Source organism: Paenibacillus sp. P3E (assembly GCF_001909045.1).
Taxonomy (GTDB): domain Bacteria; phylum Bacillota; class Bacilli; order Paenibacillales; family Paenibacillaceae; genus Paenibacillus_AQ; species Paenibacillus_AQ helianthi.
This window is the reverse complement of the sequence record NZ_LVWH01000148.1, coordinates 1-57,343: the sequence shown is the minus strand read 5'-3', so window position 1 is coordinate 57,343 and position 57,343 is coordinate 1. Positions and strand designations below refer to the sequence as shown.

Annotated in this window: 55 protein-coding genes, 1 tRNA gene and 1 other annotated feature (1 of these 57 cut by a window edge); of the genes, 14 read left to right on the top strand and 42 right to left on the bottom strand. The window is 50.5% G+C overall.

Annotation, left to right across the window (positions count from 1 at the left end; genetic code table 11):
- The 14 genes from A3842_RS12855 to A3842_RS12790 all read right to left on the bottom strand — a co-directional run.
- Nucleotides 1-344, bottom strand: the 5' portion of a protein-coding gene (locus A3842_RS12855; protein ID WP_074101671.1) for a GNAT family N-acetyltransferase. The gene continues 226 nt to the left of window position 1, outside the view; only the first 344 of its 570 coding nucleotides appear in the window; the start codon lies at nt 342-344; the stop codon falls past the left edge of the window.
- An 89-nt stretch (nt 345-433) separates the two neighbouring features.
- Nucleotides 434-1,333: a LysR family transcriptional regulator gene (locus tag A3842_RS12850; RefSeq protein ID WP_074101670.1), complete on the bottom strand. Its 900-nt coding sequence runs from the start codon at nt 1,331-1,333 to the stop codon at nt 434-436.
- A gap of 182 nt (nt 1,334-1,515) precedes the next feature.
- Complete coding sequence (locus A3842_RS12845) at nt 1,516-2,031, bottom strand: hypothetical protein (protein ID WP_305953388.1); 516 nt, start codon at nt 2,029-2,031, stop codon at nt 1,516-1,518.
- A gap of 34 nt (nt 2,032-2,065) precedes the next feature.
- Nucleotides 2,066-3,031 carry a GGDEF domain-containing protein gene (locus tag A3842_RS12840; protein WP_074088584.1) on the bottom strand — a complete coding sequence of 322 codons (966 nt, stop codon included), beginning with the start codon at nt 3,029-3,031 and terminating at the stop codon, nt 2,066-2,068.
- On the bottom strand, nt 3,012-3,908 hold the full coding sequence (locus A3842_RS12835) for an EAL domain-containing protein (RefSeq protein WP_256701683.1): 897 nt from the start codon (nt 3,906-3,908) through the stop codon (nt 3,012-3,014). The genes A3842_RS12840 and A3842_RS12835 overlap by 20 nt, the downstream gene beginning before the upstream one ends.
- A 195-nt stretch (nt 3,909-4,103) precedes the next feature.
- The gene (eutC, locus tag A3842_RS12830; protein ID WP_074101668.1) at nt 4,104-4,814 is read right to left on the bottom strand and encodes an ethanolamine ammonia-lyase subunit EutC; all 711 of its coding nucleotides are present in this window, start codon (nt 4,812-4,814) and stop codon (nt 4,104-4,106) included.
- 53 nt (nt 4,815-4,867) lie between these two features.
- Complete coding sequence (eutB, locus tag A3842_RS12825; RefSeq protein WP_074101667.1) at nt 4,868-6,223, bottom strand: ethanolamine ammonia-lyase subunit EutB; 1,356 nt, start codon at nt 6,221-6,223, stop codon at nt 4,868-4,870.
- Nucleotides 6,224-6,253: 30 nt separating this feature from the next.
- Nucleotides 6,254-7,720, bottom strand: a complete 1,467-nt coding sequence (locus A3842_RS12820) for an ethanolamine ammonia-lyase reactivating factor EutA (RefSeq protein ID WP_074101666.1) — start codon at nt 7,718-7,720, stop codon at nt 6,254-6,256.
- 122 nt (nt 7,721-7,842) lie between these two features.
- Complete coding sequence (locus tag A3842_RS12815; protein WP_074088579.1) at nt 7,843-8,106, bottom strand: YlbG family protein; 264 nt, start codon at nt 8,104-8,106, stop codon at nt 7,843-7,845.
- Nucleotides 8,107-8,149: 43 nt separating this feature from the next.
- On the bottom strand, nt 8,150-8,590 hold the full coding sequence (locus A3842_RS12810) for a YlbF/YmcA family competence regulator (RefSeq protein WP_074088578.1): 441 nt from the start codon (nt 8,588-8,590) through the stop codon (nt 8,150-8,152).
- A gap of 73 nt (nt 8,591-8,663) precedes the next feature.
- Nucleotides 8,664-10,622, bottom strand: coding sequence for a helicase-associated domain-containing protein (locus tag A3842_RS12805; protein WP_074101665.1), 1,959 nt, complete (start codon nt 10,620-10,622; stop codon nt 8,664-8,666).
- Nucleotides 10,619-12,319: a DNA repair helicase XPB gene (locus A3842_RS12800; RefSeq protein WP_074101664.1), complete on the bottom strand. Its 1,701-nt coding sequence runs from the start codon at nt 12,317-12,319 to the stop codon at nt 10,619-10,621. The genes A3842_RS12805 and A3842_RS12800 overlap by 4 nt, the downstream gene beginning before the upstream one ends.
- 123 nt (nt 12,320-12,442) lie before the next feature.
- Entirely contained in the window at nt 12,443-12,874 is a 432-nt protein-coding gene (locus A3842_RS12795; RefSeq protein WP_083606649.1) for a CBS domain-containing protein, read from the bottom strand.
- Nucleotides 12,875-12,952: 78 nt separating this feature from the next.
- The gene (locus tag A3842_RS12790) at nt 12,953-14,122 is read right to left on the bottom strand and encodes a M20 family metallopeptidase (RefSeq protein WP_074101663.1); all 1,170 of its coding nucleotides are present in this window, start codon (nt 14,120-14,122) and stop codon (nt 12,953-12,955) included.
- A gap of 238 nt (nt 14,123-14,360) precedes the next feature.
- On the opposite strand from A3842_RS12790, the gene A3842_RS12785 reads away from it, so the two are divergent.
- Together A3842_RS12785 and ftsW are read left to right on the top strand one after the other, a co-directional pair.
- Nucleotides 14,361-14,708 (top strand): YugN family protein, encoded by a 348-nt coding sequence (locus A3842_RS12785; RefSeq protein WP_074101684.1) that lies wholly within the window; start codon nt 14,361-14,363, stop codon nt 14,706-14,708.
- Entirely contained in the window at nt 14,705-15,949 is a 1,245-nt protein-coding gene (gene ftsW, locus A3842_RS12780; RefSeq protein WP_074088573.1) for a putative lipid II flippase FtsW, read from the top strand. The genes A3842_RS12785 and ftsW overlap by 4 nt, the downstream gene beginning before the upstream one ends.
- Nucleotides 15,950-16,083: 134 nt before the next feature.
- Here ftsW and A3842_RS12775 read toward each other — a convergent pair whose 3' ends face one another.
- The gene (locus A3842_RS12775; RefSeq protein WP_019911482.1) at nt 16,084-16,449 is read right to left on the bottom strand and encodes an Asp23/Gls24 family envelope stress response protein; all 366 of its coding nucleotides are present in this window, start codon (nt 16,447-16,449) and stop codon (nt 16,084-16,086) included.
- A gap of 153 nt (nt 16,450-16,602) precedes the next feature.
- On the opposite strand from A3842_RS12775, the gene cax reads away from it, so the two are divergent.
- Nucleotides 16,603-17,673, top strand: a complete 1,071-nt coding sequence (gene cax / locus A3842_RS12770) for a calcium/proton exchanger (RefSeq protein ID WP_074088572.1) — start codon at nt 16,603-16,605, stop codon at nt 17,671-17,673.
- Between the two features lie 93 nt (nt 17,674-17,766).
- On the opposite strand, the gene A3842_RS12765 is transcribed toward cax, so the two are convergent.
- The 5 genes from A3842_RS12765 to A3842_RS12745 all read right to left on the bottom strand — a co-directional run bounded on the left by A3842_RS12765 (nt 17,767) and on the right by A3842_RS12745 (nt 22,819).
- Nucleotides 17,767-18,072, bottom strand: coding sequence for an Fpa/YlaN family protein (locus A3842_RS12765; RefSeq protein WP_074088571.1), 306 nt, complete (start codon nt 18,070-18,072; stop codon nt 17,767-17,769).
- Nucleotides 18,073-18,253: 181 nt separating this feature from the next.
- Entirely contained in the window at nt 18,254-18,499 is a 246-nt protein-coding gene (locus A3842_RS12760; RefSeq protein WP_074088570.1) for an HPr family phosphocarrier protein, read from the bottom strand.
- Nucleotides 18,500-18,635: 136 nt separating this feature from the next.
- Nucleotides 18,636-19,751, bottom strand: a complete 1,116-nt coding sequence (locus tag A3842_RS12755; protein ID WP_074101662.1) for an aminopeptidase — start codon at nt 19,749-19,751, stop codon at nt 18,636-18,638.
- A 95-nt stretch (nt 19,752-19,846) separates the two neighbouring features.
- On the bottom strand, nt 19,847-20,710 hold the full coding sequence (locus tag A3842_RS12750; RefSeq protein ID WP_074101661.1) for a hypothetical protein: 864 nt from the start codon (nt 20,708-20,710) through the stop codon (nt 19,847-19,849).
- A 102-nt stretch (nt 20,711-20,812) separates the two neighbouring features.
- Nucleotides 20,813-22,819: a sensor domain-containing diguanylate cyclase gene (locus tag A3842_RS12745; RefSeq protein WP_074101660.1), complete on the bottom strand. Its 2,007-nt coding sequence runs from the start codon at nt 22,817-22,819 to the stop codon at nt 20,813-20,815.
- Between the two features lie 462 nt (nt 22,820-23,281).
- Between A3842_RS12745 and rpsD the strand changes: the two genes are divergently transcribed.
- Nucleotides 23,282-23,881, top strand: a complete 600-nt coding sequence (rpsD, locus tag A3842_RS12740; RefSeq protein ID WP_025704015.1) for a 30S ribosomal protein S4 — start codon at nt 23,282-23,284, stop codon at nt 23,879-23,881.
- A 115-nt stretch (nt 23,882-23,996) separates the two neighbouring features.
- On the opposite strand, the gene tyrS is transcribed toward rpsD, so the two are convergent.
- Nucleotides 23,997-25,250: a tyrosine--tRNA ligase gene (gene tyrS, locus A3842_RS12735; protein ID WP_074101659.1), complete on the bottom strand. Its 1,254-nt coding sequence runs from the start codon at nt 25,248-25,250 to the stop codon at nt 23,997-23,999.
- 80 nt (nt 25,251-25,330) lie between these two features.
- Nucleotides 25,331-25,587: a binding site (T-box leader), on the bottom strand.
- Nucleotides 25,588-25,724: 137 nt separating this feature from the next.
- Between tyrS and A3842_RS12730 the strand changes: the two genes are divergently transcribed.
- A complete protein-coding gene (locus tag A3842_RS12730) occupies nt 25,725-28,694 on the top strand; it encodes a transglycosylase domain-containing protein (RefSeq protein WP_074101658.1) in 2,970 nt (989 codons plus the stop codon).
- 98 nt (nt 28,695-28,792) lie between these two features.
- Here the strand turns inward: A3842_RS12730 and acsA are convergent, their stop codons facing one another.
- On the bottom strand, nt 28,793-30,517 hold the full coding sequence (gene acsA, locus A3842_RS12725; protein ID WP_074101657.1) for an acetate--CoA ligase: 1,725 nt from the start codon (nt 30,515-30,517) through the stop codon (nt 28,793-28,795).
- A gap of 160 nt (nt 30,518-30,677) precedes the next feature.
- Here acsA and A3842_RS12720 point away from each other — a divergent pair, with 160 nt between their 5' ends.
- On the top strand, nt 30,678-31,310 hold the full coding sequence (locus A3842_RS12720; RefSeq protein ID WP_074101656.1) for a GNAT family N-acetyltransferase: 633 nt from the start codon (nt 30,678-30,680) through the stop codon (nt 31,308-31,310).
- Between the two features lie 30 nt (nt 31,311-31,340).
- Here the strand turns inward: A3842_RS12720 and A3842_RS12715 are convergent, their stop codons facing one another.
- The 3 genes from A3842_RS12715 to A3842_RS12705 all read right to left on the bottom strand — a co-directional run bounded on the left by A3842_RS12715 (nt 31,341) and on the right by A3842_RS12705 (nt 33,864).
- Complete coding sequence (locus tag A3842_RS12715) at nt 31,341-32,036, bottom strand: 5'-methylthioadenosine/adenosylhomocysteine nucleosidase (protein WP_074088562.1); 696 nt, start codon at nt 32,034-32,036, stop codon at nt 31,341-31,343.
- 93 nt (nt 32,037-32,129) lie between these two features.
- Nucleotides 32,130-33,140, bottom strand: coding sequence for a catabolite control protein A (gene ccpA, locus A3842_RS12710; protein ID WP_074088561.1), 1,011 nt, complete (start codon nt 33,138-33,140; stop codon nt 32,130-32,132).
- A 319-nt stretch (nt 33,141-33,459) separates the two neighbouring features.
- The gene (locus A3842_RS12705; RefSeq protein WP_178382344.1) at nt 33,460-33,864 is read right to left on the bottom strand and encodes a hypothetical protein; all 405 of its coding nucleotides are present in this window, start codon (nt 33,862-33,864) and stop codon (nt 33,460-33,462) included.
- A gap of 282 nt (nt 33,865-34,146) precedes the next feature.
- Between A3842_RS12705 and A3842_RS12700 the strand changes: the two genes are divergently transcribed.
- A complete protein-coding gene (locus A3842_RS12700; protein WP_074101655.1) occupies nt 34,147-34,671 on the top strand; it encodes a type 1 glutamine amidotransferase domain-containing protein in 525 nt (174 codons plus the stop codon).
- Between the two features lie 58 nt (nt 34,672-34,729).
- Here the strand turns inward: A3842_RS12700 and A3842_RS12695 are convergent, their stop codons facing one another.
- The 7 genes from A3842_RS12695 to aroA all read right to left on the bottom strand — a co-directional run bounded on the left by A3842_RS12695 (nt 34,730) and on the right by aroA (nt 43,389).
- The gene (locus A3842_RS12695; protein WP_074101654.1) at nt 34,730-36,154 is read right to left on the bottom strand and encodes a DUF4179 domain-containing protein; all 1,425 of its coding nucleotides are present in this window, start codon (nt 36,152-36,154) and stop codon (nt 34,730-34,732) included.
- The gene (locus A3842_RS12690; RefSeq protein ID WP_074101653.1) at nt 36,141-36,680 is read right to left on the bottom strand and encodes a sigma-70 family RNA polymerase sigma factor; all 540 of its coding nucleotides are present in this window, start codon (nt 36,678-36,680) and stop codon (nt 36,141-36,143) included. Before A3842_RS12690 ends, A3842_RS12695 begins: the two co-directional genes overlap by 14 nt.
- 209 nt (nt 36,681-36,889) lie before the next feature.
- Complete coding sequence (gene ptsP / locus A3842_RS12685) at nt 36,890-38,656, bottom strand: phosphoenolpyruvate--protein phosphotransferase (RefSeq protein WP_074088557.1); 1,767 nt, start codon at nt 38,654-38,656, stop codon at nt 36,890-36,892.
- Complete coding sequence (locus A3842_RS12680) at nt 38,653-40,539, bottom strand: glucose PTS transporter subunit IIA (protein ID WP_074088556.1); 1,887 nt, start codon at nt 40,537-40,539, stop codon at nt 38,653-38,655. The genes ptsP and A3842_RS12680 overlap by 4 nt, the downstream gene beginning before the upstream one ends.
- A gap of 412 nt (nt 40,540-40,951) precedes the next feature.
- Nucleotides 40,952-41,386, bottom strand: a complete 435-nt coding sequence (locus A3842_RS12675; protein ID WP_074088555.1) for a CoA-binding protein — start codon at nt 41,384-41,386, stop codon at nt 40,952-40,954.
- A gap of 130 nt (nt 41,387-41,516) precedes the next feature.
- Nucleotides 41,517-42,068 carry a GNAT family N-acetyltransferase gene (locus tag A3842_RS12670; RefSeq protein ID WP_074088554.1) on the bottom strand — a complete coding sequence of 184 codons (552 nt, stop codon included), beginning with the start codon at nt 42,066-42,068 and terminating at the stop codon, nt 41,517-41,519.
- A gap of 28 nt (nt 42,069-42,096) precedes the next feature.
- Complete coding sequence (aroA, locus tag A3842_RS12665; protein ID WP_074101652.1) at nt 42,097-43,389, bottom strand: 3-phosphoshikimate 1-carboxyvinyltransferase; 1,293 nt, start codon at nt 43,387-43,389, stop codon at nt 42,097-42,099.
- Between the two features lie 114 nt (nt 43,390-43,503).
- Here aroA and A3842_RS12660 point away from each other — a divergent pair, with 114 nt between their 5' ends.
- Nucleotides 43,504-43,812 (top strand): rhodanese-like domain-containing protein, encoded by a 309-nt coding sequence (locus A3842_RS12660; RefSeq protein WP_074088552.1) that lies wholly within the window; start codon nt 43,504-43,506, stop codon nt 43,810-43,812.
- 25 nt (nt 43,813-43,837) lie between these two features.
- Here the strand turns inward: A3842_RS12660 and A3842_RS12655 are convergent, their stop codons facing one another.
- The gene (locus A3842_RS12655) at nt 43,838-44,350 is read right to left on the bottom strand and encodes a shikimate kinase (RefSeq protein ID WP_074101651.1); all 513 of its coding nucleotides are present in this window, start codon (nt 44,348-44,350) and stop codon (nt 43,838-43,840) included.
- 189 nt (nt 44,351-44,539) lie between these two features.
- On the bottom strand, nt 44,540-45,952 hold the full coding sequence (gene gndA, locus A3842_RS12650; protein WP_074101650.1) for an NADP-dependent phosphogluconate dehydrogenase: 1,413 nt from the start codon (nt 45,950-45,952) through the stop codon (nt 44,540-44,542).
- Nucleotides 45,953-46,467: 515 nt separating this feature from the next.
- Here gndA and A3842_RS12645 point away from each other — a divergent pair.
- Both A3842_RS12645 and map read left to right on the top strand, forming a co-directional pair.
- Nucleotides 46,468-47,250 (top strand): TetR/AcrR family transcriptional regulator, encoded by a 783-nt coding sequence (locus tag A3842_RS12645; protein ID WP_074101649.1) that lies wholly within the window; start codon nt 46,468-46,470, stop codon nt 47,248-47,250.
- Nucleotides 47,251-47,277: 27 nt separating this feature from the next.
- Nucleotides 47,278-48,024 (top strand): type I methionyl aminopeptidase, encoded by a 747-nt coding sequence (gene map, locus A3842_RS12640; protein WP_074088548.1) that lies wholly within the window; start codon nt 47,278-47,280, stop codon nt 48,022-48,024.
- Between the two features lie 56 nt (nt 48,025-48,080).
- Here the strand turns inward: map and A3842_RS12635 are convergent, their stop codons facing one another.
- Nucleotides 48,081-48,677 (bottom strand): hypothetical protein, encoded by a 597-nt coding sequence (locus tag A3842_RS12635; protein ID WP_074088547.1) that lies wholly within the window; start codon nt 48,675-48,677, stop codon nt 48,081-48,083.
- A gap of 308 nt (nt 48,678-48,985) precedes the next feature.
- On the opposite strand from A3842_RS12635, the gene A3842_RS12630 reads away from it, so the two are divergent.
- Nucleotides 48,986-49,609, top strand: coding sequence for a YktB family protein (locus A3842_RS12630; protein WP_074088546.1), 624 nt, complete (start codon nt 48,986-48,988; stop codon nt 49,607-49,609).
- A 131-nt stretch (nt 49,610-49,740) separates the two neighbouring features.
- Here A3842_RS12630 and A3842_RS12625 read toward each other — a convergent pair whose 3' ends face one another.
- Nucleotides 49,741-51,030, bottom strand: a complete 1,290-nt coding sequence (locus A3842_RS12625) for an MFS transporter (protein ID WP_074101648.1) — start codon at nt 51,028-51,030, stop codon at nt 49,741-49,743.
- A gap of 91 nt (nt 51,031-51,121) precedes the next feature.
- Here A3842_RS12625 and A3842_RS12620 point away from each other — a divergent pair, with 91 nt between their 5' ends.
- The gene (locus A3842_RS12620; protein ID WP_074088544.1) at nt 51,122-52,597 is read left to right on the top strand and encodes an aminotransferase class I/II-fold pyridoxal phosphate-dependent enzyme; all 1,476 of its coding nucleotides are present in this window, start codon (nt 51,122-51,124) and stop codon (nt 52,595-52,597) included.
- A gap of 119 nt (nt 52,598-52,716) precedes the next feature.
- Here the strand turns inward: A3842_RS12620 and A3842_RS12615 are convergent, their stop codons facing one another.
- The gene (locus A3842_RS12615) at nt 52,717-53,040 is read right to left on the bottom strand and encodes a DUF1292 domain-containing protein (protein ID WP_019911532.1); all 324 of its coding nucleotides are present in this window, start codon (nt 53,038-53,040) and stop codon (nt 52,717-52,719) included.
- 88 nt (nt 53,041-53,128) lie between these two features.
- On the bottom strand, nt 53,129-53,680 hold the full coding sequence (locus tag A3842_RS12610) for a flagellar hook assembly protein FlgD (RefSeq protein WP_074088543.1): 552 nt from the start codon (nt 53,678-53,680) through the stop codon (nt 53,129-53,131).
- 154 nt (nt 53,681-53,834) lie between these two features.
- Here A3842_RS12610 and A3842_RS12605 point away from each other — a divergent pair, with 154 nt between their 5' ends.
- Nucleotides 53,835-54,572: an MBL fold metallo-hydrolase gene (locus tag A3842_RS12605; protein WP_074101647.1), complete on the top strand. Its 738-nt coding sequence runs from the start codon at nt 53,835-53,837 to the stop codon at nt 54,570-54,572.
- A 75-nt stretch (nt 54,573-54,647) separates the two neighbouring features.
- Here A3842_RS12605 and A3842_RS12600 read toward each other — a convergent pair whose 3' ends face one another.
- The 4 genes from A3842_RS12600 to A3842_RS12585 form a co-directional block, all read right to left on the bottom strand.
- Entirely contained in the window at nt 54,648-54,881 is a 234-nt protein-coding gene (locus tag A3842_RS12600) for a DUF3892 domain-containing protein (RefSeq protein WP_074101646.1), read from the bottom strand.
- A 92-nt stretch (nt 54,882-54,973) separates the two neighbouring features.
- Nucleotides 54,974-55,417: a GNAT family N-acetyltransferase gene (locus tag A3842_RS12595; RefSeq protein WP_074088683.1), complete on the bottom strand. Its 444-nt coding sequence runs from the start codon at nt 55,415-55,417 to the stop codon at nt 54,974-54,976.
- Between the two features lie 103 nt (nt 55,418-55,520).
- On the bottom strand, nt 55,521-55,736 hold the full coding sequence (locus A3842_RS12590; RefSeq protein ID WP_074088540.1) for a hypothetical protein: 216 nt from the start codon (nt 55,734-55,736) through the stop codon (nt 55,521-55,523).
- A gap of 67 nt (nt 55,737-55,803) precedes the next feature.
- A complete protein-coding gene (locus A3842_RS12585) occupies nt 55,804-56,883 on the bottom strand; it encodes a site-2 protease family protein (protein ID WP_074101645.1) in 1,080 nt (359 codons plus the stop codon).
- 274 nt (nt 56,884-57,157) lie between these two features.
- Between A3842_RS12585 and A3842_RS12580 the strand changes: the two genes are divergently transcribed.
- A tRNA-Val gene (locus A3842_RS12580) sits at nt 57,158-57,229 on the top strand.
- The last annotated feature ends 114 nt before the right edge of the window (nt 57,230-57,343 follow it).

The window sequence follows — 57,343 nt, the reverse complement described above, 5'->3', positions numbered from 1 at the left end:
GTCCCATATCCGCCTGACCAAAAACGCGAATCAAACAGAACAATTCCGATTTCAAACCAGTTCGTCTCCTTCGACACCCAATATCTGCCTACCGTTCCTTTGAGTTCGCCGTCAATATCAATCACCAGACGGCTGCGGGGCTCGTCGGTATATACCAGAGCCAAGGTCTCGGTAAATTTCGGCGCGAACGTTTCATAGCTTTCCCATTCCTGCATCCCGTAAGGACCATTCCAGAGCAGATGCTCCCTGTCCTCCGCTTCATATTCATAATAATAAATAGTGCGGATGTCCTCTTCCGTCAGATCCCTCAGCGTAACTTTTTCTCCCTGCAGTACAATGGTCATACGTATCCTCCGCTCGAAAATTTCAGCATATTGATTCCCATAATACCCCAAATATGCGGATGAGCGTATATACAAATTGATTATACTGTTTACTGATCTCCTGCATGGTCACGCAAAAACGTCAGAAACGTCACCGCCGAAATAGGCAGCAGCGTCGATTTGAGATGGATCGCATAAAACTGTCTTTTAAACGAAGCATCCGTAATGTTGACAATCTTCAGCAATCCCAGCGCCACTTCATGTTTAACCGAGGAGGTAGAAATAATGGTGAGTCCGAGCCCTGCTTCCACCGCCGATTTCACGGCTCCTGTACTTCCCAGCTCCATCACCACTCGCATCGCCCCCGGATCCAGTCCCTTGGCCAGCAATTGTTCTTCCATGACCCGGCGGGTCCCTGAGCCCTGTTCACGAAGCACAAACGGATGCTGCAGCGCTTCCGCAAGCGTAACTTCATCTTTCTCCGCCAGCGGGTGCTCCCGAGGTACGATCAGCTTCAGCTCGTCTCCCATTACCGGTTCAATGACCATATCCGGATGGGAGACCGGCGCCTCGATCAGGCCGAAATTCAGCTGATGCTTGTGAATCTCCTCCAGCAGCTGAGAGGTATTCATTACCTTCATCATAATGGAGATGTGAGGGTAGGCTTTGCCAAACGGACCCAAAAGGCGCGGCAGCACGTACTCCCCAATGGTCAGGCTTGCTCCCAGCAGCAGACGTCCCTCCAGCATATGGGTAAACGCCGACATCGCCTGGTCCGTCTCCCGCATCAGCTGAATGCTGCGCAGCGCGAACGGCAGCAGCGTGCGGCCGGCCTCCGAGAGGATTATTTTTTTACTGGAACGGTCGAAGAGCTTGGCTCCGAAGTAATCCTCCAACGCCTGAACCTGCATAGTCACTGCGGGCTGTGTCATGTGAAGCGTCTGTGCCGCGGCAGAGAAACTTCCTCTCTCGGAAACGGTATAAAAAATATGCAGCTGATGAAAATTCATGCTTAGGACTCCTTCTATATAAAAAACTCAAGTGGAAACGGCTTCGCCGCCCTTTTAAGGGACGGAATCCGTTTCAGCGAGAAATATAAGGATGATTTATAGCGTGAAACATATAAATTCTTATATTTTCAAAAAAAACATGCAGCCTTCCGCCGCATGCCTTCTCTGTAACTGTGCGCTCGTTATCTGCGTCTGCGGCGCTTCTTCACCAGCTTTATGCGGCGGGAATGGCGCAGCCATGAAAAGTAGGCTCTCAGATCCCGCAGCTGGGGAGTCGATGAAATATTGCCGAGAAACGTAACCACAATCATCACATACAGCGGATCTCCGGAGATCGTGGTGGCCCCTTCCAGTTCCTTGAACTGAACCACCATTGATGTGTCATTGTCGATCAAATAAGCGTGATATTCTTTCTGTGAATATGGCCTTACCCGGTTCTGCTTCACGCATTGCCATATCCACGCGCCAATATCCACGTCCTTGCCGTCTTCCTTACTGATCCGGTCGGTATAACGGCTTTTCGCATGCGGTGTTATAACAATATCGGCCACACTGTATTCATTCAGCATGATGTGAAAGGGCTCGTACACCCCCCACGTTTCCATCCCCTTGACATGCATAATCATCACACTCCACTGAAAGGGTCTTGGCATGCTCTTATTGTTGTCAATATTACCGCATTGACGTTTGTTGTTCAAGCATATCACCCTTACAGTCTATAGTGCCCAAGGTTCAGCAGGTTTTACTTACAGAGCGATCCCTGTCATCGACATAGCTGCTGCCTTTGATCATTTTGCATTTTTTCTTGAGTCTTGCCGCCTCCCCGGAGAGGTCTTCGATGGAATCGAATGGACGGTAACGGTTAGTAACAACGGCTATTGAGATCGAAACCAGCGGAATTTCTTCCACCACGCCTGATCGGCCCTCGGTCAGCACGTAATGCTGTGCTAAATGACCTGGATGATAAAACCCTTGCATCACCTTATCAAATTCCTCCATAATGGTCCGGCAATATTCCTCGTAATGATAATCATCAATGAAAATAATAAAGTCATCCCCGCCGATATGACCCAAAAACCCTTCCAGCCGCAAGGTGCAATGCTTGAGAATCTCCGCGGTGGCCTGTATCATCCGGTCGCCTTCCTTAAACCCGTAAGTATCGTTATACGCCTTGAAATGATCCAGATCTATGTACAGAACACTGAACTGCTCCTGCAGCAGCGATTTCACCATCCACTCATTTATGCTCAGATTCCCCGGCAGACCGGTCAGTGGGTTCAAAAAGCTCGCGGCCACCGCCTGGATCTCGGCAAAATTAAGCAGCAAATCCCTTACGCTTACCGCTCCAAATAGTGCCCCTTCATGGGTGACCAGCACGTAATCATAGAGATGCTCTTCACTTCTGTCCATCGCCAGCCGGCTGACCTCGGTAATCGGTGTTTTGTAATCTACAACCAGCGGTGAACCGTCCATGATCAGTCCGACGGAGCGGCCCATATACAGGGTGAAACCATAGAGTGTACCGATCTGCTGATAAAAGCGAATCCTCATGATCAATGCGACCGCTTGCCCGCCCTCCGTCACTGCCACACCCTGAAGCTGAGGATTGCTCTTAAAGATATGGTCTACATACGCGCATTTCTGGTGAGGGGAGATCTCTGGAATTTGTTCAGCAATTTCACCGATCTGAAGAAACATGCTTATAGCCTCCTCTAACTGGAACTTGTGGGGAATCCGCTGGAAAAGCACCCCGCACCGGCCGGTGTCCGGGTCTGCCAAGCGCATAGCCTTGTCCGAATTCAATGCCGGCCATTTGCAAATACAGCAGTTCTTCTTCCGTTTCGATACCTTCAGCAATGACCCGGGTAGCGGATCGATAGGCATATTCACTGATTAGCTCCAATAGCTCCTGCTGCTCCCGGTTGCCGTGGATGCCACGGATCAGGGATTTGTCCAGCTTGATGAACTCCGGCTTCAGATAGACCAGAGTCTTGAGGCTGTTATAGCCGGAGCCGGCATCGTCCACAGCAATTCGGAAGCCCTGCTCACGGTAATGTGACAGCACTTTCTCGAATCCTACATAATCCTGGACTGCCTGCCGCTCGGTTAATTCAAATACAACCCGCTCCGGGGAGAGATTCAGCTCCTGCAGGAGACTGAGCGTTTCACCGCTTTTATGCCGGACATCGTTCAAGACTCCCGGGTGTACGTTGATAAATACAAGCGTGTCGGTCTTTGCTCCTCCTTCCGGCAGCCGTTCCATATAACGCGATAGCGAAATCCGCCGGCAATAGTGCTCGAATCTGAACATCTGATCCGTACGGCCGGCAAATTCATAGAAATGCTCCGTGGTCGGAAATTGCGTAGAGTTGGGCGGCCTGTTCAGTACCTCATGACCCATCGTCAGCCCGCTTCTCAGCTGCAGAATCGGTTGGAAAAAGGTATCCAGCCGCCCATGATTCATAATATCCAACAGGGCCGACAGCCTTCTCAGCTCCTTCACCTCGTTATGCAGCCTGCCGTTGATGTGCTGAAGATACTGGGGAATTGCCGACAGTTTTTGGGTTATTGCCATTCGTTTCGTCATTAGGTCACCTGTTTGTTTTCTCTCGTGAATTTTGTCACTCTCTTCCCAGCATATAGCGGAAGTATTAAGCAGCGATAAAAAGTACAAGGCAAAACTGAGGCATTTCGACAATTCCCACGGCTTCGTCCACAAAAAAACTGCCCTGATTTGGGCAGTTCAGGAATTAGATCCCGTTCATTCTGTTTACTGAACCAGACCAACCCCGCTCTTTTTTTGTTTCAGCATGCTGGCGATCAGACTGCCTATATGAGCACCCGCTTCCACGGGAGGTGTCCCGCCTTGATGAATATTGGAGATGACCATCCGATCCGAATCAGTCATTCCGGCACACGGTCTATAACAGAGATAGGCACTCATCGAATGGGAGGTAATCAGCCCCGGCCGTTCACCGATCAGGAGCACGATAGTCTCCGGATGGAGAATATCTCCAATGGCATTCATAATTCCCACCCGCCCATTCCTTACAAAAAAAGGAGTCCCTGCCTTCAGACCCTGCACCTGCAGCGAATCCAGCAGCGCCGGAATCAAATCACCCGCATTATGCTCAATGGCACCGGCACTGAGCCCGTCCGAGACCACAAGCTGCACTTGAGGGAAAGGAACACAACGCTGGAGCAGCTGCTGTATGCTGTGATCCGGCAGGAGCCGGCCCAGATCCGGTCTCCTTAAATATAGCTCTTGGTCGACCGCTCCGGAATCCACTATGAAAAGCCCCAGCTCTGCAAGCAGGTCGGTGCTAACGCTGCCGTACACTGAATCAACTGCAGCCGCATGATCATATCGCAGCTTCAGCAGTTCACGGGTGGTCGGCCGCGTGCCCGCTCTGCCCGTGCCAATTCTGGCGGGCGTCGCCTGCTTCAGCTCCTGCATTCTGTCTTCATCTCGAAAGGGCATATTTTTTCCTCCTGAACGTTTGGTTAGCTATACTTTTTTTGAGACCATTCCACCTACATCAATCTCGTCGGGTCACCGGCAAGCGCGGTCAGCCGCCCGTCCTGCAGAATGCCCATGCTCTCTGCCCACGCCGCGAATTCAGCGCCGGGCTGCAAGCGCAGCAGTTCCCTGAGAGTAGCTATATCATGAAAGCTGGTTGACTGGTAATTCAACATACAGTCGTCCGCCATGGGCACCCCGATGATGAAATTCACCCCAGCGGCAGCCAGCAGGACAGCCAGATTATCCATATCATTCTGGTCTGCCCGCATATGGTTGGTGTAACAGACATCCACACCCATCGGCAGCCCCTGGATTTTACCCATGAAATGATCCTCCAGGCCTGCTCTTATCACCTGTTTGCTGTCATATAAATATTCCGGGCCTATGAACCCAACTACGGTATTCAGCATAAAGGGCTTGAAGCGCTTCGCCAGCCCGTAGCAGCGGGACTCCAGCGTTACCTGGTCAATACCATGATGGGCCCCTGCAGACAGCTCGGAACCCTGGCCGGTTTCAAAATACCAGCGGTTCTCACCCTTCGCCGTTCCCGACTCCTGAATCAGCTGATCAGCTTCCTCCAGTAGCCGCAGGTTAATGCCAAATGAATCATTGCCGCTCTGCGTACCCGCAAGACTCTGGAAGATCAGATCCGCTGGCGCGCCCTTTTCAATGGCTCTCATCTGGGTGGTGACATGGGCGAGCACACTGTTTTGAGTCGGAATGTTCCAGCGATGGATGACCTCCATCGTCTCATGGAACAGCCGGAGGATGTTGTCGGTTGTATCGATGACCGGATTAATCCCAATCACCGTATCCCCAACACCGTAGCTCAGCGCTTCATAGATTGAAGCCTTCATGCCTTTAGGATCATCTGTCGGATGGTTGGGCTGTGCCCGGCTCCCCAGTCTTCCTCTGCCCCCAAGAACCGTATTGCAGCGGGTGATAACCTCGCACTTGGCGGCGGCTTGAATCAGATCCAGGTTGGACATGAGCTTTGCAGCCGCTGCTACCATCTCACTGTTCAATCCTTTGCTGATGTCCTGAACCCCGGCCGCGTCTTGGGACAGCAGCTGATCCCGAAGATCTCCCACCGTCCAGTGGCGAATGCGCTGATATCCCTGTTCATCTACGCCTTCTTCGATGACTCTTGAGATTTCATCCTCTTCTGGAGGGAGCATAGGGTGGCTGCGGATATCGGCCAGTGTCAGATCCGCAAGCAGCAGCTTGGCCGCTATCCGTTCTTTGGCATGCTCCGCTCCAAGTCCAGCCAGTATATCCCCTGACCTCTCCTCATTGGCTGCAGCGAACAGCTGCTTCAAATCGCGGAAGCCATAGCTCTCCCCTTGTAGCGAGATCGTCAATTTCATCGGCTTCAATCCCTTTCTTTGTTTTTTCCCTCATGAATGAAAAACAAGGGTTTTTACAGCTAGCGGAATATATCCTTCACCTACAGGCTCACCGATGTCCACATAATCCCCATGCCGGGCCGCAACCTGATCCAGGCATACACAAGGCAGGGTCCCGCCCGTTATCAGATGGATACAATTCCCCAGCGCTTTTGCGATATCATTCTCACAAATGATAACAGCCATTTCCAGCTGATAATGAATAGCCGAGGCAGCTGCAGCTTCGGCAATCCGGCGGATCAGCGGATAGGTACAGACAGAGAGATGCGGAACAATTACTGCGAACTTGCACGCCTCTGTTCCTGCACCCCCATATTTTTGTTTCCCTTCCGCAAAAGCTTCTTTTACTCCGAGCTCTATCGCGGTTAGCTCTTCACCGGGCTGGTCATGCCATGTCACACGCACCAGAGGTAGGTTCCTCAGCGGGAGCAGCATCCGGTCCGCGAACACGGTTGAGCCGCTTAGCATTGCCGTGTGGACTCCAGCCCCAATAACGGTAGCCCGTTGCGCTTCCGGCGCAGCCTGTAGTTTTACAGGATAACGGATTCCGGCGATACGCAAAGCCGAGGCCAGCAGCGGTCCGATATCTCCGAATCTGGCGGCTTCAGCGAGGTTTGACGGTGACTCCTGCTCCATAAGCGCACCTACACCACCGGATATCCAGATCTCAGCAATCTCTGTTTCAGCGCGTACCTTTCTGCTGTCAGGATTTCCGTAGATGAGTGGATATTTGCTCCAGTCCACAGTCTCTTGAATCCCCTCCAGCAGCATTTCACTCCATCGTTCAGCAAGTTGCCGGAGCTGGCCAATCTCAGCCACCTCTCCCTCCCGTAACATCGTGAAACCCGCAGATTTCAGCCAATGCAGGACAGGAGGGGAAATCCGTGTGATGCTCCCGTCCTTTTCCAGCATGATCAAACGGCCCCCGATATGGAAATTGAGCGTTCGAATACAGCTCCCGCCTTCGAAAAAAGCAGCATTGGCTGTCCCGCCACCGATATCCACATTGACTACCTGTCCCTTTACGTGCAGGGAACGGGCTTCTGCCCCAGATCCCCTGCCTGCCAGCACTGCTTCCAAATCCCCGCCCGCCTGTGCAACAACGAATTCTCCTGCACTTGCAGCAAGGCTATGCAATACCACATCCGCCTGCTGCTTAAACGCTGTTTCCCCGGTAATGATAACAGCACCCGTATGAATATCATCAGGTAAAAGACCTGCATTGCTATACTCGCTGGCCAGAATCCGCTCTAATTGCCCAAGATCTATCTGCGAATCTCCAATCAGCGGTGTTCGATGCATCCGGCTTTCATAGAACATATTTCGTTCGGTAATATGAAACTGCGGAAGGCTGGACAAGCCGGATTGCCGCTCTATTTTCAAACGGCTGAACACACATTTTGTCGTACTGGTTCCAATGTCAATGCCTGCGCTTGTGAGCCATTCTTCATTCTGCATGTTCCTTGGGTTCTCCCTCCTGCTTCAATCCCTCTCTGACTTTCAGATCTACCTGTTCCTATGTAAATTATGCAAAAAAGCAGATGCCGCCCTGGCACCTGCTCATTCTCAAAGATCAGAACCTACAATCCATAATAACGGGTCTTGTCCGGTCCGTTGCTGGTATATTCTGTCTTCAGTTCATTTCGGTAGGATCTTTCAATCTTGCGCACGTAGGAGAGTCTGCGGACGTTCTTCATGACTTCCTCGGCTCGTTCCGCGTTCACATACATCACGGCGTAATGCATCTTCCTGGATACATAATGCAAAGTCCCGTATTTCTCCAGATTCCGTGCCGCCTTAACGTCACTAACCCATACAATATATCCTGTTCGTTCCGCAAACATCAGCTATTCGCCTCACTTTCTGTTCCCCTGATCAGAAGCCTATCTATCCGCAGGAGCAGCTGCCGCCGCTGCCGCATCCTCCGCCTTTGGGAGACGGGTCATTGCTTGGAACCTTAATGCTCTCCGATACCGAATAAGCAATGGTTTCTGACATGGAATGAAGCATATCATCAAGGTTTTTCTCTGCCTGCTTGAAGCGGGCAACCTCTTCGAACTGCTCAAGCTCCTGCTCTACCACTGTAACCTCATCCTTGGCTGAATGATAGTTAGGATGAAAATGTCCAAACCGCTGTGTCTCCTCAAACAGCTCTTTCTTCCCCTGCAGCCGCTTGACCATGGCCTGGATTTCCGGGCTGGCATCCACCCGTCCTTTCCAGTATAAGTAATCCGACACTTCGGCGGATTGATTAATCATATCACCTAATTCATAGGCGTATGTCAGCACTTCGGCCATATCGACCGTATTCAATTCCGCTACGCTCATGAACTTCAACTCGTTTCTGCGTTAATGTTCTACTGCATACCGTAGACTCTCCTATCATACCATACCCGCTAGCCTAAGCAGAAGAGGAATTTCTCCGCAATTTGGGAATGATGAGCTGCATTTCCTGCCAATCGTCCGCGCCCAGCCGCATCTCCTCCACACTATCCGAATCCACGGAAAGCAGCACACCTTTTACTTCCCAAGGATTGCGGCTGATCCGTACAGGGATAAATTCACAATCTTGTCCCTTATGGGTCAAACGGACCTTAATCCCCCATTCCAAAGCCTGCTCCATTACTTTTTGGGCAGTCGTAACATGATACTTGCGCCATTGCTTCATCCACATTTGCGGAACAGACTCGAGACCAGTAAGTATCGCCTCCTCTGCGGCATGCGGATTGAAAGGTACTCTTGGCAGTTCCGGGGCGCTTACAAGCAGACCGCGTTCTGTACCATCGACGGAAAAGACAGCTGCAGAAGACAGGTTCTCCCTACTCCCGCTGACTAACGGCCAATCCTTCCCGGGCTTTTCTTCCTGTCCTGCTATCCTCTTGGCTGGAGCCATTCCTGCTGCTCCCAATTCCTTTCGTACTAGCTCGATATCTTCCGCACGGACGATAAAATGTAATGGCCCTAAGCGGGACAGAATTCCAGCCATACGGGGATGGGCAGCGATATCATTTCCGTCTGCCTCGGAACGGCAAGAAAGCAGGATTACCTCTGAGAGCTCTGTTCTGCCGATTCCTTTGCCCCACTGCACCAAAGACTGCTCCACCTGGTCCGGCAGTCCGCCCTTTGCATGCCTTGCCAGCCAGCTAATCACATTTTGCGGTGACAGCCCCTGCTCTGCTGCAGATTCCAGCTTGTTCCGGGTCAGCCGGTAGCTCCATAGATCATCACTATGCAGTAATTCTGCACAAGCTGCGAGCATCCAGCGCTGATTGTAAGGACACTCTGGAGGAACCAGCACCTCAAAATCCGGTTGCACAATGAAACCGGGAGATGCCGAAACCGGCCGTTTTCCAGCTTGCTGCACTAAGGTCTCCTGATCCCTTCTTTTCTCAGCTCCGATCTCTTGTGCTGGAATACCGCTGCTGGGGCTGGAGAACGAAGCAGGCTCGCCCGGATGGATTTCTGGTCTGGCCGCCGTCCAGCGGAAACAAGCTGATCCGTCATCCAGACTTCCCAGCTCACACCAGCCGAATCCGGCCAGTGCTCTGAGCCAATTCCGTGCAGAAGCCTCCAGCGTTTCCACGGATTGTTCTAGGACCAGTCCCATTTCAGACATCCAGGCCAGAATATCCCGGATCATAAACCACTGGCCTGAATAATACCCGGATGAGGAAATGATATAGCGGAAATGCTGCTCTGCAGGCCCCGGAAGGCCGTAACGGTTCAATATCACTCCGTACAGCAGATTCGACATCTCTATGCCTGAAAGCTGCAGCCAGTTTTCCAGCATACCTGTGTCCAGAAGATACGCCGAATCTGTGCGGCGGACAAGCCCCAGGCATAGCAGGAGATCGAGCATAACCATGACCGGAAGCGGGAACGGATACAACGCTAGCTGATCCGGCGGGAACAGACCCTTCAACTGTTCCTCCGGCAGAGTAAGCGTGTCGGCCAGACGGCTGATATTTTTTTTATGGACGGCTCCTTTGGCAGTAACCGGAAGCCCTTCACTGGCGATGAACACCAGCGTTCGAAACCATTGTCCAGCGAGCTCCGGTCCGGCCTCCGCTTCAATTACCGCCACCCTTCCTGCTGCCCGGACAGGTGAACCGGGGAACAGCTTCTGTAGAAAAAAAGGGAGGTACTGCCCGGGAATTTGATACAGCCGCTCCCCCCATAATTTCTGCCGAAGCTCCAGCACACCCGCCTCCCGCAGTTCCAGAAGAGCCAGATGCAGTTCTACCCGGCACAGTGACACTGGAGACAGTTGCTCTGCCTGAGCTTCTGTAAACCGTTGCGCGGCGTAGTTTTTGATGATTTGGTGGAGCACCAGTAATGCTTCCCTAGATAACCCCATCATAGGATGATCTCCTCCTGCTGCTCCGTCTGGACAGCATATTCATAGCCCTGCTCGGTCAGAAACAGACGGCGGCGTAAAGCAAAATCCTGTTCCCTGCTGTCTCCCGACACGAGTGTATAAAAGTAGGCCTTGTTCTCACCCGGCTTCGGCCGCAAAATACGCCCCAGGCGCTGAGCCTCCTCCTGCCGGGAACCGTAGGCACCAGACACCTCAATGCCCACCGAAGCATCCGGAAGATTCACGGCAAAGTTCGCTACCTTGGATACAACCAGAAGCCGCAATCTTCCCTCTCTAAAGGCAGAATACAACTCGCCCCGCTCGCGCTGAGGCGTTTTCCCGGTAATCAACGGCGCTTCCAGGCTTTCCGCCAAGTTCCTAAGCTGATCCAGGTATTGCCCGATGACCAGCACGGATTCATCAGGATGTGTGCTAACAATTCTCGCCACAGCCGCAATCTTCGCCGGATTCCCTGCAGCGATCCGGAACTTCTCTCTTTCTCCGGCATACAGATACTTGAGCCTTAACTCATCAGGCATAGGCACAACGACTTCTATGCAGTCTACAGCCGCTATCCATCCCTGCTTCTCCAGCACCTTCCAGGGCATTTCATAGCATTTAGGGCCGATAAGAGAAAATACATCCGTTTCACGCCCATCCTCCCTGACTAATGTTGCGGTCAGTCCAAGCCGCCTGGTGGCCTGGATATCTGCTGTAGCTCTGAACACCGGAGCCGGAAGCAGGTGCACTTCGTCGTAAATAATCAGTCCCCAATTCCGCTGCGTAAACAGATTCATATGAACAAAAGATCCTCCTTTGGATCGCCGGTGCGTCATCATTTGATATGTCGTCACCGTAACCGGCCGGACCTCTCTTTTCACGCCGCTATATTCTCCTACAGATTCTTCATCCAGACCGGTTCTCGTCAGCAGCTCTTCCCGCCACTGCGTCACTGAGGTAGCGCTTGAAGTGAGAATCAGTGTCTCGCATTGGAGACTCTCCAGCACCGCCAGACCCACAATCGTCTTACCTGCACCGCAGGGCAGAACAACAACACCGCTCCCGCCCATTCCCTCGAACCTGCGGACCGCTGCGTCCTGATAGTCACGCAGACCAAAAGCATCCCAAACGGCAGCCGTTCCACTCCCGGCAGATTCCTTCCATGGCACATGTAGTGCCTGACCGTCCCGATATCCTGCATAATCAAGAACCGGGAACCCCATCCTCGTCAGTTCCTGCTTCAGCAGACCCCGTTGTTCTGCCGGACATTGGTATTCCAATGGAGCCGTTCTTACCAGACCGACCTCAACCAAGCTTGCTTGTTCTGCCAATTCGTCTAATAGCCCAGGGGTGTCAGCGCGCAGGATCATCAGCGAAAGATCGGCCGAATCAGCATAGAGTTGCAGTCTTCCGTAACGGGATACCAGAAGTTTGACTTCTTCCTCCAGGCCTGCGGGAATCCCCGAGCGCGATAGCAGGCTCAGACTCTGTATTATTTCTTCCGCAGTCTTGCCTGCAGCCGCCGCATTCCAAAGTGACAAAGGGGTAATCCGGTAAGTGTGATAGGCAGGGAGACTCTTCACAAGCTCGCAATAATCGGCCAAGTCCGTTCTTGCCGCCTCAAAACCGGGATGTCCGCATTCCAGCAGCAGGGTCCGGTCCTTACGGACGATGCACGCTCCTATTCCGCTTCCTTTCATCCAAAACCCTCCAATACGAATCTGGCTATGGTCTCCCGGGACTATGTATCTTTTGAAATAAGAAGGTAGCAGGAAAAAGCCCACCCCCGTAAACAACGGACATGAGCTTCCCCTAGTGCTTATCTAATGCAGATGCTGCTGCGAAATGTCAGTCAGGGCATCAGCTGCTTCATCAGCGAAAATGTTCTTCACTGCCAAATCGCCCAGCGATACAATCCCGATCAGCTTTTTCCCGTTCACAACCGGTATGCGCCGGATCTGCTTGGAAGCCATCAGATCGGCTGCTTCGTCCACAGAGGTCGATTCAGAAACAGCTGTGATCCCTTTGGTCATTACCGTTTCCACGGAAGTTGAACCGGAATGCTTCTGTGCATAACCACGGATGACCAAGTCCCGGTCCGTAATGATACCAATCAAGGTTTCTCGATCCGTTGAATCAACAACGGGGATTACACCTGTATCAGCATCTCTCATTTTCACGGCAACCTCATAGATATTGTCCTGCAGTGTCACACACACAGGATGCGTTGTCATCACTTCTTTGACTGTCTTCAAGATTGAACCCTCCTATCATGTTGTCCATGTTCTTCGGAAGTAGGGTCCCCTTAAACTGTAAATTTATGCGTAATTTATTTATTCATTCAGGCAGGAATCAGCCATCGCTACGAGCAGTTTCGCACCATACAGCAAGGCATCCTCATCAAAATCGAATTTGCTGTGGTGATGCGGGTACACCGCATCTTTATCCGGGTTGCCCGCTCCAACAAAGATGAAACAGCCGGGAACTTCCTTGACATAATATGCAAAATCCTCTGCCGGCATGATTTTCTCCATCTGAACAACGCTGACCGAATCTCCAAGTGCTGCGGGAGCCACACGGAAAAAACGGCGGAATTCCGCTTCATCATTTACCAGCGGGGGATAACCCATCAAATATTCCATCTTGGCTTCTGCACCATAGGCCGCCGCCACGGAAGCCACGATCTCTTCCATTCTATGGCGGATGAGATAACGGGTCTCCTCATCGAATGCACGCACCGTCCCGGTGAGCCTGCATCTCTCCGAAACGATATTCTGGGCCGAACCTCCCTGAATCGTACCCACACTGACTACAGCAGGCCGTAACGGGTCTACGGACCGGCTCACAATGCTCTGCAGCTGCGTCACAAGAGCAGCTCCGGCCACAATACTATCGACCGTGCGATGTGGAGTACCGGCATGTCCGCCTTTGCCGATGATGTCGATGAAGAATTCATCCGCTGATGCCATCAGCGGCCCGGGTGCGCTGGCTACCGTTCCAAAGGGCAGCGGTGTCCACAGATGCAGACCGTAGACCGCATCCGCCCCCTCCAATACCCCTTCAGCAATCATTCCCAGCGCTCCGCCGGGGCAAATCTCCTCCGCAGGCTGAAACAGGAAGCGCAGCTCTCCTTGCAGTTCTTCCTTGCGGCTGCTGTAATAGGATGCAGCCGCAAGCAGCATGGACGTATGTCCATCATGACCACAGGCATGCATGACTCCAGGTTTCTGTGAGGCATATTCCCGGCCGTTCTCTTCCGTGATGGCAAGAGCATCCATATCTGCACGCAGAACGACCGTTTTCCCAGGCTTCTGCCCCTTTAATATCCCGGTCAATCCATAACCCGCCTTGCTTCTAATGATCCCAATCCCGAACTCTTCAAGCTTGGCAGCAACAAATGCCGATGTCTCTTTCTCCTGGTAAGACAGCTCCGGATGACGGTGCAAATGCCGGCGCCATTCCACCATATCCGGCAGCAGCTGTTCAAGCGCTAACCTCTCCATATTTAATCCATTCCCTTCTCCTGATTCCCGCTTTGGACAGGCTTTCGAACCTTCCGTTCTACTTTCATTCAGCCGATAAGGCTATATTTCTATTATTGTAGCAGAAACACAAAAAAGAGGGTACCGATCGCTCTGGCACGCCTTGCAGAACACCGGGAAACATACTATCATGAAAAAGAACATCTATAATAATGAGCATGAAATTATGATTATACTTCATAAGGGGGATATGTGCGCTATGTTATTTGAGAACACGGGCCTCGTTGGATTGAAGAGCGACCTTCTCTATCTGGACGAAAGTGCCGCCAAAGCCGGGTTCATCCGCTGGCAGTGGGAATACTACCGTGCCACTTACGACTGCAAAATCGAAGACAAGCAGAACGGCGGAGAATATTTTTTACGGATCAATACACGTGCTGTCGAGGGCAAGCTGGAAAAGTCGGACGCTGTGCTCGCCATTGAAGCCGTTTACTTGGGCAAAGCCACCTTTCCTCATGGTCTGGAGTATGAATCTCCGGTTCCTACACCTGTTCTGGATGATGCGGCGAAGCATATTCTTGAACTGAAAGCGCTGCTTGAGGCTTGAGAAGTGTAAAGGGAACGACGACAAAAAATGTCAGCCTGCCCAAAAGAGGAACGCCTGATTTCCAGTTGCTTATTCTGACTCTCCTGCTTGTCGGCTTTGGACTCGTGATGGTCTTCAGCTCCAGTTCAAGCCTTACCTTAGCCAGTGAAAAGTTCGGAAATGATCCCTTATTTTTTGTTAAACGCCAGATCATCTGGGTGGTGCTTGGAAGCATCGTCATGTTTATGACCATGAATATCCACTACACTAAATTCAAGAAATGGTATGCACCGATCTTCATGATTACATTAGTTCTGCTATTGTTCGTGGCGTCCACAGAGAAAATCAACGGTGCCAAAAGCTGGTTCAGCATCGGGGGTCTCGGCATCCAGCCCACGGAGCTGGCCAAAATTTCCATCATTCTCTATCTGGCTGCCCTGATTACCAAAAAAGGCGAGCGGCTTAGAGATTTGCGCACTGGATATATTCCGGTGATGGTTATTGTCGGGATTGTAGCCGGACTCATTATGATGCAGCCGGATTTAGGTTCATGTCTTATCCTTGTTGCCACCAGCGGGCTTGTCATCTACGCAGGTGGGGCGAGCATGAAGCACATTATGGCTTCCATTGCTCTGCTTGTGCTGGGTGTCGGCATTGTTATGGGAGCGAAAACAGCCATTGATTCCCTGTCACCGTCCTCAGGGACCACGGCAGGCAGCCAGGACTACAAACAGGACCGGATCAGCGCCTTCTTAAACCCTATGGCAGACGCTGAAGACAGCGGCTTCAATATCGTTCAGTCCTTGATTGCTCTTGGGGAGGGTGGAACCCGCGGTTCCGGCTTCGGGCAAAGTATCCAGAAGCTGCATTACCTGCCCTATCCGTATACAGACTTCATCTTTGCCGTTATCGGTGAAGAACTGGGATTTGTGGGGACATCCATTTTTCTGTTAATTTACCTCTACTTCATTTGGCGGGGCATCCTGATTGCGCTCAGATGCACGGATCCTTTCGGAACCCTTGTCGGCATCGGGGTCATGGGTCTGATTGCCATCCAGGCCTTTGTCAACATCGGTGGTGTCACCAACACGATTCCGCTTACCGGGGTAACCCTTCCATTCATCAGCTATGGCGGTTCCTCCTTGCTGGTTACCATGCTCTCCATGGGGATTATGCTTAGTATATCAAGAGAGACCAACCGGCCAGCCAAAGAGGAAGTCACGAAATCGGTTACTACCGTTAGACAGGTACGCGCCCGCTGACGGTACAGATGTGTCGTTTCAGCGAGAAATGAATTTTTATATGATTTCACCAAACAAAAGGCAGCCCAGGATAACCTCCCGGACTGCCTTTTGGTATTCAGGTCAGCAAGCTGCCCTCTTCAGCGGTATACCGCTTACGAAATTTCGTCGTTCTTAAAAGCCACGCCTTCTACCTTAACGTTGACTTCAACGATATGAAGTCCCGTCATGCTCTCCACAGCCTCGCGTACATTCTGTTGAAGCATCCGGCACACCTCGTGAATCGGAGTTTCATACAGAACGATAATGCGCAAGTCCACTGCGGCCTCAAGCTGCCCCACTTCAACGGTTACACCTTTTTGCACGTTCTTGCCGCTGAGACGCTTGGCCCAGCCCTCGGACAAGCCACCAGACATGGCCGCAATTCCCGGGGTCTCCAAAGCAGCCAGTCCGGCAATCTTCGAGACGACGTCATTTGATATCCGTATGTTACCCATTTCCAGTTGAAGTTGTTCCGCCATGCCATAACCCCCCTACACTCATTATCAATTATTGTAATTCGAAAACAGGCTAAAAAGCAAATGACTTTCTCGCATTTCCGTTTACACACAGGAACAATTTGGGTATATTGATTATGAATTCAACCTACATATTGAGACTGGAGTGTGCCTTACTTGAAAAAATGGATATCTCCCGCGCTGTTAGCCGTTACCTTTCTCCTCAGCGCCATCGGACATTATGCGGACTGGGACCACACGCTGCAGTTCATACTCTCTGCCATTTCGGTCGTTTTTGTAGCCGGATTTCTGGGAAGGGCTACCGAAAGTGTAGCTCACTATGCCGGACAGCGGCTGGGGGGCTTTCTAAATGCCACCTTCGGCAACGCGGCAGAGCTGATAATCGCCTTTTTCCTGGTGAAGGAAGGGCTGTTCGATATGGTCAAAGCCAGCCTCACCGGCTCCATCATCGGTAATCTTCTGCTGGTACTGGGCCTTAGTATCTTCGCCGGAGGCATGAAATTCAAAGTTCAGAACTTCAATGTCACGCTGGCTGGGCTAAATGGCTCTCTGATGATTGTGGCGGTCATTGCCCTCTTTGTACCCGCCATGTTCTTCAATACCCATTCCATCACGGAAAAAGATACGGATATACTCAGTCTCGTGGTCGCCGGACTGCTGATCGCCGCCTACATGGCCTGGCTGGTCTTCTCCATGATTACGCACAAAAAATATCTGGCAGACGTTACCGAAGACAATGATGAAGAACTGCCGAATGAGCATAAGCCAGCCTGGTCCATGAAGAGATCGATTATTTATCTGGTGCTGGCAACAGTAATGGTTGCTTTCGTCAGTGAATGGCTGGTGGGTACACTGGAAACTCTGACCGAACGTTTCGGCTTCAGCGAGCTCTTTGTCGGCGCCTTCCTTGTTGCCATCATTGGTAATGCCGCGGAGCACAGCGCTGCAATCATGCTGGCCATGAAGAACAAGATTGGTGCAGCGGTAGAAATAGCTGTCGGCAGCAGTCTGCAGATCGCTCTATTCGTCGCCCCGGTCCTGATCTTTGCCAGCTATTTCATGGGCAACACGATGGACATTGTCTTCACCACGATAGAGATTGTCGCGATCGCCGTCTCGGTCTTCATCGCCAAATCCATCATTCAGGATGGGGCGACCAACTGGTATGAGGGATTACTCCTGCTTGCCGTATACATGATTCTCGGCGTTTCTTTTTATCTCGTCTAAGACAAAAAAGCACATGGCGGACATAGGTCCTCATGTGCTTTTTTATAAATATAAGGATTATTTGTTGAACACCATACATTATCCTGCTTAAGATTACAGCATCTCGCGCTCTTCAGCTTTCTTATTCAGCGCATCGTACAGTACAGCCAGATTACGCTCCAGCTCGCTCAGTATCAGCTTACCCGAAATTTCCGGCACCAGGCCTGCTCTGACTGCAAAATCCACCTCTCTGGAGAAACCGTACATCTGGGTATCCAGCACTTCCTCATAGAGAGGACAGTAGCGTGTCGCCAGATTCTCCATCTGCACTTCAATGAGCTTCTGAATTTTATCTGCATCTTCTTGTAGAAGAGTGACTGCTCTTAGATTAAGCTGTTCCTGTAAATCCGATGAAGTCATGCATTATCCCCCCCATGTCCAAAAGTTACAGCTGCAATTGCTATTTAGTTTAATATTAGTCGAAATCGGAACCCAATACAAGAATGCAGTTTATAATCAAGCAGAAATGCACCATATTTTAGTTATATGTTTATAGAAAAAACGCCCTGCACAGGCAGGACGTCCTACGGGAATAATTGAATTATTCCGCTACCACTGTAAATTTCAATCCATGTTTGGCAAACACTTCGCTCATTGCCTTCTTTGCTTCTTCGGCATCTGCGCCATGAACATGCAGCTCGTAGCTTTGGCTGGATACAAGAGTTGTAAACAAACCAAGAATACTCTTAACATCAATGTACTTGTTCTCTGCTTGAAGAACGATAGATGAGTTGAACTGGCTTGCCGTTTGGGCAATATCCACGATTGCCGCATTGTTACTGGACATAGGAATCCCTCCGCAACTTGATTATGAAACTTAAGTCTTTTGTAACCAATTCCATGATACATTGAATCCGCTTACTCGTGCAAGGAATTTTCCTGAAAATAGAATGTAAGCCGCTAAATTCGCTTATGAACCCATTTTATTTCAGGTTTTCGGGGTTCAGACCTTTCAGTTCAGGAAGAACAAAAATCCCATCCTTGCGGATTAGCACATCGTCAAAATAGATTTCGCCGCCACCGTATTCTGGACGCTGGATGAGAACCAGGTCCCAGTGAATCGAGGACCGGTTCCCGTTATCCGTTACATCATAGGCTTGGCCCGGGGTGAAATGCAGACTGCCGGCGATTTTCTCATCAAACAGAATGTCTTTCATAGGGTGCAGGATATATGGATTGAAGCCGATCGCAAATTCGCCAATATGGCGGGCACCATCGTCAGAATCCAGAATCTCGTTCAACCGCGCGGTATCATTGCTTGTAGCTTCAACAATTTTCCCGTTTTCGAATTTGAATTTGACATTTTCGAAAGTCACTCCGTTATACAGTGTGGCAGCGTTATAGCTGATCGTTCCATTCACGGAGTCACGGACTGGAGCGCTATAAACCTCACCGTCTGGAATGTTTTTCTGTCCGGAGCATTTCTCTGCACCAATCCCCTGAACGGAGAAAGTAAGCTCTGTACCTGGTCCGGCAACGCGGACCTTATCCGTTCTTCGCATGAGGTCAGCAAGCGCGTCCTGAGCCTTATCCATTTTGGCATAATCCAGATTGCAGACCTCAAAGTAGAAGTCCTCAAAGGCTTCCGTGGTGGTATTGGCTAATTGGGCCATACTAGCATTGGGATACCGAAGAACAACCCATTTTGTGTGCTTGACGCGTTGTTCGCTATGTACCGGATGAGAATACAGGGAATTATACAATTTCATATTTTCTTCAGGCACGTCCGAGAGGTCATTAACGTTCTCCCCGGCACGTATTCCGATATAGCAATCCATTTGTTTCATCCGGTTCAGATCGATTTCCGCCCAGGCTTCAAGCCCTTCACGTGTCGCATATTTAAGCATGCTTCGCAGGACTGTACGGTCGGTAAGCTGCACAAATGCACGGCCTCCGGCTTTACCCACTTCCTCCACCACAGCTTTGATCAAATCTCTCTCGCTGCCGATCATTTCGACTAGCACGTTTTCGCCCGGCTGCACGTTTACAGAGTAGCTTACAAGGTTTTCCGCAAGCTTTTGAATCCTTGGATCCTTCATTCTTTTCTCTCTTCCTTCCTCATGCTAAATAGTAGACATACCGTTTCATTGTAGCACGCCTGTACTGGAGCGCAAGGCATGGGGGACACCGAAATTCAGCGGTAGCCATAAAAATTGACCTGTGTTAGATAAATTTCTTCTACGGTACTGCCACTTACGGTTTGGACTCCAGGACGGCTTACTTTTCGGCTGCTGGTCAGGCTCTTTGGAAGGTTGCGTTTCTTATCCACCTTAAGATAGTACACCGTCTTGACGGATACCTGCTTAAGCTTCTGCTGAAGTTCATTGTTCTTCTGCTCCCATACCAGCTGCAAAGACTCCAATCCCTTGTCCGCTGTCTTAAGGTTTATCGTGGACCCTTCTGGGCGGATGGCATCCATCTGATGCTGGAGCTCCGCAGCTAGCTGTCTCTTCGATTCCGCTTCACTGAGCTCGATGCGCAACACCCTTGTTCCTCTTGCTGTACCGGCTTCTTCGGTCACCTTTTTTTCCAGATTCTCCAGTTCGTCGAGCTGGCGGATCGGATTAAGCGCAGGCAGCGGATTATCTCCCTGGGCAGAACCCTTCTCCGACAGCAGGGTCCATTCGCCATTATTCTTCTCGAGCTTGGAATAGTAGGCTGGAGTTCCTGCCGGGCTTGATTTCAGCGTTACCTTTTCTCCCCTGGCCGCCGTGCGAGGTGTCCCCCTATCCGGCAAAACAGTGTAAAGACTTACCTTGTTATGTTCTGCAACAGATCCTCCATAGTATAGCGCAGCTTCCGGAGCAGGTTTGCCGTTAAGCAGCAGGGAAGAAGCCCCTTCGAAGGATACCCCGTCGCTCCCGTCCATCCCGGCTAGCGCCAGATTCAGATTCTCAGCCGCAGGTTTGTTATTTATGGGTCCACAGCTCGTGCATAGTATCGCGGAGCCCAGCAGAAGAGTGCTCAGGACCTTTTTCTTAACATTTGTTTTTCTCATAGTATTCAAGCCTTTCAGGTTAAGAGTGTTAATATTTCTTTAGAGTCTCCTACACACTGAGGCTTATACGCCCAAGCCAAACACAAAAAAGAATCCTCAGGCTTACACCCAAGGATTCTTCGCACCAACTTCGGCTTTTTTATTATCAATTACGACCAGGTTTCTGCCGTTATTCTTCGCATCATATAGCGCCATGTCTGCCCGATAGAAAAGCGATTCCACGCTGACCTTCTCGTCGGTCCAGCTCCACTCTGCAATCCCGCAGGAGACGGTAACACGCGGCTTGGTCTCACCCATTACCCGATTGCGGATGCGTTCCGCTACAAATACAGCCTGCTGAACGCCAAGCTGGGGCAAATAGACTGCAAGCTCCTCGCCGCCCCATCTCGCGGCAATATCTCCCTGACGGATAGATGACTTGACGATTTCGCTTACCTGCTTCAGAATTTTATCGCCCTGCTGGTGTCCGTATGTGTCATTGACCATCTTGAACTGATCGATATCGACAACAATTAAGGAACCGCAAAAATCTGTAACCTGCTTGTCCTTAATTACTTCGTCCAGATAATGCCTCGCATACAATCCGGTCAGAGTATCACGGTTTGCCAAACGCCGAACCTCGGCATGCAGACGTGCATTGCCTACTGCAAGTCCGATATGGCCAGCCATCGCTTGAAGCAGCCTGTAGCTGTCATAAGAGAAGAAATGCGGATCACGGTGGGTAAGCATAATTGCGCCGCGAACCTCTCCGCCGACACTAAGTGGAGTAGCGATGATAGAATTAGACCCGGTAGCATCCATCAGACGCGAATAGGTACCCGCCGAATTCTGATAATCGGATAGAATAAGCGCCTCGCCCGTGGCATACACCTTGCCTCCAAGACCTGCACTCTTCTCAATAATTTCGCCCAGCAGAGGATGATAGTTGCAGGCGATCGCCTCCAGCCCGCCCTTTTCTTCATTCATATGCAAAATACAGCAATAATCTGCATCAAACATATCAAGCAGCTCTTCAAAGGCATATTGAAAGATCTCCCCGAGCCGCAGGCTTTGGTTCAGACGCTGAGTGAGTTCATTGCTCATGCGCAGTTCTCGAATCAGCTGGTTGGAACGTTCATACAGTTTGGCATTTTCAAAAGCAGTCCCTGCAGTATCAGCTACCATGGTTAGAAAGCGCAAATCGACCTCCGGAAAAGAGGGCTTGTCCATCACCATATGAAATACGCCATATACCCCTTGCTTCCCGCCGAGCGGAAGGCCAATCTCAACGGAATGGCTATCATCGCGTCCGGCATACAAGGCAACTCGGCCATCCTTGAATGCCTTGGCGCACACATCATCATTGGCCCAGCACAGCGGGAGCGGTTTGACCTGAGGATGAGTGCTCCGGTGGTCCTGTGACATGAAGAGTTCCAGTCTGGCTCCCGGGTACATGGCCGAAATACTGTCAATAACCTCATTAAGCACAGCGTTCACATCTATATTGTCATGCATCCGCTGCACAATTTGGAAGAGCAGTGAACGCCTGTTGCTCTCACGCTCCGCATGAAGATGCACACCAGCCAAGTCAGACACGAACACATGCTCAAATCTGCGGTAAAAGCATGTCTCATAATGTGCCGCCATGGCTTCCGCAGTATGCAATCCGCCTTGTTCATATTGATCTTGCGGCATGGCGCAGCCGAGCAGAGCAAAGATTTCCCGTTTACCACGCGAGAATATCGGCAGAACTAAAAAGGACATTTGATGTCCATCAGCCTCTTGATGTGCCGTATATAGCTCTTTTGATTCTAGGGCAAAAGCTGCCGCAGCCTCCCATTGAACCTTCCAGCTTTGCTCCGAATGGCCTATAAAATTTGTATTATCAATATATTTCCCTTCAAAATTAAGCACACCCCAGTTCCAGGACTTCGCGAATGCCGATCCAGCCAGATTTCGCCATTCCCTGAAGCTTTCCACAATCAAACTGGCAGCATAAGGGAAGTCATAGGATACAATATCCATTTCCCTGAGCCATGCGGCGGGATCTTGATTCTCTCCGCTTGATTGCATGGTGTCCTGTAACAGCACACGATTATCCTTGCATTCGTATGCTTCCCGCTCTGACATAAAGAGGATCCCCTTTGCATCTCAAAACAAGCAGAAACGACTTTGCCGCCCTCAAATAGGCCTGTAACGTTTCAACAAGAAAGAGAAGGATAATTTTAAAATAGCTTTCCGATAACATCTAATTAGTTATATTTTACTCCCTTTCTTTAGGTATTGCATTATATTTTCCTCAAAACCGGGATTTTTTTTAGGACCAAAGAACTAACGACAAAGATAGACAAAAACTCTTTTAAGTTGCTCTTGACTTTACCTGTCATTTTCATATAATATTTATTGTTGAACAAGACTGTAACAAGTCTTAATTGGGCGTAACGTTGTGTCACCCTCACGCATCTCGTTACTGCCAGGGCAGCGGCTGAACTTCCCCGGCAGTGTGAAACCATCTAACGCTTTCACGGATACGATTTGCGGCGCAAATAGGCCCTAACATGAAATTTCAATTATAAAGGAGTCTACTATAACATGGCACGTTACACCGGACCTAAATTCAAACTCAGCCGCCGTCTGGGCATTTCCCTTAGCGGTACAGGCAAAGACCTGAAACGCCCTTTCCCACCAGGACAGCACGGCGCTAACCAACGCAGAAAAGTAAGTAACTACGGAATGCAGCTTTTGGAAAAGCAAAAACTGCGCCACATGTACGGTTTGGGTGAAAAGCAGTTTAAGACTCTCTTCACTAAAGCACAAAAGCTCCAGGGTATTGCGGGCGAAAACTTCATGTTCCTGCTCGAAAGCCGCTTGGACAACCTGGTATACCGTCTTGGTTTTGCTAACTCCCGCGCTGGTGCGCGTCAGCTGGTATCCCACGGACATGTTACCGTTAACGGCAAAAAAGTCGACATCGCTTCTTACCGTGTAAGCGTGGGCGACGTTATCGGACTTCGTGAAAGAAGCCGCGCTATGGCTTCCATCAAAGAAGCTCTGGAAAACCGTTCCCACCTTCCAGGCTATCTGGAATATGCTGATGGCTCTTTCGAAGGCAAATACATTCGTTTGCCAGAACGTGCCGAGCTGTCCCAAGATATCGATGAAAAGCAAATCGTCGAATTCTACAACCGTTAAGATTTCGCTTATTGCGAAAACGAGTAAAGCCTCCAGAGCAATCTGGGGGCTTTTTTCATTTCCATTGAACAAGAGTACAGCGGGGAGAAATTCCTTCGCTGGTTATTTAGCATTGCTAGACCAAGTTCAACTTAATGAACCTCCGCTTGCCCACCTGGATAATATCTCCGTTTACCGGCATGAATTCACCATTCATTTCTTCCTGTTTCACTTCGTTTAATTTTACTGAGCCTTGCTTAATGCTTCGTTTGGCTTCACCTTTTGAGCCCGCAAAACCAATTCGGGTCAGTAGCTCGGCCAGCTGAATCTTGCCATTCTCAAGCTCAGCAGCTGTGAGATTATAGATCTCGATATTCTCGGGCAGCAACCGCTGCTGAAAGACAGTGATGAAATGCTGCTGCGCAGACTCCGCTGCTGCTGAACCGTGGTATAGGCGTACAAAGGTATAGGCCAGCTTCATTTTGACATCCCTTGGATGTGCCTTCCCTGACGACAGAGCTTCCTTCAGTGCAGCCAGCTCCTCACTGCTGAGGTCCGTAACCATTTCATAGTATCTCAGCATCAGCTCATCCGGAACAGACATGGTCTTCCCGTACATTTCATTCGGATCTTCATCGATACCAATGTAGTTGCCGAGACTCTTGCTCATTTTCTTAACTCCGTCGAGCCCTTCGAGCAAAGGCATCAGTATGACAACCTGCGGCTCTGCACCGTATTCCTTCTGCAGAGTACGCCCCATCAATATATTGAACTTCTGATCCGTACCGCCCAGCTCGATATCAGTCTTGTTCTCAACCGAATCCATTCCCTGCATCAGCGGGTAGAAAAATTCATGAATACTAATGGCCTGGCCGCCCTGGAAGCGTTTCGTGAAATCGTCACGCTCCATCATCCGGGCCACGGTTACTTTTGACGACAAATTTACTACTTCTGCAAAAGTCATCAGACTCAGCCAATCCGAGTTGCATAGTAACTGTGTCTGCTCAGGATTAAGAATCTTGAAAATTTGCCGCTTGTACGTCGCCGCGTTGCGTTGCACATCTTCTTCACTAAGCTGCTTGCGTGTCTCGGATTTACCTGTAGGGTCACCAATCCGTCCAGTGAAATCCCCGATAATCAGCTGGACTACATGCCCAAACCCCTGAAACTGACGCAGCTTGTGGAGCACAACCGTATGCCCGATATGGATGTCCGGAGCCGAAGGGTCCAGTCCCAGCTTAACGTTAAGCGGAACCCCCGTCACTACAGACTTCATCAGCTTGCCTCTCAACTCCTCTTCCGGCACAATTTCTACCACTCCGCGTGAGACCACTTCCAGCTGCCGCTCGACTTCCTGCTGCTGCGCACAGGTCAACTCTTCCCATTTCATAATTACGCCTCCTAAAAAATCTGTTAGTGCATCCTTCGTTCCATGTTCAAATAACGCAAAAAGAGCCTTTCACTCATCCCACAAGGGACGAGCAAAAGACTCGCGGTACCACCCTAATTAAAGATCCGCCGCGCTGGACGCAGCCGTAATCCTCCACTTCATTAAGATAACGGGATCATACCCGGTACCGGACTACTGGACAAGCCAGAATTCAGATTGTCTTTCCTCCGGTCAGCTCCAGACTGTAATTCAAAGGGGCCTGCTACCGGTTCGCACCACCCACCGGCTCTCTGAAACACATGGCTTGCCTTCTACTGATGTCCTTCCACGCCTTTATGATATCTAATTGAATCTATTTGTATCACAGCCGCTTTTCAAAAGTCAATACAGGCTGAAAAGCCGCCTAACGCAGGGGCGCATTCAAAATCGCCAAATTGTGCTATAATAGTTCCGTTAAAAGGAGGATTAACGTCGATGGTTGAGGAGAACAAAAAGAAGAACGTAAAGCAGCGTCCACCCCGTAGATCCTGGCTCCGCAGGTTCGGTTCCGTCGTGAAGTGGATGTTTATACTCGGCATACTCGGCATACTGTTTGCCGGTGGTGCTGTGGCAGGCTATGTCACTTCCATAGTGAAGGACGATCCTGTCCGCTCCGAAGAATTGATCCAACAGCAAGTCAGCCAGAATTCCATTACCGGCTTTGCGTATTTCCGCGATGGCCAACCGATTGGCCAGCTCCGGACTGAAGAGGACCGAAGACTTGTAGAATTCAACAATATTCCGCAGCTCGTGATTGATGCCGTTCTCGCTATAGAGGACAATAATTTCTACAATCATAAAGGGGTCGATTTCAGCGGCACCCTGCGTGCCGTTAAGCAAAAGTTGCTGAACGAATCCGTCCAGACCGGCGGGAGCACCCTGACCCAGCAATTGGCGCGGCGCGTGTTCCTTAATCTGGACCGGACAGAGGACCGCAAGATCAAGGAGATCCTGCTGTCTCTAAGGTTGGAACGATATTTATCCAAGCAGGAAATTTTGACGGCCTATTTGAATAAGGTTCCTTTCGGAAACGGATCCAACGGCTACAATGTGTACGGTATCAAAGCTGCAGCTAAAGGGATTTTCGGATTAGATGACCTGGAAAAGCTGAATATTGCCCAAGCTGCTTATTTAGCCGGACTCCCCCAGCTCCCCTCCAAGTATTCCGCGTTTAATGGAGTTGGTGCATTTAATGAAACCGCATTTAAACGTGCCATGGAGCGCCAAAAGCTTGTACTTCGCCGGATGCTGGAGGAGAACAAAATCACTGCCTCCCAGTATAACGAAGCACTCCAGTTTGATATCAAGAGTTCTTTAGCGCCGCATACGAAGAAGGCTTACGCTACATATCCTTATTTGATGCTAGAGACGGAACGCAAAGCGGCCGAGGTCCTACTGTCCATCAATGAAGGCAATAACGGTGTGGTCGATCCGAATTCCCCTTCTACTGAAGATAACAGTGTGCAGCTGGAGGAAGCGCGCCAACAGCTTATGACCGGAGGCTACCGCGTATATACAACGATTGATAAAAAGGTATACAGCGCTATGCACGGCATCTCCGAGGACAGCGGAAACTTCACAAAGGACAGCAAGGCGAGAGGCAAGGAACAGACGGCAGGCATGATGATCAACAACAAAACCGGGGCTATCCTGGGCATGATTGAAGGCAGAGACTTCAACATTGAGCAGATGAACTATGCTACGCAAATGGTTCGCCAGCCGGGTTCGACCATGAAACCGATAGCTGCCTACCTCCCTGCGCTGGACGCTGGATTCATTCAGCCTGCTGGCATTCTGGATGATGCGCCGATTATTCTCAAAGACGGAGGTAAAGGATTCCACATACCGAAAAATGCCAACAACCGGTATCAGGGTCTGGTCACAGCCCGTTATGCGCTTAACAAATCCTTGAACTTGCCAGCCCTGAAGCTGTTCAATGAGAAGGTTGGAATCGAGAAGGCATGGGCTTTTGCCAAGAAACTGGGCATTACCACCATACAGGATAATGATTACAACGCCCAGACCGGGGTTATCGGCGGGTTACGCTATGGGGTTACAGTTGAGGAATTAACAAATGCCTACTCCTCTATTGGGAATCAGGGGGCATTCAATGACGCCTATATGATCGAGAAGATTGTAGATTCCCAAGGTAAAATTATTTACCAGCATAAAGTAAATCCCGAGCAGGTCTACTCTAAGCAAACCGCTTATCTGATGACGGATATGCTGCGCACGGTTATTACCGAAGGAACAGCAAGTACAGTTAAGAAAAACTATAAGCACTTCAAAGATGTGCCGATTGTCGGCAAAACCGGTTCTACCCAAAATTATGGGGATGTGTGGTTTATGGGCTATACACCGGATGTGACCCTTGGCATGTGGGTGGGCTACAAGGAGCAAATTCATACTCTACAGGGCGATACCCAGAAACGGCAGGCACAGACCCTATGGACGAAAGTGATGAATGCCGTTATTGATAAGCAGCCTGAGCTTTTTGTCACGAAGGAATTCCCAAAACCTGAAGGAATCGTCAAAAAGACAGTGTCTGCATACAGCGGTAAGCTTCCTACTGACTTGACCGACAGGTTCACTACAGATGTATTCAATGCAAAATTTGTGCCGACCGCAAGTGATGACGGAATCTCCAAAGCCAAGTATATTAGCTATAATGGAGTGAACTATATCCCTCTGGATGGCACACCTGAGGACTTCCTCAAACAAAAAATTGTCGTCAAGCGTGAAAAACCAATTCAGGATCTGGTAAAGGAACTGCTTGCCGCTTTCCCATCAATGAAGGAGCATGAACCGCTGGAATATTATATGCCTGAAGATGCCAAATCCGACTTCCCTACCGAGGTTGATCCCCGTGTGGATGATGGCAGTGCACCAACAGCTCCAAGCGGAGTCAATGTATCCTACAGTACGGGCAAGGCTGTCATTACCTTTAATCCGAGCGGTTCACCGGATGTAGTCGGCTACCGCTTGTACCGTTCGCTGAACGGTGGTTCGTTCAAGAAGCAGGCTGTTCTGTCTGTTGGTGAAGGGACTACTTTTACACCAGGTACTCCGGCTAACGTAAATGCCTCATTCTATGTGGCTGCCGTAGATGTTGCCGGTCATGAGTCGGCATCCGGCAGTGTAGCAGGAGGAGTTACACCTACCCCGGAATCGACTCCACCACCGGCAGATATTCCGGATACAGAAGCGACACCCGACCCGGGAGCCGGGCCGTCAGCTACAGAGGATCCCGGGATGATTATTATCCCGCCATCGGGTGGCTCTGACGTTCCTGCCGGATCGGGCACTAATGCCGCTGGTGAAGAAGTCAATGCCACAGGTAGAGGCAATGCTGCTGCTGGCGGAGGAAACGCTGCTGGCGGGAATGCCGGAGCTACAACACCTTAATATTGGTCTGCAGAAACTGTCAGACTCTCGAAACCCAAAAAACACCGCTACCGGTTCATGGCCGGCAGTGGTGTTTTTTGGTATACCTATATCGCTCTTTAATCCTCAATGGTGGACAGATCACCTGCGGGGAGATGCAGCTCCCAGGCTTTCAGAACGCGGCGCATAATTTTACCGGATCGGGTCTTGGGCAGCTTTTCCCTGAATTCGATTTCACGCGGCGCTGCATGAGCGGATAATCCCGTTTTGACAAAAGCCGCAATTTCCTCCTTCAGCTCGGCCGTGGGGAAATAACCATCCCGTAAAGAAATGAACGCCTTAATAATCTCTCCCCGCATAACATCCGGTTTACCGATAACCCCGGCTTCAGCTACCGCAGGATGCTCTACCAGCTTGCTCTCCACCTCGAAAGGTCCGATCCGCTCACCAGAGGAATTGATGACATCATCGATACGGCCCTGGAACCAGAAATAGCCGTCCTCGTCCATGTAAGCAGAATCTCCGGAGATGTACCAGCCGGGAATGCGGAAGTACTCCTCGTATTTCGCTTGGTTATTCCAGATCTTACCCATCATAGAGGGCCAAGGGGTCCGAATGGCCAGGTTGCCCATGGAATAAGGCGGTAACAGATTACCCCGGTCATCCAGTATAGCAGCTTCGATACCGGGCAGTGGCCGCCCCATGGAGCCGGGCTTGATATCCATTCCAGGGTAATTACAGATCAGCTGTGCTCCGGTTTCCGTCATCCACCACGTATCATGAATGCGCTGCCGATAGAATTTATCTCCCCAGCGCACCACTTCGGGATTCAGCGGTTCCCCTACTGACAGGACATGACGCAGACTGCTAAGATCCATCCCCTGCAGGCTTGCCTCTCCTGCCCCCATGAGCATGCGGAATGCGGTAGGTGCACTGTACCATACAGTAACCGCAAACCGTTCAATGGTCTTATACCAATCCTGCGGACTGAAGCGGCCACCACGTACAACATTGGTCACACCGTTCAGCCAAGGGGCAAAAATCCCATAAGAGGTTCCCGTGACCCATCCTGGATCGGCTGTGCACCAATAGATATCGTCAGGACGCAAGTCAAGTACAATCTTCCCTGTATAATAATGCTGAATCATTGCTCTTTGCACATGGTATACACCTTTGGGCTTGCCGGTTGAGCCGGAAGTATAATGCATAATCAGCCCATCCTCCAGACTAAGCCATTCGGGATCAAGCTCCACTGACGCTGCAGCGGTTTCTTCTTCATAGCTTACTAGCCCATGTTCAATATCTGCAGTGCCTCCTACCACAAAAATATGCTTCAGCGCAGGCAGCTCTTCACGTTTGACCCGATGCAGCAGCTCCGGTGTGGTTATGAGAGCTACGGCGCCGCTATCCTCCAGGCGGTCTTTAACAGCCGTTTCCATAAACGCCTCAAACAACGGTCCCGCTACCGCACCTACCTTGAGAATACCCAACAGACTGAAATACAGCTCCGGCTTGCGGGGCATAAAAATAAATACTCTGTCTCCCCGGCCAATACCGTGCGCACGCAACACGTTTCCGAAGCGGTTGGACCTTTCCCGCAGATCTGAGAACGTGTACATTTCTTCCCTTACCGCATCACTGTAGATCAAAGCCGTTGCTGCTCCGCGGCCTTCGAGCACATGCCGGTCAATCGCTTCATGAGCCATATTCACCTTGCCGCTCTCATGCCAGGAGAAGTTTTTCTCCACATCCTCCCACCGGAATTCGCTTACTGCCCGGGAATAATCCGCCATATTGGCTTGCTTCACGCGGCCCGGTAAAATTTCGCTGTGGACTTGCCCCATTACTCTTGCCTCCCTCACTCGTTTGATTTAAGCTTTAAGGGCGAGACTCTTCTCTTAAGCAATGCTGTCAATGGATCAATTGTGAATATTTTATGTCGGACCTAGTATATCACAGGAAGCGGTTACATTCTAGATTATAGTGACTGAAGGGAGCCTGGCCATGGAGCACCGCAAAATTCCTGTATCCCATATCCTTCATCAGCAAGATAGTATACTTACCCTTAGTGGACCTCTATCTCCAGACACGCTGAAAGGCCTGCAGATGCATCCTGATCTGGATGCCTTCCGTAAACCGCAGGAACAGTTGGAAGCGCTTATAGAGATTGCTGGATTGCCTGAGGGCCGTGTAATAGCTGCTGTTGCAGGCAACATGATCGCAGGATATGTTACTTTTCACTATCCTGATGAACTGGAGCTGTGGTCCCAGGGCGGTATGGTAGATCTTATAGAGCTGGGTGCTATTGAAGTAGCGGATGGATATCGGGGGATGGGGCTTGCAAAGCTGCTGATTACCAGCGCTTTTGAGCAGGAACAGTTGGAGAATTGCATCGTATTTACAACCGAATATTACTGGCATTGGGATCTTAAAGGCAGTGGACTTGATGTATGGGCTTACCGCCAGATGATGGAGAAGCTTATGCAAACCGTGGACATGGTGTGGTATGCCACAGATGATCCGGAGATCTGCTCCCACCCTGCCAATTGCCTCATGGTCCGTATCGGCCGTGAAGTGCCGATGTCTTCGCAGGAAACCTTTGACCGGGTGCGGTTCAGGCAGCGTTTCATGTACTAACGCGGCAGATCCATCTCCGGAAGGAATGTTTTACATCGCCTTCAGCATATATTCAAGGATAGCATGGGAGCATTCGGCGGCGGTTACCGTAAACTCGTGATAATTCGCATGTGCCGAACCATCTGCTTTATCAGACATGGAGCGGATAATCACAAAAGGAATATCGTTCATGAAGCAAACCTGTGCAACGGCGGCCCCTTCCATTTCCGCGCATGCCCCGTTGAAATGCTCACGGAGCCCAGCCACAACGGCTGCGCTGGCAATAAATTGATCCCCTGACAACACTATTCCCGTAATCCACTTTTGCTTCAGACTCATACAGGCCTCTTCTGCCAACTGAACAAGAGCAGGGTCTGCGGGGAAAGAGGATACCGCCTGATAGGGGATCACACCCCGCGGGTAGCCAAGAGCGGTAACGTCCATATCATGCTGAATGCAGTCCGTTGAGATCACAATATCCCCAATGCCCAGATCCGGATGTACCGCTCCCGCAACACCTGTGAACAACACACGTGCCACGCCAAAGGTATCGATCAGAATTTGTGTCGTTACCGCAGCATTCACTTTGCCGACCCCCGATTTACAGAGAACGATCTGTTTGCCGGAGATTGTACCAGTATAATAAACAATACCCGCCTTAAGAGTGCTCACTTTGTCATCCATGCTGTCGAGCAGCAGTTTAATCTCCTCGTCCATCGCTCCAATTAATCCAATGACTTCGTTCATATGTATCCTCCTACGGTCAAAATCAACGATATAAAACATAAAAAGCCCCAAAAGGAGCTTTCTACGCACTGATATTCAAACCTATTCGAATGTTTACTTATTCACATGATTGACAGACAAACGGAGAATCGTCTCATGCGGCAAAATAACCCTCGGGTTCTCAACAGTTTCCTTCTTCATTAGCTTCGTCAGCAGTCTCATTGCTACAGCACCCAGATCGTACATTGGCTGTGCTACTGTGGTCAGCAATGGACGAACCATGGATGCCATGCGGATGTTATCAACACTGATGATTGAAAAGTCATCTGGAACCTTAAGACCTTCATCCTGAATACTGTGGATTGCTCCAATCGCCATCTCATCGGTTGCAGCAAATATAGCCGTCGGCTTCTTCTTAAGCCCCAGGAAATACTTCATGGCTTCGACACCGGATTCGTAACGATAGTTCCCGATGCGGACCAGGTCCTCCTGATACTCAATGCCTGCCGCTTCCAGTGCTTTCTTATAACCTTGAAAACGGGCATATCCATTGGCAGGGTCCTGCAGTGTACCGCTGATCATCGCAATTTCGCGGTGACCATGACGGATCAGTGTGTTCACAGCATCAAATGCCGCCGTCTCATGGTCGATGTCAACTGAAGGATAGGTTCCCTTCTCATCACGCGTAGCGCAAAGCACGATTGGCACAGCAGACGTCTGGAACGCTTGAATGTGCTCTTCAGTTACCGTCCCGCCCATGAAGAGCAGACCGTCCACTTGCTTCTCCAAAAGCGTATTGATAACACGAATTTCCTTCTCTTTGCGTTTATCCGCGTTACACAAAATAATGTTGTAATGATACATGTTGGCAATATCTTCGATCCCACGCGCAATTTCTGCAAAAATCGAGTTCGAGATATCGGGGATAACAACCCCAACGGTTGTCGTTTTCTTGCTGGCGAGACCTCTCGCCACGGCATTTGGACGATAGCCCAAACGCTCAATCGCTTCAAAAACTTTCTTCCGGGTCTGCGGTTTCACGTTCGGGTTATTGTTCACAACCCGTGATACCGTAGCCATAGATACGCCTGCTTCTCGAGCTACATCGTAAATGGTTACCGTCAAATTACTCTCTCCATTGCGATAAATTTTATCGTTCGACTAATTAAAATTATGATACGACACTTTGTACAATTGTGCAATGATAACGCTTCATTTTCCTTTCAAAATTTCTTTCAAAAGGCCGAGAACGCTATCGCTATACGGAATAAAGGCCTGCTGTTGCATCATTTTCTCCGAATGATTGCTTCTAATGAACTTGTCGCATTCATAGGTTTGTCTGATATGATTCTATCGTATCAAAAAGCGCGTGAAAAATCCAACATTCGTGAAAGATTTTCATTGATTTTGCAGAAAAAATTTCAGAATCCGCTTTATTCTGCATTTATTTTGCTCTTTCTGCCGATTGAACTGTCAATTGAGATATTCTTTTTCCAGTTTCGTCCATCCACTTACGATCAAGAAGATCCGCTGCCACCCGGTAGACATCCAGCAGTAAGTCTATGCGTCCCTGTATGCCGCTCCGGATCGCGTCCTCTACCTCGGACATACCACCCGCGAACAATCCAGCAGCAAAAGTTTCTTTAAGTACACTTGCCCATTCATTCTTGTCCGCAAACGAAATATGCCGCTTAGGCGGTGATTCCCCGAGTTCGTGGATCAGCTTGCCCAGATCGCTTTTGATAAATGGCAGAGGCTCGTAACGGCCGCATTCTGTACAGGTGTAGACTGGAACATGTGTTATTTTTATCTTTGCACTATAGATCAGCGTATGCATATGTATGGTCATGATACCGCCGCAGTCACACGGTTTCTTCATTAATTGTTCCTTATGCATCTCCCACACCTCAGACTTAGTAATAAGATTCCCTGAACGGCTATCTTTAAGAAAAAAAACGAAAACTCTCCTGTTCAATTGCTATATTCGACCTGCTTCCCCTTAATCCCTTCCGATTTGCAAAAAATGATTTATTTGGCAATTAAGCAAAGTATTCCTACGCCCGGGATGACTTCATATTTCAAATTTGCTAGAATGAACTGAAGTCAAGATTGATGAAGGGAGCTGCAAAGCATGAGACTAACCGGAAAAAAGGTCATAGCACTCGTTGACGATGAGTTCGAAGATTTAGAGCTGTGGTACCCGGTGTACCGTGTCAGGGAGGAAGGTGCCGAAGTGCATCTGGCCGGACTGGAAAAAGACAAAACTTACGTTGGAAAATATGGCGTACCCGCCGAAGCCGAATATTCCTGGGATGAACTGAACGCCGCCGATTATGACGGCATTCTGGTGCCGGGCGGCTGGGCTCCCGATAAAATCCGCCGATATAGCGCAGTGCTGAAGCTGGTGCAGGATTTCAACGCCGCCAAGAAGCCAATCGGCCAAATCTGCCATGCCGGCTGGGTGCTGATCTCTGCGAAAATACTGGACGGTGTGACAGTTACATCTACTCCCGGCATCCGTGATGATATGGAAAATGCCGGGGCGATCTGGAAGGATGAGGCTGTCGTCACTGACGGACATATCATCTCGGCCCGCCGGCCACCGGATCTTCCGCCTTACGGCAAAGCCTTTTGCGATGCGCTGGCGGGAGAATAAAATCAATAAGCCCTGCACCTTCAGCTAGAAGGTCAGGGCTCTTATTATGCTTATGCGACTATTTGCGGATAGAGAGGGAAACTTGTTCTTTTATCGGATTGGGGTAGCTGTTAATCTTGAATGTTAGAGGCTCTGGCAGCGCTTCATTACCTATATTGTAATAATACAAAACAGGAATGGCTCCCTGAAGAGTGCTCTCCTTGCGCATAGGCACACTGATGTCTTCAAACCTTGTGGTATGCTGAGTCCCCGAGCCATCTGTAAAGTCCTCGTCCAAAATCATGTTTACATCGTCAATTGCCCTGACTCTTTGCTTAGACGGATAGACTTCCAGCAGCATGGTCCGCTTACCCGAAGCACCGGTATTAACAGAAACCTTTATTCGTTCATCCGGCCCTTTGATTACCTGCTTCTTATCCGTATCAATCACAAGCTCCATTGCATTTTTGTCCAGAGCCTGGATTCCATTGATTCTCAACTCCAGCGGCTCCTTGGAGGTATTAACGTTGTCAAAAACGAGCGTTCGAATCCTGTCTTGGGAAATCGAGCGTTTTGTATGTAACTCCGTAAGGTCATTGCTCCTGCCCAGCATTAGCTGGGGCGAGATCAATCCGAAGATTTCTTTGGAGTTCCGCTCATCATATTCTGCTTCCACATAAATGCCGGATGCCGCAATATACACGCTGTTTATTTTAATGTTCTGGCCTGCAAGAATCATATTTTGATCTATTTTGATGGTTTGTCCGGCTTTGGCAAGAGCTTCTTGATTCAGAGCTACCGGCACGGACAGTTCTGCTGCATAGTCTTCTGTTGTGAAGCGCGCTACATCCCGTTCGTTCTCGTCATAGAGTCCCGCTTTTACGAACAATTGATCCGGCAATTCCGTATATTCTTCGTCCCACAAAATGTGCTGATATCCGCGCGTGATACCCGGCTTCGAATTTTGCGCACTCCTCGGCCCATACCGATCTACCATTGCATCCTCTTCGTTGACCATGGATATTCTAAACTTTCGCGTCTTCTCCAGTGTATGGTTCTGCAGAGAGTAGAGAATGATAATCCCCTTCTGGTCGGCTGCGATGCCGTCTACAGTCAGTCTGTATCCGCTCCGTTCCGCTGAAGTCCCGTTAACCCGCTGCACCAAGCCTGCATCAAGGGCTGATGACACCGTAAGATTACTCCCGACAGCCGTACGGAATACCTCAAACTCCCCCCAGTCGTGCACGGAGCCAAGCTGACTTTGAATAGTACTGTTAGGCAGCCCCTCACGCCCGCCAATCCACGGAACCGCAAACATCAGTACAATGGCCAGCACAGCTAATCCGCCCAGGAAGTAACCCCTTCTGCCCGGAATCCGCCCGCCTCTTGAACCATGGACCCCGCTGCGGATAGCCGTAAGCAGCTTAACCTCGGGTACCTCCGCTGCCTCCAGAGACAGCTCGTCAAAATAATCCTTCAGCAGCTTTTCCTCATTCTGAATCATGCTCCCATGCCCCCTTCCGTTTTAACTTATCACGCAGCTGCTTCAATCCTTTGTTCAGCCAGGTCTTGATGGTTCCTTCCGGCCGGTTCAGCACCTCGGCTATTTCGGATACAGTCATATCCTGGTAATATTTCAGCACCAGCACCTGGCGGTATTTCAGCTTCACGCCGTCCAGCGCCTGCTCCATATCCAGCTTGCGGTCACTGGTCATTTCCATAATCCTGCCGCCGGGGTTTACAGGTTCAACCGGGGTAAGCCGTTTCCTGCGCTTCAGCTCATCCTTGCAACAATTGATCAGGATGCGGGTCAACCAGGGGGCAAACCGCCCGGGGTCCTTGAGGCTGTTGCGTCTGATCCAGGCCCGGTATGTACTTTCCTGCAGTACTTCAAGTGCATCTGGTTCATTTCTCAAGTAACTGTAGGCGATCCCGTAGAGGATTTTCCTCTGCTCCGCGACCTGGCGGATAAACTGCTGTTCCTCCTCTTCCACAGCAAGCACCCGCTCCCCATCCAAAAGATTCTCCATGCTCTGACTTCTCACCCTCTCTGCTCTTTATTAGAATTTCTATATATACTGACTACATTAGCAGGGAAACGGTTTTACTTTTTTTGAAAGCACAGCAAAAATAACCCCACAAAGTGGGGCGCTGGCTTCAATACCGGGGCTAATACTTGCAAAAAATCCGGCGGACCCGCCGGATTCTGCTCACTGTCACTATGGGTTCCCTTGAATACTCAAGAGGTTTTTTCTTTCGAGTCGGCACCTGTCCCAAGCGGAACCCCGCTCCGTCCAGCAAAGGCTGTCAGCAGCTCCTCTGTCTGTGTGCTGGTCCGGTGCTTGAAACAGAACTTGGCCGTTTCTCTGGCTTCAGAAGCCAGCGTGTTCAAGGCGCGGTGCTTCACCTTCAGCAACGCTTGAGGCGACATGCTGAGGTTGCTGATTCCCAGCTCCAGCCAGAGTGGCAAAGACCGTTCATCTGCAGCCATTTCACCGCATACACTAATTTCGATGCCCACACTCTGCGCTGCTTCCACGGTCATCCGGATCATCCGCAGTACTGCGGGATGGTATGGATGATACATATGGGCAATCTGTTCATTCATCCGATCTACCGCCAATACATACTGCACCAGATCGTTCGTGCCGATACTGAAGAAGTCAACCTCTTCTGCCAGAAGATCTGCAATCATCACCGCTGCCGGAACCTCAATCATAATGCCTACAGGCATGTTGCGGTTATACGGAACGCCAAGTTGATCGAGTTCTTCCTTGACCTCGTTCAAGACCGCTTTGGCAGCCTGTACTTCCTCAATGGAAGAAATCATCGGGAACATCATTTTCATATTCCCGTAATGACTGGCCCGCAGTATAGCTGTTATCTGGGTTTTGAACATGTCCTTACGGTCCAGACTGATGCGGATTGCCCGGTAGCCAAGAAATGGATTCTGCTCCTCGGGAAGCTGGAAATAATCCAGATGCTTGTCTCCCCCAATATCCAGTGTGCGGATGACCACCGTTTCGCTTCCTACTTTTTCCGCAACCAGCTTATAGACTTCGAACTGCTCCTCTTCCGTCGGGAAAGAAGTACGGTCCATATACAAAAATTCGGTCCGGAACAGTCCGACACCCTGCGCCCCGTATTTGAGCGCCATATCCAGCTCCTTCACGGAGCTGATATTGCCGGCCAATCGCAGCGGGACGCCATCTTTGGTCACGGCCTCCACGGTAGCGAGCAGTTCCAACTGCTCTTTTTTGCGCTGCTGCTTCGCACGTCTGGATGCATAATCCTCCACGGTCTGTTCATCCGGGTAGAGCTGAACGACTCCGGCTTCACCGTCCATGACCAGCATATCGCCGGTCTGAATCGGAGTCAGGATCTTGTTCTCCAGCCCTGCTACCAGCGGAATACCGAGGGCCCGGGCCATAATGGACGAATGTGAGGTTTTACCCCCCATCATGGTTACGATGCCAAGCACATAGGTAGGATTCAAATGGGCCAACTGAGAAGGTGAGAGCTCCTTGGCCACCAGAATATAAGGCTGCGTATCTGATGGCAGTGTGACCTCCGGCGCTCCCAGGAGATGCTTCAGCAGACGGTTGCCGACATCCTTGATATCGACCGCCCGTTCCTTCATATATTCATCGTCCAGCAGATCAAACATGGCGACAAAGTGGTCAATTGCTTCCTTGACTGCCACTTCGGCCGCTTTGTACTGACGCTCGATAATACCGCGGATTTCACTCATGAATACCGGATCATCCAGAATGGCCAGATGGGCGTCAAAAATGCTCGATTCCTCCGGCCCGACAACCTCACGGAATTCTCTTTTGATAAACTCAATCTCATCCTTAGAGGTACGGATGCCTTCGTATAGACGTTCAAATTCCTTCGCCAGATCTACAGGGTTCACCTGTGTGTCCGGCAGGCTCCATTCCCAGTTCGGCAAGACAAAGGCCTTCCCGATGGCTACACCTGCTGCGGCGCCTATGCCTTGTATCATGCTTCAATCCCTCCAACATTGCTTTCATGTAAAACTACGGACATCACAGAAGACTGTCCTTTTTTAACATTTTTAAATGGAGCATAGCTCCAGGATTTTACACGGTCCGGGTTGGTGATGACCATCGGGGTAGCTAATGAGGCTGCATGGTCACGTAAAAAGGTCAGGTCAAATTTGACCAGCAGCTGCCCTGGCTCCACACTGTCCCCTTCCTTCACGAGCGCCTCAAACGGCCCTTTTAGCTGTGAAGTATCGATCCCTATATGCATAAGCACCTCCAGCCCCTCTGGTGTAGAAATGCCTACTGCATGCATGGTTGGGTATACGTGCATGACTTTGCCGAAGACCGGCGAGACGAGCTCTCCCTTTTCCGGGAAAAAGGCCACCCCGTCTCCAACCAGCTTCGCGGCAAAAATATGGTCAGGCACCTCTTCAATCGGCATCATCCGGCCCTGAATCGGCGAACTGAACAGCACTTGAGGCAGATCACGGAGCAGAAGCTTGTTGATCTCTTCACGGATCAGCTCCGAATAGGTCCCGAATACGACCTGAACATTTCCGCCGCCCAGCTTGATAATACCTGCCGAACCCAGGCCCTTCAGCGCCCCCGTATCTACATTTCTGTCATTGTGTACCGTTAATCTTAGCCTTGTGATACAGGCTTGCACCTGAACGATGTTTTCCTTCCCGCCCAGCGCTTCAAGGATCAATGGTGCCTGGTAAGGGATGTTACCCGCCCAGTCGCCAAGCTCCGAGCCTTCCTCACGTCCCGGAGTCGGAATCTGAAAGCGCCGGATTGCCCAGCGGAACACATTATAGTAGACAATGCCATAGCCGATCCCAATCGGAATGAGCAGCCAGGCTCGCTGTGATAAATGCAGATTAAGGAAGAAATCAATGGCCCCTGCAGAATAGGAGAAGCCGTGATGAATGCCGAGCGCATAGGTCAGCACCATCGCCAAGCCGGACATGACCACATGAAGTGCGAACAAATAAGGAGAAGCAAACAAGAAAGCAAACTCGATCTGCTCCGATACTCCGGTTAAAAAGCAGACCAAAGCGGCGCGCAAAAACGTCTTCTTGATTTTGGGCTTCAAATCCTCACGCGCTTCCTGAATAATGGCAAACGCAATTGCCGGCAGCGCGAACATCATAATCGGAAACAGACCGGCCATAAATATACCCGCTGTAGGATCTCCGGCAAAAAAACGCGGCAAATCCCCCTGCACGACCGCGCTGCCGTCAGGTGTAGCATAGGTTCCCAGCTGAAACCAGAACAGATTATTCAAAATATGATGCAGTCCAAATGCCGTAAGCACCCTGTAAAGAACCCCGTAGACGAAGACTCCGTATCCGCCGGTCATCTGAATATCCCGGAACATAATATCCAGGCCATGCTGCAGCACCGGTGACAGTCCAAGCATCACCCAGGCGAACAGCGCGGAGAATAGTCCCATGAACAGCAAAACAAAACGCGATCCTCCAAAAAACTGGATCGCCTCCGGCAGCTTGATATTTTTGAACCGGTTATGCGCCACACCAGCAACAATTCCGAGGATAATTCCGATTAGTGTTGCAGGCTGTACAGCCCCGTCTCCCATGTTGGAAACAATCCGGTCATAAGTGAACATCCCCGCGAGTGCCGCCATCCCCGCCGGTCCGGCCTGATTGGACAACCCCCACGCCACACCGACAGCAAACAAATAAGGCATGAAATAAAATATCCCCTGCCCCGCGTAAGTAGTCACTTCGGATACCGAAGAAAGTCCCCATGCAGACCACGGCAAGCTGCCCAGACTCAGCAGAATAGCCGCCGCCGGAAGCACCATGGTAGGAAGCATAATGGCTCTGCCCAACTGCTGCAAAGATCCGAGCCAATTCAAGGTGACCCTCTCCTTTCATTCTATATTGAATGGTAAGCGCTACAGCAGCTTTTGTCAAAAGATTATGAGCGCAAAGTTACCGGGAAAGTGAGGAATTTCATGTGGAAGACTGGTGCCGGTGCACCTAATGTACTTGATTAATCAGAGTGATGAAAAGCGGTTTGATTCTGAGAATATTATGCCCCTTCGTTGGCTCCTTCCCCGGAAAAAATAAAAAAGAACGTCCTGCTCCAAAGTGAAATGGAGCAAAGGACGTTCCTCGTCTTCATTAAGTATAACAATACCGCCTGAAATAACGACGGTTCCGGTGAAAATGATGCAGCGGATTCACATTAGCCGAACCCAGCGCAACCGTGAGGAAGGAAGCACCCTTAGGTTCAGAGGTCCCGCAGATTGGCTTCACCTTAAGCACTTACAACCGGCTGCGGCCTTTCATCGTGATCGCTTCCTCGACCTTAATGCAGCGGTCCATGATCGCAATCATATCGTGCTCAGCTGCGATGTCGGCAGCCTCCTGGCTGACAATGCCCTGCTGAAGCCAGAGGACACGCGCGCCAATGCCAGCGGCTTCCCGGGCTACGTCCGCGCAGTATTCACTGCGGCGAAACACATTGACAATGTCCACAGGCTCAGGGATTTCCGCCAGTGTATGATAGCATTTCTCGCCCAGAATCTCACCATCCACCGATGGATTGACCGGGATTATGCGATAGCCCCGGCTCTGCATGGCACCTGCCACCATATAAGAGGTGCGGTCTGTTTTGTCGGAGAGCCCGACTACAGCTATATTGCCAGCGGCAGCAAGGATTTCTCCAATCTGCTCCCGGCTTGGGTTCTCAAAGCTCATGTCTATTTCCCCTTTCTGTTTATCGTGCCGTTGTAATAGCCTAAGCTACATGGATGCTTCTTCCAACCGGCACGTAGTCATTTACTATTCCATCATACAGCGCAGCGCAAAAAGATCCAAATTATCAGTTTCAGCTAAAATCGCTTACTTTGCACAACCAAACCATGTGAACAGAATCGGGGCCCCAATAATCCTTAACCGTTATATAGGGTTCTCCAAATTTCTGCAGCCATCTTGTCTGTGCTCGTGTGTAGCCGCTGTCGAGGCAAAACTGATCCAGTCCTTGTTTGCGCAGATACGCCATCAATTCCTTAATCAGGGCTGAACCTACACCTTGCCCCTGATACCTTGGCAAAATGTATAAACTCCCGAGCTCGCCAACATCATCAAGCTGATGTCCGGTACATGATTGAATATCCTCACCACAGGGTGCAAATGAAATCGTGCCGACGACAGCCCCGTCTAGTTGGGCAACGAGGAAATAGGGATCTGAATGTTTGGAGTCCAGAGAAGCTTCAGCCATTAATTTCTTTTTTTCAACTTCATGTTGAATATCTTCTTGCAAATGTCCCAGTCCTTCTTGTTCAAAGGCATCCGAGATCGAAGCTTTAAAAAGCTGAAGTACCGACTGTATATTATCCTGAGTAAGCGAATTTATGCTTAATTGACTAACTTCAGTCATAGTTATGAACACCTCTGTTCAATTATCTCTATTCTACCCACTCCACATTTGCTCCAAGCGACCGCAGATGGTCGAAGTACTGCGGATATGATTTGGCAACATGGTGAGCATCTTTGATCCGCAGGGGCTGGCGGGCGCGGAGGCCAACTACGGTCAGCGCCATGATCACCCGGTGATCATAGTGTGCATTGATTGTCACACCGCCCTCAACGCCCTCCGGCTTACCGTGGACAATGATCTCATCCCGCCGCTCCTCTACACTTGCTCCGGCCCGGGTAAGTTCAGCCAGATAGTCAGTAATGCGGTCGCATTCCTTGTATCTCAGATTCTCTACATTATAGAAACGTGAGGTTCCTTCAGCAAAAACGGCAGCTGCCACCATCGCGAGGACCGCATCCGTTGCCGCATCACCATCGAATTCCACAGCCTTTAGAATACCGTTGCCCTGTACATGCACCGTACCATTCTCATGGGTAAGCGGTACTTCCATCATGCGCAGTACATCAACAATCGCTCTCTCCCCTTGCTTGCTCTGTTCGGCAAGCCGGTGGATTTTCACATCCGATTTCGTGACTGCCGCCGCTGCAAGGACAGCTGCCGATCCAGGGTAATCTCCCTGTACTGTATAGGATTTGGCTTCATAGGCCTGGCCGCCCGGCACCTTAAATGACATATAGTCCTCAGCAGCGTGAACGACAATCCCTGCCTGTTCCAGAACCTCCAGCGTCTGTCCTACTACCACTTTAGACTTCAAGTCATCCAGCACAATAATTTCGCTGTCTTCTTCAAGCAGCGGGGTCAGGAACAGCAAGGCGCTTAAATACTGCGAGCTGACCGCACCTGATACTGTGATCCGTCCACCAGCCGGTTTGCCACCGCGAATCGTGATCGGTAATCTGCCGTTATTATGTTCTACCTCTACACCTAGCTGGCCAAGCGCAGTAATCAGATCGTCATGCGGCCGTTTGCCCAAGGAATCGGGATACGTATTCACAAAGGTGACCTCAGGACTGAGGGCAGCCACAGCCATCAAAAACCGCAGCACCGCACCGGCATTGCCCACGTTCAGTTCCTTCACATCGCGGGGATGGCGGCCAAAGCCCTGAATGACGATTTTCTCCTCATCCTCCGTAAGCACAGCTCCCAGATCGGCAATGCATCTGCGGATCGCATCACTGTCTTCGCTGTGTGCCGGGTGATAGATTGTGCTGACTCCTTCCGATAATGCGGCGACCAGCAGGTAGCGTGTAGTGTAATTTTTGGAAGACAGGGCTCCAAATTCCCCTTGCAGGGTGGGTGTAGGCCTAACAATAACATCCATGATCTAAGCTCTCCTTATTGTATAGAATATATATTATGTATTGCTCGGTTTGACAGGGTAATCCGCAATTGTGTTATCATGAAGGCATTCTTCTAATGAAAAGAGGTCCCAACCATGAATGAGATTCCCCAAATCACAGCAGGACAATTGCGGCAGCGTCTGGAGTCAGGTGAAGACCTTGTACTGATAGACGTCCGTGAAGACGACGAAGTCGCTTTCGGGATGATTCCCGGAGCACAGCACATTCCAATGGGTGAGATTCCGCAGCATACGGACGAGCTGCCTAAGGAAGCGGAGCTCATCTTCATTTGCCGCTCTGGCGCGCGCAGTCAGCGTGTCTGCGAATACTTGCAGCAGTTCGGCTTCAAGACATCCAACCTCAGCGGCGGAATGATTGACTGGAATGAAACTGCGGATGCCTAAGTCTATCACACATACGCTTAAAAGCTCAACCGCGGTAGTGCATTAAAATATACTCCGACACTTCTGCCACACTCCGCTTCGTTGTATCGACCGTGTAATGTGCGAAACGGTAAGCATCCCTGCGCTGTTCCAGAATCGCACGTACCCGTTCCTGTGCATTGCCGGCGAGCAGCGGCCGGTTCTCATCCCCACTGACACGGGCAATAATCTCTTCCTCAGTAGCTGTTAGCGCGACCACAAGTCCTTTTTGCAGCATGATTTCCGCATTCCCCGGAGCCAGCACGGCGCCGCCGCCTGTGGAGATAATACGGCTTTCCCCTTCCAGCATTTCCTTCAGCACAGCCGATTCGATCTTGCGGAAATATTCCTCCCCGCCTTCAGCGAAGAGTTCGGCAATACTCCGTCCTTCATTCTGTATAATCACATGATCCAGGTCAATCAGTTCATAGCCCAGTTCCTCTGCCAGCAGTGCGCCGACCGTCGACTTCCCCGTGGCCATCATCCCGACCAGAATGATATTTTTATTGGCGTAATTCATAACGACCCTCCAACCGCGACATTTGTCATATCATAACACAGGGTGAAAACATTGCACAAACGCTAAATCTAAGAGCAGAAACGGCTTCGCCATCATCAAATAGAGACAACTTCCGCAAAAAAAGGCCCGAAAGCCCCCGCATTCACACGAGTAGCCATTCGGGCCGCTGTCTGCGGCTTATGCCTGAATTTATTCAGACAACCAGTTGTGGTGGAAGACGCCTTCCTTATCCACACGTTTGAAGGTATGAGCACCGAAATAGTCGCGCTGTGCCTGAAGCAGGTTCGCAGGCAGGCGTTCTGTACGGTAGCTGTCATAGTAAGCCAGGGCACTGGAGAAGCCTGGAACCGGAACCCCTTGCATTACTGCAGCGGATACTACTTTCCGCCATGCGGACTGGTAGGAGTCCATGATGTCCTTGAAGAACGGATCAAGAAGCAGGTTCTTAAGCTCCGGATTGTTCTCGTAGGCATCGGTGATGTTCTGGAGGAAACGGGAGCGGATAATGCAGCCGCCGCGCCAGATTTTGGCCAGGCTGCCGTACTTCAGATCCCAGTTATATTCCTCGGAAGCTACACGAAGCTGTGCAAACCCTTGGGCATAGGATACAATTTTGCTGGCGAACAGAGCTTTGCGGACATTCTCAATGAACTCGGCTTTGTCGCCCTGGAATGGCTCGGTTGCCGGGCCGCTCAGCACTTTGCTCGCTGCAACACGTTCTTCCTTCATAGCAGACAGGAACCGTGAGAATACGGATTCGGTAATCATGGACAGCGGCACGCCGAGATCCAGTGAGCTTTGGCTTGTCCATTTGCCTGTCCCTTTTTGACCGGCAGCATCGAGGATTACATCCACCATCGGCTTGCCGGTTTCTTCATCATATACTGCAAAAATGTCCTTGGTAATCTCGATCAGATAGCTGTCCAGCTCACCGTTGTTCCAGTCCGCGAAGATGCTGTGAAGTTCTTTGGCATCCAGTCCAAGAACATCCTTCAGCAAATGGTAGGCTTCGCCAATCAGCTGCATGTCGCCGTATTCGATACCGTTATGCACCATTTTTACATAGTGTCCGGCACCGTCAGGTCCAATATATGTACAGCAAGGCTCTCCGTCCACTTTGGCCGAGATTGCCGTAAGAATAGGTTCAACCAGCTTATAGGCGCTTTCTTGACCGCCAGGCATAATGGAAGGTCCTTTGAGTGCGCCTTCTTCACCGCCGGAAACACCTGTACCGATGAAGCGGAAGCCTTTTTCCTCCAATTCCTTATTGCGGCGAACCGTGTCAGGGAAATAGGCGTTGCCCCCGTCGATGATGATATCGCCCTGATCCAGATGTGGCAACAGCTGCTCGATTGTAGCATCGGTTGCTTTACCGGCCTGAACCATGATTAGAATTTTACGCGGCACTTCCAGCGATTCAACAAATTCCCCGATGGAAAAAGTACCTACAAGGTTTTTGCCTTCCGCTTCGCTGATAAGGTCATGAGTCTTCTCCGGGGAACGGTTATATACCGATACTGTGAAGCCTCTGCTCTCGATGTTAAGAGCCAAGTTTTTACCCATTACTGCCAAGCCAATCACACCGATTTGTTGTTTTGCCATCTGGTTCTCCACCCTTTGCATCTTATATTTTTGTGAAATCCATTTCTCGCAGTATTAGAATACCATCCTTTATCAGAGACAGCAAAGTTCAGCCTGCTTGAAAACGATCAATTTCATTGACAAATTCCTGCGTAAATCGTGGAAATTGCTCACAACGAGTATTTTAACGTTTTTGCCGCCAGAAGTGAACCCCCGTTCAAAACCGAAACCGGTCCTTGACCAGAGGAGTATGCGGGTACCTGAAAACGGGAGGAAAATCTAATGGTTGTGAGTGACGCCAAATAAGTGCGCATACTACCGTTAGAAAAGAAACCTCCGTTAATTAGGCTGATTAAGCGTTTTGACCATTAGCGTAGCAATGTTCCAAACAGGTCGCTCATTCGAGGCAAATCCGTTGATCAAGCACCGATTCCAGGTTGAGCAGGAAACCCTCCAGCTAACCTCTTGTTATTCGCAAGCCGATGTTTTATATTGACATAAGAGCAGGTCAATAATAAAAGAGGTGAACGGACGAGATGACTCCACGCACGAAGGAACAAAACGAAGATATCCGGCTGCGGCGTCTGGCGCAAATCCGTAAAGCGGCTGCCGATGTCTTTTTGAATAAAGGGCTTTTACTGGAAATTCGCGATGTGGCCGCGCAGGCGGGACTCGGCTATGGCACGGTGTACCATTATTACAGCAATAAGGGCGATTTGCTCCACGATCTGCTATGGGACGCGTTGGAGCGGTCCGGGGGATGGCTGGAGGCCGCGTTAGAGGCTCCGCTGAAGCCCCCGTTGGAGGCTCCACTAAAGGTTCCGCTGGAGGTCACGCGCGCTTCGGCTTCGTTGGAAACGCCGGCGGGCGGGCATTTGGGCTTAGCTGCTGCGGTGGACACGGAAAACTCGGCTGCGGCGGATTCCCGAAGCCGAAACCCCGAAACGGCCGCTGCCGCAGAGCTTGGCCCCGTCGCCGCTGCCAGTGTCCGGCTGCTGCAGCTTTGGGCGAAGGACCACGCCCTGTACCTGCTGCATAAGCTGGCCGGTGAGGGCTTTGCCTCGCTGCCTGAAGCACGCTCGGCCCTGCTCTCGGCCGCTTTCCGCCGGGAGGTGCTCGCGCCGCTGGCCAAGCTGCTGGAATCCGGGCGTGCGGCGGATGGGGCTGCCGCTCCCGGAGGAGACACGGCGGAGCTGCCGTATCGGCTACAGCGCGCGGAAATGCTGCTGGCCGCCTTGGTCGGCTGCGCCTCGCTTTCGCTTCGCCGCGGAAAGCTGCATGAGGAGGCCAGGGATATCGTCCTGTTTTTAAAACTGTAAAATGGAAAAGGAGCGAACAAATACAAGATGATTATTTTAAAATCACCCAGGGAAATCGAAGAAATGAAGCCGGCGAGCCAAATCATCGCGGACTGCTACCGCGAGGTAACCAAACTGATCCAGCCGGGGATCACCACCCGGGAAATCAATGACTTTGTTGCAGGGCATATCACCAAGCTGGGCGGCAAGCAGTTTACCAAAGGGTACAACGGCTTCCCCGCCGAAACCTGCATTTCGGTCAACGATGTGGTGGCCCACGGTATTCCTTCGAACCGGGTGCTTATGGACGGCGATTTACTGAAGCTCGACATTGTCGTGGAATATGGCGGATGGTTCGGCGATTCGTGCTACTGCTATGCGGTGGGCACTATCCGGCCGGAGGCGCAAAAATTAATGAAGGTGGCAAAGGAATGTCTGGAGCTGGGGATCGCCCGGGCACTCCCCGGGGGCCGGCTCGGCGACATAACGTCGGCGATTCAACAGCATGCGGAAGCGAACGGGTTCTCAGTCGTACGCGATCTGCTGGCGCACGGGATCGGGCGGAGTCTGCACGAGGAGCCGAGCTACGAGCATATCGGCGTAGCCGGCAAAGGCATTCGGTTAAAGGAAGGCATGGTGTTTACGATTGAACCGATGATCAACGAAGGTACGTTCCATATCACGATTGACGACGATGAATGGACGGCAAGAACGGCCGACGGCAAGTTGTCAGCGCAATATGAGCATACGATCGCTATCACGCCGGACGGACCGCTGATTTTAACTGCCCAGTAAGTAAACAAGACACCCCTTAAGCGGGATGCCCTGGCCTAATCTGAATTACGGCTGTATCACCATTCAAGCATATTCAGTTCCCTTGTCAATACCAGAAGCCTGGCTTTGCATGCTGCTATCCGTTCCGTATCCTTGGCCTGAATGGCCTTGTGGAGCTGGTCCAGAACCTCATCCACCTCTAGCCTGCGGTCGCGGATCCGCTCTTCCCCATCCACAGAGAAGAACAGCTTTGTCAGCTCCTGATCAGAGAGCAGCGGGCCTTTCTGGTAGAGCACGCGCTGCTGGTAGCCGGAGATTTCCACCAGCCGGATCACTTCGCCGAACAAAATATTTTCAATAATGATCTGGCGGTCGCGAAACCGCTTAACGACGGCATGCCCCCGCATATCACCAATCAGCTTCTCCATCCACTCAGACAGGCGCGCATCACGGATCATATAATCTCCCACCAGTTTGAAGCCTTCCTTAATCCGCTGGAAACGCAGCTTCACAAGCTTGCGGCCGGTGCGCACCGAGATAAGAAAAACCGTTTCATTCTCGCTCCAATAAAGGGAATAGCCTTCCTTAATCAAGTCCTTGATCAGATCCTGGAGATGCTGTCTGTCAAAGCGCAGCTCCAGATTGCAATACTCGACTTCGTCGTTTTTGTTCACGGCACTCCCCCCTAACTGCTTTGTTACAGCAAAGCCAGCTTCATTAGCTTAACTTAGAGCAGAACCGACTGCCGGACCTCAACCTGCTTTATAAAACTTTGCGTTCGTCTTGCTCTTATTTTATACTTCATTTTATGTAGCGGTAACTTGGTTTATTGACTATTTTTACCCGCTTTCCACCTTTTCCAAACGCTTTACTTCAGTTTTGCTCCAAATAACTTGTCTGTAATGCAAGTACAGAGGGCTATGCAGACTTTAATCTGCTGTTTTATGATATCTCACCATTATTCATACGAGGAGACGCTGCAATGCCATTTCAAGGATTTACCACTGATGATTTTGATGTATTTCAGATTGACGGTCTGGATCCGCGCATGAATGCGCTGATCGCAAGAGTCCGGCCTAAGCTGAACGAGCTGGGCGATGAAGTCGCCCCTCTATTATCCTCACTTACGGGGGAGGAAATGTTCCCGCATGTAGCCAGACATGCCCGCCGGACCGTTCATGCGCCGAATGATACCTGGGTGGCATGGGGTCCGAATAAAAGGGGATACAAGGCGCTGCCGCATTTTCAGGTTGGCATGTTTCAGAGCCATCTCTTTATTGTTTTTGCCATCATTTATGAAAGCACTAATAAAGTGACTTTTGCTGAAGCGCTGCTCCGGAACATGGACGACATCCAATCAGAGCTTCCAGGCGGGTATTTCTGGTCCACAGATCATTTGGATTCAAAGGGAATACCGCATGCCGGCATGGGTAAGCCCGCATTCACCGAGCTCTCGCGCAAGCTTAAGGAGGTTAAGAAAGCCGAGGTCACGTGCGGACTTCGCATCGATAGAGAGGACCCGCTGTTATCCGATGGCGGTAAGCTTCTCACCGTAGTCCGGCAGACTTTCGAGACTCTGCTTCCGCTCTACCGCATGTCCTTCTAAATTTCCGTGCGTTGTCATTCTCTGCTTAGTGCCTGTTCTGCCCGCTTCTAGACGGCAAAAAAGCCGCTGCTTCCGGAATCCTCCGGCTGCCAGCGGCTTTTGCAGTTTTTAAATACTATATCTAATCACATCTAGCTTGTCCAGGTCTTCCGCCCGGTTCTATGGACAATAAGCAGATGCAGCCCGAACAGCAGCACCATAACAAAAGCACTGGCCAGAAAGGGAGCACTGTGCCCTACTGAATCCCAGAGTTTCCCTGAGATCACAGGACCAGCCACCATACCGGAGCCCTGCAGCGTCAGGAACAGTCCCCATACGGTTCCTCTCTCTCCCTTAGGTACCTGCTTGGCCAAAAAAGCATTCCAGGCCGGAAGAATCAAGGCATAGCTGATACCTACAAGCGCTACTGCACAGAAGGCGAGCGGCAGCCAGCGCACCTGTGAAAAAAAGGCCAGCGAGCCCGCGGCGAGCAGGAATCCGATGTTCAGGAAAATGGTTGTTCCGATCCGGTCCACCAGTTTGCCGGCCGGAATCAGTGCCAGTACGGTAATGCCGCCCCCTGCAATCAGCAGCAGGCTGAATTGGTTCGGCGTCACATGCAGCTCGGAACGGGCAAACAGGGTGACCACAGGGGTCATGAGGCCTATCGCAAAGGCCTGCAGAAAGAGTGCAGGAAACAACAAGCGGCTGACCTTCAGCGAGGTTCTGACCTGATGCCATGTCCGCTTCAGACTTTCCAGCGGTTTCATCCGTCTGCCCACGACTGCCGCTCCCTCATCTCCCCGATCCCGCACAACCGCATGAGGCGCATGACTCCCTATCCTTGACGGCAGCAGCAGTGCAACGGCCGCGACAGCTGCGGCACAGCCCATAAGCACCAGAAATACGGCCCGGTAGCTCTGTCCGCCATGATCCATCAGAAAGTTGACTGTGATGGGGCCGATCCCGGTTCCAGCTAGTGAGGCCATCTCCACAGCACCCATGGCCGCCCCGCTGCTTCCGCTTTTCGTCGAACCGGCCAGCTCGGTAATACCAGTCATGGTACAAGGCCAGAGCGGTGAGGTGCCAATGCCCAGAATCAGACAGGCAACCGATAACCATAGTGCATCTTTGGCATAAATGATCAGTCCAACCGCCACCAGAATCAGCAGCAGAGCCCCTGTCATCGTCCAGCGGTATCCAATGCGTTCCATGACCCAGCCCGACGGGCTGCGGAACAGATTGTCTCCCAGGTATTGCATTGCAAACGAGAAGCCAACGACTGTTACTGAAAGTCCAAGGATATTCTCCATATAAACCGGCAGAAGGGCTACCAGCAGTGATCCTTTTACAAATTCCACCAGAAAAATAATTACCCACATCTCCATAATGAACGGAGAGGCTAAATTGATATGCATACGTTCAGCTACTTTGCCAGACATTCCATCACATCCTAGTATTATGGTGATTGATTTGTTATACTGATGCTTGCTTGAAAAAATTACTCTTCACGAAAGGTTGTGACAGCATTAAATGGATCAACATGTAACTCCCCTCTTCACCGCTCTCAAAAAGCATGCCGCCGGAAACCCAGTTCAATTTCATATTCCCGGGCATAAGAAGGGGCTAGGAACCGATGCCGAATTCCGTGAGTTTATCGGCGATAACGCTCTATCCATAGATTTGATCAACATCGCACCGCTTGATGATCTTCATCAGCCTACCGGCGTAATTCTTGAAGCTCAAAAACTGGCTGCGGAGGCTTTCGGCGCCGACTATACCTATTTTAGCGTACAAGGCACGAGCAATGCCATCATGACTATGATCCTCTCTGTCTGCTCGGAAGGAGACAAAATTATTGTACCGCGCAACATTCACAAATCCGTGATGTCAGCGATTATTTTCTCCGGAGCCAAGCCTGTTTTTGTCTCTCCTGTACAGGATGAGAATCTTGGGATAGACCACGGTATTACCACCAGCGCACTCGAGAAGGCCTTAAGGCGCCATCCCGATGCCAAGGGTGTACTTGTTATCAATCCAACATATTTTGGCGTTTGTGCCGATCTGCGTTCGATTGTCGACCTGGCCCACAGTTACGGCGTTCCCGTACTGGTGGACGAGGCACATGGAGTATTGATTCATTTTCATGAGGATCTCCCGGTATCGGCCATGCAGGCCGGAGCGGATATGGCAGCCACCAGTGTACACAAGCTTGGCGGCTCCATGACACAGAGCTCGGTGCTCAATCTGAATGCCAAGACCGGCCTGGTCAACCCGCAGCGGGTTCAAACCATTCTCAGCATGCTGACCACAACTTCAACTTCATACATCTTGCTGGCATCCCTGGATACCTCCAGACGTAATTTGGCCCTAAACGGCCACGAGATGGCTGCAAGAACCATTGCCCTATCGAACTATGCCCGTGATACCATTAACAGCATTGAAGGCCTCTACAGCTTCGGCAAAGAAATTCTTGGTACGGAAGCAACGTTCAATATTGACCCGACCAAGCTGAACATCCATGTGCGCCATCTCGGCATCACCGGTTACGAAACCGAGAACTGGCTGCGCCAGAAATACAACATTGAAGTTGAGCTTAGCGACATGTATAACATTCTTTGCCTGATTACGCCAGGAGATACCCAGGAATCGGTAGATAAGCTCATTGCCGCACTGAAAGTACTCTCCGCCATTCATTACAGCAAAGGTGAAATCTATGAGCTCAAGGTGCAGGTGCCGGAAATTCCGCAACTGGCACTGATTCCGCGGGATGCATTCTATGCCGATACCCAGCTGGTTCCTTTCCGTGAATCCGCTGGCTACATCATCGCAGAATTCATTTACGTATATCCTCCGGGGATTCCGATTCTGCTCCCAGGTGAAGTAATTACCCAGGATAACATCGATTATATCATCGATCATGTGGAAATCGGGCTGCCGGTCAAAGGTCCGGAGGACCGCAGTATCACGAACGTCAAAGTCATCGTGGAGGCGGACCCGATCTCCTGATCGCCTCCCCTTCATACATTCAACATACAAAAACCCGATACTTCTTCAGTATCGGGTTTTTGTATGCAAGCCTCGCAGGTCTTGTCCAATATCGAGAGGCCCACTTTGCTTCATGAAATCTATTCTTGCTGGGCAAGCAGCTCGTTGTAAGCTTCTTCAACAGCTTTCCATTCAGCTTCATCTTCAATGTTGTAAAGCACCATTTCTTCATCTTCTTCTTCCATGCGCAGAATGATGCCGTCTGCCTCAGGGTTTTCGCGTTCCAGCAGCAGTGCATATAACTTCTCGCCTACGTCGAACGTTTCCACCAGCACCATTTCCACATCTTCGCCCTGCTCGTTCGTCAAGGTCAGCACAAACTCCTCGTGCTCATGGTCGTGATCATGTCCGCAACCGCATGCTTCACCATGTTCATGGCCATGCTCATGTTTGTGATCGCTCATTGTAATACCTCACTTTGAATTGAATTATCCTACATTTGGTATCGTAACACGTAAGATAAGCAAGGTCAATTTGAGGGTGCTGAATTGATCAATCCAGCGCAGTGATTACTTTCTCTGACACAAGTACATAATCCGTACCTTTGGAAGGTTTGATATAGAAGCCAACCCGGTATTTTCCGGAATCCTTGAAATCATAGGTGAACTCCGAAGTCGGAAACCAGAAGTCCTCTTTCTTCGAGCCCCCCAGTTCCTGGGACTGGATATCCTTCACGTTGCCCGACGGGTCCGTGATCGCAACCTTTACCGCCGCAACATCCTCGGTCAGACTGTCTACCTGGGTCAGCACCTTGATCTTTAGCTTGCCTACATTCACATTGCCAAAAACATTATCACCTTTAAACAGAACAATATGCACATTGGGTCTCAGGATGCTCAGTTTACCAGAACCATCCCAGCTGACAATACCCCCTGCTTCTCTGGCGGGAATGTAGGCTTTGCCGTCAATCAAGTAACCGCCATCCGATATTTCCTTGCCGTTGCTCCATACTCTGATCTTCTGATTAACGGCATCTGCAAATAATAATGAACCGCCCATTAAGGAAAACACAACCATACACAGCGCTATTTTTTTCCATCTCATCACTAGAGACCCTCCAAGTAATTCATGCTGTTAATGTATACTGTAAAAATTGCGACAAGTTGCGGAATGACAGGGAATTATTTCATTCCTTTTGTGAAGAATGATACGATAGAATAAATAGATTCGGCCATGAATTCCAGGAGGGTTTTTCACCATGACAATTGACTTGCAAATGCTGGGCACAGGGGATGCCTTTTCCACAAAATACTATAATAACAACGCGTTGCTTCAGGTTAACGGGTATACACTGCTGATCGACTGTGGAGTGACCGCACCCAAGGCTATGAAGGCACTGGGGAAATCTTTCCGTGAGGTGAACGAAACACTGATCACTCATATTCATGGCGATCATATCGGCGGATTGGAAAATCTGGCCCATACCATCAACCGGGAACCACACGGCGGCAAAATGACACTGCTGCTGGCAGAGACCTTGATAGAACCGTTATGGCAGCACCCTTTGCTTCATAAACTTCATGAGGAGGGCAACCGGTCCCTGTCCGATGTTTTTATTATCAAACCGCTGGAAGCGGGTATCTCCTATCCTTTGGCGCCCTCACTAACCGTGGAGCTGATCCGCACACCGCATATCCCCGGAAGGGACAGCTATTCACTACTGCTGAATGAGAAGGTTTTTTACAGTGCGGATCTGACCTTTCAGCCTGAGCTTCTGCTCAGCCTTGTCCGTGAGCGCGGGATCGCAAGAATTCTGCATGATTGCCAGCTTCGCGGACATGGGCAGGTCCACACTACCCTCAAAGAGCTGATGTCCTTGCCGGAGGAAGTACGGAAACTCATTCTGCTGATGCATTACAGCGATGAGAAACCGGGTTTTGAAGGCCTGACGGGAGAAATGGAGTTTTTGGAACAGCACAGGATCTATAGTCTTTAATGGAGTTTGACATACAAAAACGGCCGGGCAGCAGCGTCAATGTACGCCTGTCCGGCCTTTCCTATCTATACCGCCTTAAAACTGCGGAAGCCGATCCAGATTATTGGTGGGATCGCCGTCCGCATCCCCGCGGATATACATCTCGCCATCTTTACCTTTGAACACATTCACTCCGGCAATAGCGCCTGCCTGGACCTCCTGCAACGCCTGCTGATAATCCAGCACCCGCCCTGAAGAGGTCTGGAAGCTGGTCAAATCTCCGTCACCGTTACGCTGAGCCGCAATAAACCGTTCGCGTGTACTGCTCATTTGGAATCTGCTCCTTCGCATTTGGATTGTCCATGGTCAGACTCACCTTAGCGTGTCCTCCGAAGCAACATAATATGTACCCACTTGCCCGTTTACAGCGCCTTTTCCATCCGCACATGCAGGATACCGGCATCATAGAAAGGCTCCTGGGAAATTACCTTGTAACCCAGCTTCTTGTAAAACTCTTCTGCGTGGCACTGGGCGTCCAGAATGGAGGCTTCAAGACCGATCTCCCGGGCCAGCTCTTCCAGCGCCAGTAAAAGAACCCTTCCGTACCCCTTGCTGCGATAAGCTTTATGGACGGCTATCCGCTGCATTTTGGCCGCTCCGGCTTTATAATAGATCAGTCTTCCAGTTGCTACCGGAATCCCCTCATCCACAAGAAGCATATGATGGGCGTTGTCCCCCACTACATCATATTCATCAAGTTCCTCTTCCACTGGAACCTTCTGTTCTTCCACAAATACCTTTTTACGGATATCCAGCCCCATTTGGAGTTGTTCATCTGTAGTTACATGTACAATTTCTGCTGCCATTGTCTTTTGGGTCTCCTCTCCATAGGTCAAAATGATAGTTGACCCATTATACAGAAATTCCATTTCTCTGTACAGAGCAAGAAAGCAGGCCTTCCAGACGCCGCTATTGCGTGGAATAGACATCTTCCGGGATTGAACGGCTATATACATCCTCTAGTACCGGGGACAGCCTGTTGTCGGCCGGGTTAAGCGGCCCTTCCAGGTCAGACATCCGGTGGAGCTCCACCACTCCGGGCGCCTCATCCCGAACCGCACATCCCGCCATTCCCATAAGCACAAGCAAACAGACTGCGGCTCTCACCAGTAATCTTCTGCTCATAAGCATACTCCTCCTATCCTTTAGCTTTTTACAGCTTTGACGGTTTGGAGTGCTGCTAAACGGGGGATCACAGATTTACATTTCCCACTACATGCACCAGGTACATCAGGAAGCCGATACATCCTGCAAGTGCAAAATAGGCTGCACCGAATTTCCAGCGCGAGCTAGCCGGCACCTCATAATATTTATCGTTCTCAAATACCGTATATTGGACCTCACATTGTGCATTCAAGTGCAGTCCGTTCTCTGCCGTCACCTGGTCAAGTCCGGTCAGTTTGACCTTCTCAATGATGCACTGTACAGGAAGTCTGGCGGTTCCGTGATAATCCAGGCTTTCGTAACGGATGCCGAGATATTGCTGGCGCTCCAGATCACTGTAGGTAGTAAACGGCAAGTCCCTTTTGTGTTCGGGCCCCGGAATCAGATACCCTTGTTCCCGCAAATGCTCTACAGGAATCAGGAATCTGAACACAACCGTTCTCACCTGACTGTTCTTGCGCCGGCTGATATATTTCTTGTACAAATCATAGGCAAACAGCACCCAGATAATCAGGAACAGGATCGACTTCAGGTACAGAATCACACCCAAACCGCCAATCAGCCCTACCAGCCAGAGCCAGCGCGTGACCGCAGTCGCAATACGCCCTCCATCCAGCGGATGGATCGGCAGCAAATTCAGAAGGTTGAGGAGAAATCCGATATAGGCCAGCGAATACAACAGCGGACTGTGATAATAATAGGCGAATGCAAAAACAACTGCCGCTCCTGCGCTGCCCAAAAGCGGGCCGCCAAAGGCTACATAAGCCTCCATTTTCGCGTCAAGCGGCTGTTTTTTCATGGTAATTAAAGCTCCCAGAAAAGGGATGAATAATGGAGCACTGACCGTCAGACCAATCCTCTTGGCGGCGATTACGTGTCCGAGCTCATGGACAAACAGCAGCAGGACAAATCCGATGGCGAATTGCCAAGGATAGATCAGTGCATAGGCCCATACGGAAACCATCATGGATATCAGCGGACCGGCGATTTTCCCCAGCTTTAAAAGTGACAGTATCGCCTTTCCTTTCAGGAGCAGCATGGCTGCCCCGCCTCCCAGCCATTTTAGTCCGGCGGAAGTTTTATTCTTTTGTTCATTGGGCTCTGGCAAATTCTTTGCTCCTTTTCTTCGTTTGATTCAAGATTATCATGTTGACGGCAGTGATTCCACTATTCCGGAGGGAGCAGGAGAACGAGACAAAAAAACCTCCAGCAACCGATTACCATCAATCAAGCTGCGGAAGGGAACGGAATTCAGACTCTATTAATAGAAGAAACCGGCACCGCATCATGGGCATTCCATAGCTTCTCTCCCGTCCGGGGAACCGTTCCCGAAAAAAATATTGCCTTCACCTTACATCCTGTGGTATTATAAATTTCGTTGCAGGACGGTAGCTCAGCGGGAGAGCACTATCTTGACAGGGTAGGGGTCATGGGTTCGAACCCCATCCGTCCTATACTGCATCACCCCTACAAACTCCTTATTTGATAAGGAGTTTTTTTCTTTGCTCCCTGTTACCACCGCACTCTGAATTCGTTAGAAAAATGGTTTGGGTACGGATTGGGGACGG

What these genes read in the sequence shown, in the direction of transcription:
- A3842_RS12850 (WP_074101670.1), bottom strand. Translation starts at nt 1,333, where the DNA reads ATGAATTTTCATCAGCTGCATATTTTTTATACCGTTTCCGAGAGAGGA.
- A3842_RS12840 (WP_074088584.1), bottom strand. Translation starts at nt 3,031, where the DNA reads ATGTTTCTTCAGATCGGTGAAATTGCTGAACAAATTCCAGAGATCTCC.
- A3842_RS12835 (WP_256701683.1), bottom strand. Translation starts at nt 3,908, where the DNA reads ATGGCAATAACCCAAAAACTGTCGGCAATTCCCCAGTATCTTCAGCAC.
- eutC (WP_074101668.1), bottom strand. Translation starts at nt 4,814, where the DNA reads ATGCCCTTTCGAGATGAAGACAGAATGCAGGAGCTGAAGCAGGCGACG.
- eutB (WP_074101667.1), bottom strand. Translation starts at nt 6,223, where the DNA reads ATGAAATTGACGATCTCGCTACAAGGGGAGAGCTATGGCTTCCGCGAT.
- A3842_RS12820 (WP_074101666.1), bottom strand. Translation starts at nt 7,720, where the DNA reads ATGCAGAATGAAGAATGGCTCACAAGCGCAGGCATTGACATTGGAACC.
- A3842_RS12815 (WP_074088579.1), bottom strand. Translation starts at nt 8,106, where the DNA reads ATGTTTGCGGAACGAACAGGATATATTGTATGGGTTAGTGACGTTAAG.
- A3842_RS12810 (WP_074088578.1), bottom strand. Translation starts at nt 8,590, where the DNA reads ATGAGCGTAGCGGAATTGAATACGGTCGATATGGCCGAAGTGCTGACA.
- A3842_RS12805 (WP_074101665.1), bottom strand. Translation starts at nt 10,622, where the DNA reads ATGATGGGGTTATCTAGGGAAGCATTACTGGTGCTCCACCAAATCATC.
- A3842_RS12800 (WP_074101664.1), bottom strand. Translation starts at nt 12,319, where the DNA reads ATGAAAGGAAGCGGAATAGGAGCGTGCATCGTCCGTAAGGACCGGACC.
- A3842_RS12790 (WP_074101663.1), bottom strand. Translation starts at nt 14,122, where the DNA reads ATGGAGAGGTTAGCGCTTGAACAGCTGCTGCCGGATATGGTGGAATGG.
- A3842_RS12785 (WP_074101684.1), top strand. Translation starts at nt 14,361, where the DNA reads ATGTTATTTGAGAACACGGGCCTCGTTGGATTGAAGAGCGACCTTCTC.
- A3842_RS12775 (WP_019911482.1), bottom strand. Translation starts at nt 16,449, where the DNA reads ATGGCGGAACAACTTCAACTGGAAATGGGTAACATACGGATATCAAAT.
- A3842_RS12765 (WP_074088571.1), bottom strand. Translation starts at nt 18,072, where the DNA reads ATGACTTCATCGGATTTACAGGAACAGCTTAATCTAAGAGCAGTCACT.
- A3842_RS12760 (WP_074088570.1), bottom strand. Translation starts at nt 18,499, where the DNA reads ATGTCCAGTAACAATGCGGCAATCGTGGATATTGCCCAAACGGCAAGC.
- A3842_RS12755 (WP_074101662.1), bottom strand. Translation starts at nt 19,751, where the DNA reads ATGAAGGATCCAAGGATTCAAAAGCTTGCGGAAAACCTTGTAAGCTAC.
- A3842_RS12750 (WP_074101661.1), bottom strand. Translation starts at nt 20,710, where the DNA reads ATGAGAAAAACAAATGTTAAGAAAAAGGTCCTGAGCACTCTTCTGCTG.
- A3842_RS12745 (WP_074101660.1), bottom strand. Translation starts at nt 22,819, where the DNA reads ATGTCAGAGCGGGAAGCATACGAATGCAAGGATAATCGTGTGCTGTTA.
- rpsD (WP_025704015.1), top strand. Translation starts at nt 23,282, where the DNA reads ATGGCACGTTACACCGGACCTAAATTCAAACTCAGCCGCCGTCTGGGC.
- tyrS (WP_074101659.1), bottom strand. Translation starts at nt 25,250, where the DNA reads ATGAAATGGGAAGAGTTGACCTGTGCGCAGCAGCAGGAAGTCGAGCGG.
- A3842_RS12730 (WP_074101658.1), top strand. Translation starts at nt 25,725, where the DNA reads ATGGTTGAGGAGAACAAAAAGAAGAACGTAAAGCAGCGTCCACCCCGT.
- acsA (WP_074101657.1), bottom strand. Translation starts at nt 30,517, where the DNA reads ATGGGGCAAGTCCACAGCGAAATTTTACCGGGCCGCGTGAAGCAAGCC.
- A3842_RS12720 (WP_074101656.1), top strand. Translation starts at nt 30,678, where the DNA reads ATGGAGCACCGCAAAATTCCTGTATCCCATATCCTTCATCAGCAAGAT.
- A3842_RS12715 (WP_074088562.1), bottom strand. Translation starts at nt 32,036, where the DNA reads ATGAACGAAGTCATTGGATTAATTGGAGCGATGGACGAGGAGATTAAA.
- A3842_RS12705 (WP_178382344.1), bottom strand. Translation starts at nt 33,864, where the DNA reads ATGACCATACATATGCATACGCTGATCTATAGTGCAAAGATAAAAATA.
- A3842_RS12700 (WP_074101655.1), top strand. Translation starts at nt 34,147, where the DNA reads ATGAGACTAACCGGAAAAAAGGTCATAGCACTCGTTGACGATGAGTTC.
- A3842_RS12695 (WP_074101654.1), bottom strand. Translation starts at nt 36,154, where the DNA reads ATGATTCAGAATGAGGAAAAGCTGCTGAAGGATTATTTTGACGAGCTG.
- A3842_RS12690 (WP_074101653.1), bottom strand. Translation starts at nt 36,680, where the DNA reads ATGGAGAATCTTTTGGATGGGGAGCGGGTGCTTGCTGTGGAAGAGGAG.
- ptsP (WP_074088557.1), bottom strand. Translation starts at nt 38,656, where the DNA reads ATGATACAAGGCATAGGCGCCGCAGCAGGTGTAGCCATCGGGAAGGCC.
- A3842_RS12675 (WP_074088555.1), bottom strand. Translation starts at nt 41,386, where the DNA reads ATGAGCTTTGAGAACCCAAGCCGGGAGCAGATTGGAGAAATCCTTGCT.
- A3842_RS12670 (WP_074088554.1), bottom strand. Translation starts at nt 42,068, where the DNA reads ATGACTGAAGTTAGTCAATTAAGCATAAATTCGCTTACTCAGGATAAT.
- aroA (WP_074101652.1), bottom strand. Translation starts at nt 43,389, where the DNA reads ATGGATGTTATTGTTAGGCCTACACCCACCCTGCAAGGGGAATTTGGA.
- A3842_RS12660 (WP_074088552.1), top strand. Translation starts at nt 43,504, where the DNA reads ATGAATGAGATTCCCCAAATCACAGCAGGACAATTGCGGCAGCGTCTG.
- A3842_RS12655 (WP_074101651.1), bottom strand. Translation starts at nt 44,350, where the DNA reads ATGAATTACGCCAATAAAAATATCATTCTGGTCGGGATGATGGCCACG.
- gndA (WP_074101650.1), bottom strand. Translation starts at nt 45,952, where the DNA reads ATGGCAAAACAACAAATCGGTGTGATTGGCTTGGCAGTAATGGGTAAA.
- A3842_RS12645 (WP_074101649.1), top strand. Translation starts at nt 46,468, where the DNA reads ATGACTCCACGCACGAAGGAACAAAACGAAGATATCCGGCTGCGGCGT.
- map (WP_074088548.1), top strand. Translation starts at nt 47,278, where the DNA reads ATGATTATTTTAAAATCACCCAGGGAAATCGAAGAAATGAAGCCGGCG.
- A3842_RS12630 (WP_074088546.1), top strand. Translation starts at nt 48,986, where the DNA reads ATGCCATTTCAAGGATTTACCACTGATGATTTTGATGTATTTCAGATT.
- A3842_RS12625 (WP_074101648.1), bottom strand. Translation starts at nt 51,030, where the DNA reads ATGTCTGGCAAAGTAGCTGAACGTATGCATATCAATTTAGCCTCTCCG.
- A3842_RS12620 (WP_074088544.1), top strand. Translation starts at nt 51,122, where the DNA reads ATGGATCAACATGTAACTCCCCTCTTCACCGCTCTCAAAAAGCATGCC.
- A3842_RS12615 (WP_019911532.1), bottom strand. Translation starts at nt 53,040, where the DNA reads ATGAGCGATCACAAACATGAGCATGGCCATGAACATGGTGAAGCATGC.
- A3842_RS12610 (WP_074088543.1), bottom strand. Translation starts at nt 53,680, where the DNA reads ATGAGATGGAAAAAAATAGCGCTGTGTATGGTTGTGTTTTCCTTAATG.
- A3842_RS12605 (WP_074101647.1), top strand. Translation starts at nt 53,835, where the DNA reads ATGACAATTGACTTGCAAATGCTGGGCACAGGGGATGCCTTTTCCACA.
- A3842_RS12600 (WP_074101646.1), bottom strand. Translation starts at nt 54,881, where the DNA reads ATGAGCAGTACACGCGAACGGTTTATTGCGGCTCAGCGTAACGGTGAC.
- A3842_RS12595 (WP_074088683.1), bottom strand. Translation starts at nt 55,417, where the DNA reads ATGGCAGCAGAAATTGTACATGTAACTACAGATGAACAACTCCAAATG.
- A3842_RS12590 (WP_074088540.1), bottom strand. Translation starts at nt 55,736, where the DNA reads ATGAGCAGAAGATTACTGGTGAGAGCCGCAGTCTGTTTGCTTGTGCTT.